Here is a 57,671-nt window from a genome sequence, read left to right on the forward strand (position 1 = left end):
ATCAGGGGCGCTATGCCCCTATACTCATTTCGGCGGCTCAGGCCATTGGATATCGGGTACGGTAGCGCAATCCACCCGATTGAGCAGGACACGGTATTTACGCCAGTCGGTTAATGCGGATTTTTCGGCATCGGTAGCCATATCTAAATCGACCGCATCCTGAAAAATGGCGATTTTCTCTGTCGCGGTGTTCAGTAGGTGTTTTTTCTGGGATTCTGCCCGTTGTTGCAATTCCTCTGGTGACGGAGGGTGCGGCGGAGGAATATCCCCCCACGCGGGCAATCCGTCAGAACCGACCACCCGCTCTTTACCCATCGGGGGTGTTGCGGTGTATTTCGCAAAAACAGATTCGTCAACATCAATCCCGACCTCTGGCCATGCGCCAGATTTTATATAATTGTTTTTTAATTCATACGGATAAAATTTATTATCAGAATATTTGTATTTCATAATAACCCCCATCAATACCCAATTGCTAACCACATAACAGCCTGATTTGGTATAACGGCTAACTCCCCGCGCAGCATCGGGATCGACGCTCTGGTGGTGCTATTCATGTCCGACGCCAGGAGGAACAGTGAACTGTACTGATGTGACACGTTTTTTAGCGTTACAAACATACATGATAACTCCCTCGAATACGGGATAGGGAATACGGCATCAGCATAAAAATAACCGGCGGACTCCCTCGAAAACCATGATGTACCATATTGGATAATCCGACCGTCAGGCATTTTGAACCAATTAGGCCCCGATGTGAAAAATGACATATCGGGGATCTGATTACGCCCATTGCCGATGGTTCTATATACAGAGTCCGCTAAACCGAGGTTTTACGTAAATAAATGCGTGAATTCAGGCGATTGATGGGCTAATCAGGTTGGTATGATGAGCTAATCATTGGTTGAATAGGGGGCGCTATGGCGAAAATTGGCTATATCCGTGTATCAACAACTGACCAGAACAGCGATCTGCAACGTAATGCATTAATGGCCGCGAATTGTGACCGGATTTTTGAGGATAAAATCAGTGGCAAAACGGCTAACCGGCCGGGATTAAAACAGGCATTAACCCACCTGAAAACAGGGGATACATTGGTGGTCTGGAAATTGGATCGATTGGGACGCAGTGTTAAAAATCTCATCGCATTAAATGAACGGCTCAATAATGACGGTATTCATTTTCAGAGCCTGACCGACAGCATTGATACCAGTTCGCCAATGGGCAGGTTTTTCTTCTATGTGATGAGCGCATTGGCTGAAATGGAGCGGGAACTCATCATAGAACGGACTAATGCAGGGCTGGCGGCTGCCCGTGCGCAGGGGCGTATTGGTGGCCGTCCCGTGTCATTGAATGACGAAAAATTCCAGTTAGCCTGCCAACTGCTCGCAGAGGGCAAAAATCGGCGGGAAATCGCTAACATTTTCAATGTGTCTCTTTCCACCGTGTATAAATACCTGCCAGTCGGTGCGGCAGCCAATGATGATGTGTTTTGAGTTTTAATAGGGGCTACGCCCCTTATAATGCTGATTTTGCCAGATCCAATAAATCCCCCGCCGTGACTGAATACAGCCCCTCGCGAATGTCTTCACTCACCCGCTTGAGCGATAACGTGAATTCAATGCGCCGTGCTTTACCATCGGCGAAAAACTCTGTGCGGCTCTCTGTCAGGCTGTCGATAACAAACATCCCATAAATCATTCCTGTCCCCTCAATCAACGGCCACGGTTTGGCCGAGAATGCCATTGTGCGCAGGACTTCGAGTGAAATATCACCGCCTGTGACTTCGGGGTACAGAATCCCGTTCAGCGTGATAGTGTCTTCCCCTGGGCCAATATATTGCCATTTGGCCGATTTGCCGACGCGATCATTTTTTACATGCCGCCAGTCCATATTGCGATTCATGGACTGGTACGGCGTGGTACTGAGCATAAAAACGAACATGCCATAAATCATCATCATGGTATTAATCCTCGTCTAATAGGCTAGATCTTCGCCTAACACCTTGTTTTTGCATTATTTTTTCTACTTCGGCTCTGACCACCGCGCCAATTGACCGCGTATCATTCATATCAACCCCATGAAAATGCAGGTTAATTGAGTATCGGTCATCCTGCTGCGCGTTATTCCCGTTACCGACACGGGCAGGCGTGACGGGAACCGGAACACCACTCAATGTGGGTTGCAGTGGCTGTAATTTTTCCGTCAGGCGACTGAGTAGTGAGGGTTGTTGTAAGCGGGGTTCCTGATATGCGCCATCAATCGGGATCACTGGCGGGCGGTTTTTAAAAACGATATCGCCCAGTTTATTGGGATCGGCCTGTGTTGCCGCCACCCCCATGGCGTCCAACTCAGGGTTCTTTTTACCTTTTTTATTCTTTTTAGCGCTGGGATCGTAAACTAAATTGCCAAAGGCAGGCGTATCAACTTTAGGAATATCAACTTTAAGCTTGTTTTCTTCGGCTTTTTTACCGGCTTGTGTGACTGCATTATCCGGTGGTGTTGGTGTCCACTCTTGTTGCACCATTTTTTGGGCGCTGTCATCCCAAACCCATTTTACGGGCTTTTGGACTTCGGGCAGATTAACCGGCCCCATCGCATTGGATGCATCGACAGCCGCTTTAGTCGCATCTGGGATCATACCCAGTTTTTCCAGTAACCAGCCCACGCCTTTTGCAACGGCGGCAATCACATTCACCACGCCGGCGATGGCTTGACCCACCAAATGACCAAAGGCAAGCCCCGCTTCGGTAGCGGCTTTCAGTCCTTCTGCGGATGTGTTAACGGGTTCGAATAACGCTGTAAACCACTGCCAGACTTTTTGGATAGCGTTTCCGATAGCATCAAAAATAGGTGCGAACGGCGCAAACGCTGCCGCGAGCGTATCACGGACAGGTGCGATAGCCTCCATCAGACCAGAGAAAAACCCCGCAAAAAATGCCTTGATGGGTTCCCAGTGTTTCCATATCAATGCAGCGGCAGTAACAATCACTGCAATCAGCAAACCCAATGGACTGAGCAACAAGGAAAAACCGCCGCCAATGACAGATGCCGCCGCTTGAGCCGCAATACGCAGCGCGCCAAATCCGTTGGTTGCCAATCCTGTTAACCCGTTCCGCAGCATCGATATGGCTGTCATCGGGCTAGTAAAAACCATCAATAAACCATTTTTCAACACCGTCCATCCGCCGGTTGCTAATCCTTTTATTCGGGTGCTCAGGTTGCTGACCGCCGTACCGGCATGACGAAAAATGGCACCCCAACCAGTGACACTGCGGCTAACGCCACCCAGGGAGGGGATTAATCCTCTCAGTCCAGTTGATAATCGCCCCAATACGGGGAACAATGTTATTAATCCGCCGCCACGGGTCAGCATAAATAGGCTAAGTCGGAACGCAGCAAACGGCACAATAACCGCCGCGGCCGCCAGTGCCAGTGCACCTAGCGTCGTTACCATAACCCCCATTGCGATTGCGCCGAGTGCCAATATCTTGGTTAGTTGGGGATTAGCCTTCATCCATGTGCCGATTTTGCTGATTAGTTTTGTGATACTTTGCGTGATATTACGCAGAGGGGAATCGACGCTTTCATGCAGTTCTATGCCTAAATCCTGCCATGCGGATTGGAGTTGTCTGATATCCCCCCGCAGGTTATCCATTTTGACCGCAGCGTTTTTTTCGGCCTCACCTTTAGCATTATCGTTGGCTATTTTTTTCTCCGCATATCTACCATTGATCATGCCTTCCAGAACGTTACCCATACCAACCATTGCCTCTTCTCCGAAAATATCCTTTTTCATACGGATCTGGCTAGGTTGGTCAAACTTGCGTAAGCTGATCGCCATATCTTTCAGAATTTCGTCAGCACTACGTAGTTCGCCATTTGCTTTTTTTACCTTGACACCTAATGCCGTCATGGCATCCGACGCCGCTCCTGTTGGTGCCATCATTCGGATCAACCCAGCTCTTAGCGCTGTGCCTGCCATACTACCGCGATAACCACTATCGGCCATAACACCAGCCATTGCAGCCATGCTTTCCAAACTGGCACCGACCTGTGCTGCAACGGGGCCAGCATACGTCATAGTCTCACCCAATTGTCGTAGATCAGTATTGCTGCGGGTGAAAGTCGCGGTCAGGACGTCTGATACCCTGTCCATTTGGTCAGCGGTAAGATTAAATTGCGTCAGAACATTCGATCCAATATCTGCCGCTTCGCCTAAATCCATTTCACCTGCCAGCCCCATATTGAGTACGCCGGGTAAAGCGGCTTTCACTGCTTCTGGTGTAATCCCCGCCATTGCCAGAAATTTCTGACCTGACGCTGCATCAGTGGCGGTATAGGCCGTTGTTGCCCCCAGTTGTCGCGCCTGTTCGCGCAGAGCCGCCAAACGCGGATCGTTTTTATCCAATCGGGTGAGCGCCTGAACACTGGACATCCCCGCATCAAAATCTAGGCCAGGTGCCATCAAACGTGACATGCCATATAATGCGCCTGCGCCAGTTGCCATGGCTGCCGCACCTGCTGTAGCCAGTTTGCCTCGCCCCTCTTTGGCATTAGCATAACGAGTTTGGGCATGAGTCACTGCGGTTAAGCGTCGTTGTTGTTCGGCCAACTGGCGGTTGTAGGTGGCTGTGCGGCGCGTAATTTGGCCGGTCACATCGCTGCTATTGCGAGCAGAAATACCGTATCGGTACAATTCCGCGGTCACACCCCGTAGACGCTGCTTTTCCCTGTCCAGCGTACGGCCATAGTTATCCCGTTCTGTCCGTGCTGCCTGCAATGTCCTGCGCTGTGCGTCTGTTTGTTGCGCCAGGGGGGGCATTTGGTCACGCAGAGATTTTGCCTGGCGCTTGGCTTTTTCGTAGGCATCAGAGGTTTTTTGGACAGAGCTTGTCAACCGCTCAAATGTGCGCGCCTGGCCTTGTAGATTGCGAACACTGTTATGAGTGCTACGAATCTGAGCGGATAGCCCCGCCGCCGCCCGGTTAGCGGCGTTCAGGGGACCAGAGAGTCGGTTAGCAGCGCTCAGTGAAACTCGAATATTTAAGTTGCGATCTGTGGCCATGATTTATTCGTTTCCATTACGAGCCGCCGCGCGTTCGTGCCATTTCAATAATTCTGTCACCGTCATGTTATCGCACTCTGACGGCGACCAATGAAATACCATGGCAATATCGGCAATAATGTCATCGGTATCTACCGCTGGACACGGGATTATTTGTCGGCCGGTTCGTTCGTCTCGCTCACTGATGAGGTGGGCGCTAAAAAATTCGCTATGGCCTCGGCCAGTAATGTAAAATCCTGAATAGGCATGGTCACAATGTCGGTTTCACTCAGACGCGGATGTGTCACCCTCGGTAGGAGTGTGATCAGTGCATTCACATCACTGGTCATCACATCCCACAATTTCAGGCCGCGCAATGCGCCGACCTGTTTCATTGTGTCAGTGATCGCCACCTCGGTGATGGTGTTGCCGTTTGCCAGTTTCATAGGGGCAGAAAAGGTCACTATTTTTGACATCGTTAAATCTCCGTTGCGCGGGGGAACGTCCCCGCGATAAAAATAAAATTAATGGCCGATATTGGCGCGATGTTTTTCCAGCAAATCTTTACCATTGACCCGCCAGACCAAATTGAGCATGTCGATTTCGTGCAGCTCTTCATTGTTCAATGTGATCTTGCAGTAGGTATTTTTCAGCGTGTACTTGTGCTGGGTATTTTCCCCGGCTTTGGCAGTGCCCCAATCGACTTCGGTAAATCGCCCGCGCGTCTGGATCTCACAGGCGACGGTTTCCCCGGTAGCATCATCATAGTATGAACCGGCAAATCGCAGTTGCAGGCTGTCAATCAGGCCGCCCCATGTCTTGAGCAGGTTAGAGTCTAGTCCGCCCATGGTGACTTCCATATCCAGTGCGCCCCCATCCATGCCCATCAGAACGGCAACAGAGCCAGGCATCCCAGCCCCCTGGTAATCTTCGGTCTTGAGGGTTAACTTCGGCGTTGTCACTTCCTCTACCTGTCCGAGATACGTTTGACCATCAATATAAACGTCAAACATAAAGAGTTTTTTCGGCATCCCCATGCTGATATCCCCTTAGCCTAGTTGATCGAAAACAGCGAAATATTCATCGGTAAACGTCTGCACCAGTTGCAAGTTTTCCAGTGGTGGGACTGGCGTATATTTGTAGCGTATCAATGCCGTGCCATCGCGCAGCGTTTCTTTTGGGTTGTCTGCCGGGTCATACCAACATTCAAATCCCAATAGCCTGCCCTCTGTCACCAACTGCGCCCCCTTACGATTAATGCCATCGACGACATCTTTTACTAATGATGGCGTTAACGTTTTATCGATATAGGAGAAATGCGCCTCGGCGATCATGTCTGCCAGAATCTGTGCGGTGCGGGTGTAAACTTCGAAGAAATAAGTCTCATCACAGGTGCGGTTACCCCAGAAGCGGAAGCCGTCTCTTTTGATTAAGGTGGTAATTCCCTTACTATTTAGGTCGTCGGCGTCAGTATCTGTCCCCTGCAACGTCCAATAGATATCCGCTGAAATACCCAGAACACCATTAATGGGCACATTGGACAATGATTTGTGCCAACCTTGCTCTGCATCAATACGGGCGCGTAACCCCAATGCGAATGCTGTTGCTGGTACGGTTTCATTTTTCGCTGACTGGCTGTTATAGGTGATGAAATCAGGGTAAATGATCATGATCTCACGTTGACTGAATTTCCCGCGGTACGTTTTCACCTCGGCCAATGTCTTGCAGCCATGTGCACTGATATAGGCGAAAGCGCGCAGTTTTTCGGCAAAAATTGCCAGTTGCAGGGCAACGGGCTGTGTATCCAGTTGCGGTACAGCCAGAATGCGCGGATGTTCACCAGTGTTTGCCTCGGCTGTCAGCAGGGCATACAGTCCGGTATAGCGCCCCTGTTCATTGACTCCGCCAATGACCAATTGATCCTGTGTTGGTCCATCACCCTTGAGATTGTTGGCATCTGCTACGCGAACAGCGATAACTTTTGGGCTGCACTGGTCAGAAATTGCCTTGAGCGTGGTGTATAACGTACCACTTTTTCCAGCATGACCAATCACACTATTGATGCGGGTAATTAGTACTGGTGTATCCAGCGGAAATACCGACGCGTCAGCATCATCGGCGGTACACACGACGCCAATCACCGATGTGTTTATATCGCGTATCAGCGTGCTGAGTTTGGTTGTCTCACGGACGGATACGCCATGATGAAATGACATGGATTCTGCCTCATTGGATTTGTGATATGCCTATGTTGCGATGTCCTGGTATGAGAATCACGCAATTCCCGCTGTCACCGTCCTGCGACAGAGGGCGGGCGTTGTCTACGCGCCCGCGCAGGGCAATCATGTGTGGGTAAATTTCCACGAATGGTGACATGCACACATGAACCCGATTGATATTCTGACCAGTGCGGATTACGTGAAAACACCCGCGTTTGACCTGAAAATTGGCGGACGGCAAATCACGGCGCTCAATGAGCGATTGCTCTTACTAACCCTGACTGATAACCGCGGGTTTGAGGCGGATACACTGGAATTGTCGGTAGACGATGCCGATGGCAAAATTGATCTGCCGCCCCGTGGCGCGGAAATTGTGGTCAGGATAGGCTGGCACGGTGAACCGCTGGTTGAAAAGGGGCTGTTTATCGTAGACGAAATTGGCCACAGTGGCCCGCCTGATCGGCTGGACATTACCGCCCGCAGTGCAGATTTTCGCGCGGAGTTTAATATCAAACGGGAATATAGCTGGCATGATATCACCGTCGGTGATGTGGTCAGCGCTATCGCCGGTCGCTATGACCTGCAACCCGCAGTGAGCCGGCAGCTCATGGATATTGAAATTGATCATGCTGACCAGACCAATGAGAGCGATATTAGTTTTCTGTCCCGTATGGCGGAAATGCTCGGTGCCATTGCAACCATTAAAAATGGCCGACTACTGTTTATCATTCCGGGACGCGGCGTTTCGCAAAGTGGAAAGCCGCTACCCATTATTACCCTCACCCGTGACAGTGGCGACAGTCACAGTTTCCGTGTTGCTGACCGTGCCGCCTATACGGGGGTACGTGCGTACTGGTTAGATCTAAATTTTGGTAAACAGCCCGCAACCGCGCTAAAAAGACGGCGTAAAAAACCGAAAAAAGAGAAGTCTGGTAGCCGCGAGGGAGAATATCTGGAGGGCGCCGACGGCAATGTTTATGTGATGCGCCAGACGTTCAAAACTGAGCGAGCGGCACGACGGGCTGCGGCAGCGAAATGGGCAAAGCTCCAGCGCGGCGCAGCAGAATTTTCAATCACACTGGCACGGGGACGGGCTGATTTGTATCCTGATTTGATAGCCTCTGTAGTGGGGTTCAAGGCGGCTATTGACAGCCATCAATGGATAATTTCGCGGGTGGTTCATACCATCAGTGACAGCGGTTTTACGACCCAGTTAGAGCTGGAATTAAAAATTAAGGATGCTGAGATGACAGAAAGTGACCAAGAATAGTCATTGATACGTTATAATCACGACAGGCACACCCCAATGATGAGGGTTACTCATGGCGTTTACCTGTCCCCAATGCGGCGCTGTGGCAAAAACACGAACCAGCGAAATGATGAGTGACGAGACGCGGCGCAGTTATCATCAATGTCAGAACATTCTGTGCGGCTGTACGTTTACAACGGTCACGACGGTTGAGCGGTATTTGACACGTCCTATTCCCCAGCAGTTACCGGCTGATTTTAAAGTCCCGAAACTGGCGTTCCCTGCCAGCCATTATGGTGATGAACAAATCGGATTTGGATTCTGATTAAAAAAGCCCCAAATTTTAAGGGGCTTATTCTTAGTTTAATTATACAGACAACTTATCGTTCAGTTATCAACTCTATAATCTCTCCCGTTTTAATATCCACCTTAGCGGTGAGTGATTGCTTTACCCTTGCTCCATAAAGATTAGTGCCACTAAATATGGTTGTTACAATGGCGTAAGGATTAGCATTCAATACACGTCGATATGTTGTCTCAATATGTTTGTATGTGGATTCATCATGCATATTTTCTTTGATTAGTTTTGTCAACGGGCGGTATGAACCATCCCATGAACTGAATTTAGACATAAATTCATCAAAGTTAATGTGTTTTGCAAAAGAGGATGGATTTTTATTGTAATCGGCGTAACACCACTCCAAAACGTCACCTAATTTTAATTCATCCGATTTTGTATGTGACATCTCGCTTAGGCATTTATAGAAGTTGTTTACTTCGGCATTTGTTATATAAAGATCTTTATATGAAACGTAGTTTGAGACGATTTCTTTTCTTTCGGTCTGTGGTTCGTTTCGATATTCCTTAAGTGTCATATCTGCGTATTTGAATGGCTTCGGTGTTGCTTTTACCTCAGTTTTGACGATAGTTTCTTTTGTGGAGGAAGCTTCCTTTTCGTCTCCACTGACAAAATAATATATTGCTACGCAAATTATGATAAAAATGCCTAAGCCTAGGAAGGTCTCTAAGTTTGATATACCAGGATTTTTCTCTCCACAATGAGGGCACACTTTTTCATTTTTTGAAACCTCTTCCTTGCACTTTCTACACTTGACTAACTTCATGGATATCACTCCCTATCTAATTTCGTTTAATTAAATGGATTTAACTTTTTAATCCATATAGATAAATATTACATAAATATTACAGATGGGAATTCTTAATCAAATATTGCACCGCATAGGTGTGAAAACTATCTGATAATTTGATGGTGATAAATGATAAAGCCCCTCGAAAATCGAAGGGCTTCTGCTAAAGGTTTCAGTTATAAAGTGGATGAAATGTGGATGTTGATTTAAAAAATTCCTTTATAATCAATACAATTAAGCGACATTCCACCCCCGACTAGCGGGGGTTTGATACTAAAAAAGAGAGGTTATTCACTGACATTGAGTGTATCACGGATACGTGCTTTATAGAGTTCGATCATCTGTGGTGTCAGCATCTTGCGCTCACCATCCAGAACTACGCCTCCCACATCGGCAGCAATGCGCTGTGCCGCCTGCAACATCAGTTTAAAATTCTGATTGGAATCACCATATGAAGGCACAAGCATAAATATGGAAACGCCAGGGGTAGTGAAATCTACCATTTGGTCAGGGTCAAATGAACCAGGTTTTACCATGTTAGCTAAACTGAACAATACAGCACCACTACCCGATGGGTTTAGATAGCGATGAAAAATATTCATCTCACCAAACCGGAAACCTGCATGTAAAATGCTTTGGAACAATATTTCACCATTCAGTTCTTGTCCATGATGAGCGGCAACATGCAATACCAACACTGTCTCTTTTTTAAGCTGTTCAGATTTAGACAGTGCTTCATTTTCCGCTGCCTTTGGCTGCCCTTCCACAATTTCAGAGTCAGAGTCTAACTCTGCTACCCTAACTTCTTTCGATTCAACGGATTCAATCGGATCGAACAAGCCAAGTTGTGGTTCTTCCTGTTGATCATCAATACCTTTCACCTTGACTGTAGAAACATCAGATTGATGCCTTGCAAGTAAAGGATCCGTACCATCATCAGGCACTACGGCTGACGATTCAGACGCATGACGTTCGATAACCGGCTCTGTACGATGTTCAGTATGCGGTTTTGCCGATTCCTGAACATTCGATTTTGGCGTATTATCAAACAGCTCATCGCCATTATCATTCTTTGGCTCTTCCTGACGCCCCTGTTTATGACGTTTAACTGGGCGATCACGAAAGAGTGATGAACGCTCTTTACGGCTGGTCCACAACCCATGTAATAGCAAAGCTATTATGGCTATCGCACCAACAACGATTAATATCAGACGCAAATCCTGCATCATTGCTATCTCTGTTGTTTAAATTAATTGCCACCACGGCGGAATATTCTTTAGATAAGAGTATTTGTCAAATAGGACAAGTGCAAGTCTCTACATGCTTTTCTTACCATAATGAGAGATTTCCTCTGTTTTTTCGGATGTTTTTCACTCATAAAACGACTGGTCAGTAGAAAATCCTGCCTATATCATACCGCCTCAATCATCTAAGAGAGAATAAGAAAATATGACGAATTCGACAAAGTCGCCAAAACATGCGAGTGGATTTCACTACATTGTCCAAGGTTGGCAACTAATAACCCGTCCTGGCATTAAGAGATTCGTTCTATTACCTTTATTGGCTAATATCTTATTGCTAGGTGGTTCATTTTGGTGGCTATATCATCAACTGGATGGCTGGATACAATGGGCCCTCGATAAAATACCAAACTGGATGCAATGGTTAAGCTATTTAATTTGGCCACTTGCTGTTATTTCTATCTTATTGGTTTTTACTTATTTTTTCAGCACGCTCGCTAATTTTATCGCTTCACCATTTAATGGCTTACTGGCGGAAAAACTGGAGGCTGATTTAACAGGTATTCCCGCACCAGATACTGGCGTTATCGATTTACTCAAAGATACGCCCCGTATTCTGAAACGCGAAGTAGTGAAAATCCTTTACTATATTCCGCGAGCACTTATCCTCTTGTTACTTTATTTCATTCCAGGAATAGGCCAAACCATCGCTCCTCTCCTTTGGTTTATTTTTAGTGCCTGGATGCTGACAATCCAATATTGTGATTATCCGTTTGATAACCATAAAGTCAGTTTTACCACTATGCGCAATACGTTGCGCCAAAACAAAATAAATAACCTGCAATTCGGTGCAGCAGTGAGCATTCTGACTATTATCCCGATCGTGAATCTGTTTATCATGCCTGTTGCTGTTTGTGGAGCCACTGCAATGTGGGTTGATCGCTACCGTGCTCAATATGGCCTGAATCGCACATCATCAAATTAATTTAATCTTTTTATTTACTATCTTCTACCTACTACAGCAACAAAGCCCCTGACAGATTATAAATTTGTCAGGGATTTTGTTAAAAATCATGCCTATCTTAAATAATTAAGAATATAAAATGACCATCAATTATTCTTTTATATAATAAGAATAGACTGAAACCTTATTTCCATAAATATGATGTTAGCGTATGGTTAATCACTATTTACGGTATGTTAGGGGCAATCGAACAATGAGCAAAATTTATGAAGATAATTCGTTGACTATTGGTCACACTCCGCTAGTACGTTTAAAAAATTTCGCAAATGGTCGTATTCTGGCGAAAGTCGAATCCCGTAACCCCAGCTTCAGTGTAAAATGCCGCATTGGTGCCAATATGATTTGGGATGCTGAAAAACGTGGCATTCTGACCAAAGATAAAGAACTTATCGAGCCAACCAGTGGTAATACAGGGATTGCACTTGCCTATGTTGCAGCGGCTCGTGGTTATAAGCTAACCTTGACCATGCCTGAAACAATGAGCCTTGAACGACGTAAGCTGCTGAAAGCTCTCGGTGCAAATTTGGTACTGACCGAAGGTGCAAAAGGCATGAAAGGCGCCATTGAAAAAGCTAACGAAATCCGTGACAGCAACCCTGACCGTTATATACTTCTGCAACAATTCAGTAATCCCGCCAACCCAGAAATTCATGAAAAAACCACTGGCCCTGAAATTTGGGAAGATACTGACGGTAATGTAGACGTTTTTGTTGCTGGCGTAGGAACTGGCGGCACAATCACGGGTGTTGCCCGTTACTTAAAAAATACGCGGGGCAAACAAGTTACCATCGTTGCGGTAGAACCAGAAGATTCACCTGTTATCAGCCAAAAATTGGCAGGTGAAGAACTTAAACCAGGCCCACATAAAATTCAGGGAATTGGCGCGGGTTTCATTCCTGATAACTTAGATTTAACATTAGTCGACCGCGTGTTTAAAATTAGCAATGAAGAAGCGATGCAAATTGCACGTGAAGTTACTGAAAAAGAAGGAATCCTTTCCGGCATTTCTTCAGGCGCTGCTGTTGCGGCGGCTATCAAAATAGCGCAAGAAGATGCATACAAGGATAAAAATATCGTGGTGATTTTGCCTTCGTCGGCGGAACGTTATCTCAGTACAGCACTGTTTGCTGACTTACTCAGTGAGTAAAAATCACTCTACAGAATTTTTCACTACATTGACAAAAAGGCACCTCCAGGGTGCTTTTTTGTGCATCAGATCAAAGTTTAAAGCTTTCCTAGATGATTTATTCAAGTAGCTTTAGTATTTAACCAGTAATTATTTCAATGCACAAAATTAATCACCAACCAGACGGCAAATAAGGTTGTTCAATTAAAGCCTTCTTTGGATAGCGAGTATTAACACCAAATCAACAATTGAGTGCATCGAGTATGTTAATTTTTTGATAATGATTATTATAATCCCACTAAATTTCAAGTTAAAATTAACAGAGCAATAACTTGAAAGGCGAAGGGAATACACTTTACTTCATTATCATTTTAACGGTTGTATAAGCCGGAGCGAATTCCGCTATAATCCAATGGAATTCTCTTGGTTTATCAATAAATATTTAAGTTATTGAGGAAATACTATGTTCCAGCAAGAAGTTACTATTACTGCACCAAACGGTCTCCACACTCGCCCAGCGGCACAATTTGTCAAAGAAGCAAAAGGCTTTGCTTCTGACATTACCCTGACTTCTGCGGGCAAGTCTGCCAGCGCAAAAAGCCTGTTCAAATTACAAACGCTGGGATTGACTCAAGGTACAGTCGTAACAATTTCTGCTGAAGGCGAAGATGAACAACAGGCTGTTGAACATTTAGTTAAATTGATGGGTGAATTGGAATAATCGTCCGTTCAATCAAGCCAATCTATTTCATTCAGCTTATCCCCAGGCCAATAAAATCTGGGGATATTTAGGGTATCTCCTAAGTCTTAATGAAAGGTAATCACCCGCAGTAAGGTCATATAATATGATTTCAGGTATCTTAGTATCACCAGGAATTGCTTTCGGTAAGGCGTTATTACTGAAAGAAGATCCCATCATTATTAATCATAAAAAAATTATCCCTGAACAAGTCGAACAAGAAATTTCCCGCTTTAAGCAAGGCCGTGACAAATCTTCCGCACAATTAGAGATCATTAGAGAAACAGCCGAAAAAAATCTGGGTGCAGAAAAGGCCGAAATCTTCGAAGGCCATATTATGTTGCTGGAAGATGAAGAGCTAGAGCAGGAAATTATCACACTGATTAAAAAAAATCTGTTAACAGCAGATGCAGCTGTTCATTCCGTTATTGAAGATCAGGCCAATGCGCTGGAAGAGCTGGATGATGAATATTTGAAAGAGCGAGCTGCCGATGTCCGTGATATTGGTAAGCGCTTACTGAAAAATATTCTGGATATGCCAATTATCGACTTAGGTTCCATTGAAGAAGAAGTCATCTTGGTTGCCAATGACCTGACCCCATCAGAAACTGCACAGCTCAATCTGGACAAGGTATTAGGTTTCATTACTGATCTTGGTGGCCGCACTTCCCACACTTCCATTATGGCTCGCTCTCTGGAATTACCAGCGATTGTTGGTACAACCAATGCGACCAAGCAAATCCAAAATGGCAGTTACCTGATTCTGGATGCCGTCAATAATCACATTTATGTGAACCCATCTGATACCGAAATAGAGAAACTGAAAACAGCGAAAAGTGAGTATCTGACAGAAAAAACCGAACTGGCGAAGCTGAAAGACTTACCGGCCATCACATTGGATGGTCATCAAGTTGAAGTTTGCGCCAATATCGGTACGGTACGTGACATCGCTGGTGCTGAACGCAATGGCGCCGAAGGTATTGGTTTATACCGTACTGAATTCCTGTTTATGGATCGTGATTCTCTGCCAACCGAAGACGAACAATTTGAAGCCTATAAAGCAGTTGCAGAGGCTGTTGGTAATCAAGCCGTCATTATTCGTACGATGGACATTGGTGGCGATAAAGACTTACCTTACATGAATCTGCCAAAAGAAGAGAACCCATTCCTTGGCTGGCGCGCGATCCGTATTTGCCTTGACCGTAAAGAGATCTTACATTCTCAATTACGTGCTATCCTGAGGGCTTCTGCATTTGGTAAACTGCGTATTATGTTCCCAATGATTATTTCAGTTGAAGAAATTAGGGAATTGAAAGCTGAGCTTACGTTACTCAAAGAGCAATTACGCAATGAAAACAAAGCATTTGATGAATCTATTGAAGTTGGCATCATGGTGGAAACGCCTGCTGCTGCAACCATTGCTCATCATCTTGCAAAAGAAGTTGACTTTTTTAGTATTGGGACAAACGATCTAACTCAGTATACTCTTGCGGTAGACCGTGGTAATGAGCTGATTTCTCATCTCTATAACCCAATGTCACCAGCAGTGTTGAGCTTAATTAAGCAGGTTATTGATGCCTCACACGCAGAAGGTAAATGGACAGGCATGTGTGGAGAGCTTGCCGGTGATGAGCGCGCCACGCTGCTGCTCCTGGGCATGGGGTTGGATGAGTTCAGCATGAGTGCAATATCAATTCCACGCATTAAAAAGATCATCCGTAATACTAATTATGATGATGCAAAAGCACTGGCAGAGCAGGCCTTGACTCAGCCAACAGCAAAGGAATTGATGGATTTGGTTGACACCTTTACCAGAGAAAAAACACTCTGCTAAGAATTAGCCAGAATACGGTCCCATTAAACAATTAGGAGAAGATTCATGGGTCTGCTTGATAAATTGAAATCTCTGGTTTCAGACGATAAAAAAAATAGTGGCAGTATTGAAATTATCGCGCCATTGTCAGGTGAGATAGTCAACATCGAAGATGTTCCAGATGTTGTTTTTGCTGAAAAAATCGTTGGTGATGGTATCGCTATTAAACCAACCGGCAACAAAATTGTCGCTCCTGTTGATGGCACCATTGGTAAGATCTTCGAAACTAATCATGCTTTTTCTATCGAATCTGATAGTGGCATTGAGCTATTCGTCCATTTTGGCATTGATACCGTTGAACTGAAAGGTGAAGGTTTTAAACGCATTGCCGAAGAAGGTCAACGGGTACAAAAAGGTGATTTGGTTTTAGAGTTTGATCTGGCATTTTTGGAAGAAAGAGCTAAATCAACCTTAACTCCTGTTGTTATTTCTAACATGGACGAAATTAAAGAGTTAACAAAAGTAAATGGCTCCGTAGTCGTCGGTGAGTCAGTCATCATGCGAATCAAAAAGTAGCTGAATACATCACTGTCACTGATGAGCTATATGTGGATCGCCTCTGTTTTATCAGGTAAGAATAAAAATATCTGATAAAACAGGGCGGTTTCTTTATAAGCCGGTAAACCTAATGTGTATAAAACCCCTTCCCTGTTTTGCACCCCAAATGCCCGGCATCGACCATCATACGCATCAGCGGACAAACGCGATATTTCGGATCCTGAAACATCTGCTAGCTGAGCAATACCATCCTGTATGGGGAACTCCACCTTCATTCATAAACAGATGAGAAATCCGGTTGGAAACAAAACCGAGGCCATCTTTTACTACAACCGCACAGTTTCCCCAATAAAGCCAGAATCTCCAGACAGCGCTCCTGAGCCTGCTCAGAAGTGCTGAGATCAATAATTACCTCAACAACTGGCTTCACGGATAGACTAGGTTCATAAAATGCACACCAATCACCTAAGGGGGATGATTCAGTTGACTGAATCAGGAGAAATTACTTCCCACTTACCAAACAGCGTTAAACCAGCAGCTTTTGCCAACGCCGCAGAAGCGGGATTATCGAGCTGGCATCTAAACTGAGGCTCATATCCCTGAGCACAGGCATATTGACTGATTGCACGTACAACTTTTCTGGCATAGCCTTTACTCCGGAAAGACTCCAGAGTCAGTACTCCCATATCAGCAAGTTGCGAATCATTCCACGGGTACATACTGGCGGCACTGACCAGACGGTTTTGCTCATCAAAAGAACCGAATACTGCCCAGTGATCCAGTTCAACATAAGCGTTATCAAGATCCTGCTCTGAAGCGGACGCTTGAAATGCAGAGAAGACTTCACCATCTTTCTCTTCTGTCAGTTGACGCTGCATGTTGTCTGGATTTTCCTGCAATAATTGACTCTTTTCTGTCTCCGGAAAATAGAAAATATAGTCAGCACCATGCAAAGTAATATTCGCCTCATTTAATTTCTGGCGAAAAATAGATTCAGACATTTTTTCCTGATGATAAAGATCGGCTTTTTCAGCCAGCTCTGGTGCCAGAACAGCCATAACTCGGCTGTTACTGGTTTCCAACACCATTACGCGATTATCTTGTTCCAGGCTGGTATTAGTGGCAACAGTAAAAACATTATCCTTATAAAGAGTATTTTCACCCAATAATAGAGCCTGCCAGAAATCAGTTATTGCTTTTGAAAATAAAGGCATACTTTTTACTCACGCAGATTTACTTACATAAAAAAGAATATGGGTCAATTAAAAACACCGGTAGATAAATATCTGTCGCCGCGATCGCAAATAATTACCACGATTATCGCTCCAGGGTTTTCAGCCGCGATACGCAACGCCCCGGAAACGGCTCCGCCAGAACTGACTCCACAAAAAATACCTTCTTTCTGTGCCAACAGCCGCATCATCGTTTCTGCTTCACTCTGAGTAATATCCAAAATCTGATCCACCAGCTCTTTCTGATAGATGCCGGGCATATAGGCCGGAGACCAACGACGAATACCAGGAATATGACTATCTTCCTCAGGTTGTAATCCGATAATTTTCACTCTGTCTGACTGAGATTTCAGATAGCGGCTCACCCCCGTAATCGTGCCTGTCGTTCCCATACTGGAGACAAAGTGCGTGATCCGTCCCTGTGTTTGCTGCCAAATTTCCGGGCCAGTAGTATTAAAATGTGCCAGTGAATTATCCGTATTATTAAATTGGTCCAGAACTTTTCCTTCCCCATTCTTCTCCATTTCTTGTGCCAAATCCCGCGCACCTTCCATTCCCAATTCTTTACTGACTAAAATTAATTCAGCACCGTAAGCTCGCATTGATGCCTGCCTCTCAAGGCTCATATTTTCAGGCATCAATAATTTTAGGTGATATCCTTTTACCGCCGCGATCATCGCCAGTGCAATGCCGGTATTGCCACTTGTTGCTTCAATCAAAACATCACCTGGGGCAATTTCCCCACGCAATTCCGCTTGCAGGATCATCGAAAGCGCAGCTCTGTCTTTTACGGAACCCGCCGGATTATTGCCTTCCAGCTTTACCCAAATCTCAGCATCAACACATTCTGTAATTCGTTGTAATTTCACCAGCGGTGTATTACCTATAAATTCTTCCAAACTTGCCACAGCATTACCTAATTCGTATAAGAATGGATAAACAAATAATCATATTAAGGAAACTGTAGCAAGACATTAAGCAAAAAATCCCTACTCCTTTGCATAGCAGGGAATAAGGATCCAATATAAAGATGAATTAAATCAGGCAGATTCAGCGAATCGCAACACTTTTAATGGCAAATTTACAGCATACAAGCGAGCACCCGTGCCGCCAATAAAATAGTCATTTCCCTTAACCGGTATGGAGGAATCATCCCGCCAAATCACTGACAGGTATTCATCGCCCCATCCTAACGGCTGAACAGATAGTAGGAAAAAATGGCCACGCGGGCTCACTTCCACGATTTGTACTGGCAAAGGGCAGGCAGGTGTTTGCTTGGCACTAAGCGTCATATCCCAAGGCCGGAAAAAAATATCAACATTTCCTTGATGTAGCGGTGTGATATTCAATGGAAAAATTTTCCCGCCAATCCAGAGTTGGGAACCTTTAATTTCACCATTCAGTTTGTTTATTTCTCCCATGAACTCAAGGACAAATCGGCTTTCCGGTTCATGCCATATTTGCTGAGGAGTACCGACCTGTTCAATGCGCCCTTGATTCATAAGTACTACCCTGTCAGCCACTTCCATTGCCTCTTCTTGATCATGGGTGACAAATACGCTGGTAAATTTCAATTCTTCATGTAACTGCCGCAACCAACGACGTAACTCCATACGAACCTGAGCATCTAATGCACCAAAAGGTTCATCCAACAAGAGGATCTGTGGTTCAACCGCCAATGCTCTTGCTAATGCTACACGCTGTTTTTGCCCGCCAGAAAGCTGCGATGGATAACGTTCTGCCAAATGGGAAAGTTGCACCATATCTAGCAAAGCCATAACTTTACTACGCAGTGCCTCAGCACTGGGACGCTGACGACGAGGAAGAACGGTCAGGCCAAAAGCCACGTTATCGAATACCGTCATATGGCGAAATAAAGCATAGTGTTGGAATACAAATCCAACACGCCGATCTTTTGCATGTAGCCGGCTGACATCCTGCCCGTGGAATTTCAATTGGCCTGCACTCTGCTGCTCAAGCCCTGCGATGATCCGCAACAATGTCGTCTTGCCAGAACCCGATGGGCCAAGCAGGGCTACCATCTCACCAGATTCAATATCCAGTGAAATTTCATTCAGTATCTGAGATCGACCAAAAGATTTACTGATTTTACTGATTTCAATACTCATATCCCGCTCCTAACCTACCCTTGCTGGCGGCTTAAACGCCATTGCAATGCACTTTTGACAATCAGAGTAATAATCGCCATCACCGCCAATAAGGCCGCGGCCGTAAATGCGCCAACCGTGTTGTAATCTTGATACAACAACTCAACCTGCAAAGGCAGTGTATAGGTTTCACCGCGAATGGCCCCCGATACTACAGATACAGCACCAAATTCCCCAATTGCCCGCGCATTGGTCAAAACAACGCCATATAACAATGCCCAACGAATATTTGGCAATGTCACGCGCCAGAACATCTTCCAGCCGGAGGCGCCCAATAATATAGCGGCTTCATCTTCCTGATTACCTTGACTCAACATCACCGGCACCAATTCACGAACCACAAACGGACATGTCACAAATACAGTCACCAATACCATACCAGGCCATGAGAACATCAATTGGATGTCATAACTCCCCAACCAACCATTAGCACCATAAAAAAGCAGATAAAGTAACCCAGCTACAACCGGAGAAATCGCAAACGGAATATCAATTAATGTCAGCAATAATTGTCTGCCGGGGAATTGAAAACGTGTCACTAACCATGCCGTCATCACACCAAAAACCAAATTAAGGGGGACGGTGATAAGAGCAATCATCACGGTCAGCCAAATAGCGTGCAGCATATCGGAATCGAAAAGATTCTGAGCAACCATGTCGACTCCTTTAGAAAAGGCAGTCAAGAAAATCCATGCTATCGGTATGACCAACAGCAGAAGAGAGAAAAGTACACCAGTACCAATCAGTAACCATTTTCCCCAATTTATAGCGAGACGTTGTGCCACTGTGTATGCGGAAAATTCAGTCATTAATGTCCTCCTATCCGTTTACCAAAGCGGCTTTGCAATATATTGACGCTAAACAACAGTAATAACGACGCAGCGAGGATAACGGAAGCAATCGCACTAGCAGCCGGATAATCAAATTCTTGCAGGCGGATAAAGATCATCAGGGAAGCAACTTCAGTTTGCCAGGCAATATTGCCGGCAATGAAAATCACGGCACCAAATTCTCCCAAGCTACGAGTAAAAGAGAGCACAGTTCCGGCAATCAATGCAGGTGAAACCTCAGGTAATACAACCCGCCGAAAAGTTTGCCAACGGCTTGCTCCCAATGTCTGTGCTGCTTCCTCGTATTCAGGGCCTAATTCTTCAAGTACAGGCTGAACAGTGCGCACCACAAACGGCAGGCTAGTGAATGCCATTGCGACTGCAATGCCCAGCCAGGTATTGGTGACTTTGATATCGAAATTACCAAGCCAGGCACCGTACCACCCAGTTGCAGAAAAGAGTGTCGCTAGCGTTAAACCTGCAACTGCCGTCGGTAAAGCAAATGGCAAATCCATCAAGCCATCTAATAAACTGCGTCCGGGGAATTGATAGCGTGTTAATATCCAAGCCATCAACATACCAAAAACCATATTGAACAAACTGGCAATCGCTGCGGCCAACAATGTTACCTTATAAGCGGCAACAACCTGTGGGTTGATGATGACTTGCCAATATTGTTCCCATGTCATACTGGAAAGCTGTACTACCAGAGCACTTAATGGCAATAGCAGAATAAGACAGACATAAAACAGGCTACAGCCTAAACTCAGCCCAAACCCGGGCAAGACACGTTTACTAAATACCCACATTATTTGCGCCCTTTTTTCAATAATTGATCGAGCGTACCGCCAGTATTGAAGTGAGTTTTCATTACTTGAGGCCAGCTACCGAATTGTTCTTCGAGGCGAAACAGTTTGGTTACAGGAAAACGGGAGTGCTGTGCTTTCATAACATTTTGATCGATTACACGATAATTAAAACTGGCTATGATTTTCTGGGCTGCCGGACTATACAGATAATTTAAATACGCTTTAGCAACTGCTTCCGTACCGTTTTTTTGAACACTTTTATCCACCCAGGTTACGGGGAATTCAGCCAAAATATTCACCGGAGGTACAATGAGTTGGTAATTATCTTCCCCATACTGTTTACGAATGTTATTGACCTCAGATTCGAAGCTAATCAGCACATCCCCTATTCCCCGTTCAATAAAGGAAGTTGTTGCACCACGACCTCCAGTATCAAATACCTCTACATTCTGTAAAAAATGCTGCATCAGTTGGCGAATCTTAGCGGGATCATGCGGATTTTTTTGCTGAAAAGCGCCCCATGCGGCCAAATAGGTATAGCGTCCATTACCTGACGTTTTTGGGTTTGGAAAAACTAATTTCACATCATTTCGCACCAAGTCTTCCCAAGTTTGAATATGTTTGGGATTACCTTTGCGTACCAAAAACGCCATAGTGGAATAATATGGAGAACTATTATTTGGCAAACGCTGCTGCCAATTGGCGGGAATGAGATTGCCGCGATCGTGCAAGATCTGAATATCTGTGACTTGGTTATAAGTGACGACATCCGCTCGCAATCCATGCAAAATGGCCAATGCTTGTTTCGATGAACCGGCATGGGACTGCTTGATAGTCAATTTATCCTGCGGGTTCTGTTCATTCCATTGTTTTTCAAATTCCGGATTCAAGCTCAAGAATAATTCTCGTCCAATATCGTAAGAACTATTCAGCAACTCAACAGCCAAGGCGTTAGAGCTATAAACGTTGAGACAGGCACAAAACAACAGGCTAGTCATTCCGCTTAATAATTTATTTTTTATTGCCACTATTTTCATCCAACACCTTACTCATCACACCATTTGACAACAATTTCTCTACTGTATCCAGAATCTTTATAACAGGGTAGCTTACTAGCTACTGTTTTATATACCGAATTTTTATGAGAAATGATGAAAAGCGATAAGATGTGGAAAATATCAGATTACTGGTGCCAGCCGCTTTTCAATTATCTAAAACGGTTTGAATTCTGGCACCCTGCCCTTATTATGCAAGCGGATTAAAAGATCTTTTACTTGATATAAAGCTTTTTTTAGGCGTTTATCAGGATTTCCAAATAATACGAGAAACTTTCCAGTCCTTCAAAACATCATCAGAAGGCATTAATCCTTCAGGCCCTTCCCAAGCGCCAGTAAAAACATAGCTGACATGCTGACTCTGTGAAGCAGTGCAAATGACAGTAGGCGACACAGTGAGATCATGGGAGCGCTGACATTTTCCAAATGCCTGGTTATAGAGATTAGAGAAAGGCGTACCTATTTTCGTTCCCCAAACTGTTTTAACCTCATCATCCAACACATCAATACGATCAACTTTACCATTGACCAGACCGTGAAACTCCAGTTTTACCTGACCATCTTCCATACCCTGAATAACACTCACTAACTTGCCATTTTGCATCTCCATGCCACTACGCAGACGATATTTTCCCTCCAACCCTGTTTCAATAGCAGATTGAGTCATATCCGTCTGTTTATTGATTTTCCCTATACCCTGCTCAGAAATACTTAAGGAACTGCCAAACCAATTAAAAGGCGATAAGGCAGGCCATGACATTCTTAAAGTTCCGGCACAAGCCGTCAACAAGAATGAGCACCCTACTAAACTGCTAGCCAGCATAACCTTCTTCTGTTTATGACAGGAATTAAATGCAAAAAATTTATCCATCTCTGTTTTCTTAACCTTTAGCTCTATGGAGTTGTCATTTGATATCTATCAGACCACATTCCTAAAAAAACATTCAATTGTAAATATACAAACCATTCATCAACAGAAACAAAAAAATCATGTTTAAAAGATGTTATTTATTAAGCATTGCACATCCATTTATAAAATAAACTACATAATAGAATAACATTAATGTAATGATATCTTCATCCGTTATCTATATATAGACCATCGTTCAATACTTATTTTTTATATCTCGCTATATTACGATTCATTGGCTAAGTAATATACTCATTGGCTAAGTAATATACCTCAGGAGAGAAATAATGAATATTCCCTATCAATATCATGTTGATTATCAGCAGCCTTCAGGCTGGACTATATTAAAAGGAAAGTCCACATCCTCTATACCTGAGCATTACTTTCTATCTAAGGATGAGGATGGGAATATTAACGTGGTGATTTACATTGATAATAAAAAGCCGGTAATGTCAAAAGATCTCCTTGTTATAAAAAACAAATATATGAGGAGATGGGCGCACTCCATTCATGTTTCATCAAAAAACACTGATTAAAAAAGATAATAATGACTAAATAGAGAGAGTATATAAATAGTATGATTCTATTCAGCCATTAATAACTTGCATATTTATCTAACAATTCATTTAATCAATAATCAATCGCTTACTAAACATGACATTTTCTTGACCTAAATAATCATATTCCATTTTTTCACACATACAGATTGTTGCATCATTTTCTTCTGGAACCACGATCAAAATACTGGGGCAACCTCTGGCCAACAATTTCTTTTCCAGGCGGGAGATCAATGCATTGGCTATTCCCCTGCCTCTGAATTCAGGATGTACTCCCAGATAATAGGCATGACCACGATGCCCATCATAACCGCCCATAACTGTACCAACCACCTCTCCCGCAACTTCAGCAACCAGAAATAAATCAGCATCATGGGTGAGTTTGCGCTCAATATCTATTTCTGGATCATCACCAGAGTTAATCAAATCACAACGTTCCCAAAGTGTGATAACGGCTTCAAAGTCGTCTTGCCGAAATACCCGAATTTCCATAGTGAGTAAGCCTATTTAATAAGCAGTTGAATCAATGTTAATTATCACTACTTTTATTTTAGAATCAATCTGAAAATGCGTTTACTGATACCAGCAGGTATACTGCATGTCTTTATAAATTAACCAAAATGAAAACAGAAATGAATATACCTAATATATATCAAGTTAAGAGTTTTTTCCTCTCATTACAGGATCACATCTGCAAGCAGCTAGAACAACTTGATGGTCAATCAACCTTCCTGGAAGACTGCTGGCAACGAGAAGAAGGTGGCGGTGGAAGAAGCCGTGTATTGACGGAAGGTAAAGTTTTTGAAAAAGCCGGTGTGAATTTTTCACATATTTCTGGCGCTTCAATGCCCGCTTCTGCTACGGCTCATCGTCCTGAGTTAGCAGGTCGCAGTTACCAAGCCATGGGCGTTTCTCTTGTCATTCACCCACTTAATCCCTATGTCCCAACCAGCCATGCAAATGTGCGTTTCTTTATTGCTGAAAAAGAGGGAAAGCCTCCTGTATGGTGGTTTGGCGGTGGCTTTGATCTCACACCTTATTATGGTTTCGAAGAAGATGCTATTCATTGGCACACCGTTGCCAAAAATTTATGTCAACCGTTCGGTGATGATGTTTATCCCAAATATAAAAAATGGTGTGATGATTACTTTTTTATTAAGCATCGCAATGAACCCCGTGGCATTGGTGGTTTGTTTTATGACGACCTGAATACGCCTGATTTTGATACCTGCTTTAATTTCACGCAAGCTGTCGGTAATGGATTTTTATCTGCTTATTTACCTATTGTAGAACAAAGAAAAGATATAGTATGGGGTGATCGTGAAAGACAATTTCAATTATATCGTCGAAGCCGCTATGTTGAATTCAATCTTGTTTGGGACAGGGGGACGCTTTTTGGCTTGCAAAGCGGTGGAAGAACTGAATCTATATTAATGTCAATGCCTCCATTAGTACGTTGGGAATATGGCTACTCTCCAGAAACCAACTCCCCTGAATCTGAATTATATACTTCATTTCTGATAAAAAAAGATTGGGTATGACAATTCCAAACAGGAATACAAGAAAATTTCTTTATTCCTGTTTTACTTCTTGCCTTTAAAAATCCAACCCAAAATAGATGAGTTATTTGTCATAATACTGATAAAAATATTTATTATTTTTCATTAACAATACCCTGCCATAAAAAGTCAATACTCACACTAATGACTCGCCTATTAATTACAGCTAGTATTCAATCCGGGCCCAAAAAAATGAATACAACATCTAATAACAAAACAGGGTATTATTATGAGCAATAATCAAACCAACATATACAGCTTAATTCCTCCATTTGTTCTGGAGTATATCTCTGATGATTGTGATGCATATACTAATCAATATGTATTAAAGACATTAGATCATGTTTATCAATTAATGAATGCGCCTGCTGAAGAAACTATTTCTCAACAGGACAAACAGGAAGCTAAAACAGAGACGAATGATAAACTGCATCGCACTATCTATAATGCTAAAAATAAAGAGGATTTTCCAGGGGAAGAGTTATCTCGCGGCGAAGGTATGCCAGAGAGTTTAGATGATTCAGTTAATGAGGCTTATGAATATCTTGGTAAGACTCATGAATTCTATAAAAAAGTCTTCGGCCGAAATTCTCTTGATAACAAAGGAATCAAGTTAGTTGCTACAGTACATTATGGAAAAAATTATCTGAATGCATTCTGGACCAGAAAACAAATGGTATTTGGTGATGGTGATGGAAAATACTTCAATCGTTTTACCTCTGCCATTGATATTATAGCTCATGAGCTAACCCACGGTGTCATCGAGAGCGAAGCTGGGCTGGATTATATCTACCAGTCTGGTGCACTTAACGAATCCATCGCAGACGTATTTGGCATTATGGTAAAACAATATGTTAATAACCAAAAAGTCGATGAATCCAATTGGCTATTAGGTCAAGGTTTACTGGGACCAAAATTTAATCCAGAAAATAGATCTGATGTTGGCTTACGCACCTTTATTAATCCCGGAAGTGCATTTTCTGGAGATAAGCAAGTTAGTCATATGAATCAATATGAAGATCTCCCCTTCATCATTGATAATGGAGGCGTTCACATACATTCAGGCATTCCTAACAAGGCATTTTATTTGGTGGCGATGGAGTTGGGAGGCTATGCCTGGGAAAAAGCGGGAAAAATTTGGTATGAAACGCTACTGGATAAACGTCTAACTTCAGATGCAGATTTTGAAGATTTTGCCAAACTGACGATTGATAATGCTGAAAAATTATTCAACAAGAAAACGTCAGATATTGTTAGTCATGGCTGGAAAGAAGTTGGTGTTCTACTTTCCGAAGAGTAATGAAATTACCATTAATAAAATACTAATTCATATTTTAAGCAGTAACATTAAGATAATACTGAAATAAATAATAAAGGATTAAGGATAATCCTTTATTATATTTATAAATTAATATGTTATAACCCAACAAAAATACCTTCCATTAGTAGAAAACACCATCATTTAGATTAATAATTAATTAAGGTACCTAGAGATAAAATATACATAACATCTAAAAAGCGGGGGTATCATTATGCGCAATCATCAAGATAAACTAAATAAATCTGGTATCATCCCACCATCTTTATTGGAATACGTTGTTAAAATTTGCGGCCAAATCGATAAATCATACATATTAAAAACATTAGATCATGTTTACAATCTAATGAATAGCTCTGCTGAAATAGATATATTAATTCATGGATATCAGCCAGGTTTTGACAATAAATTAAATAGAACTATTTACAATGCTGAATATAATGATCAATACCCAGGGGATAAATTAATTTTATACGAAGGCATGGCTATGATTGATGATATAGCAGCCACTGAGGCTTATAATTATCTTGGTAAGACCTATGAATTTTATCAGGAAATTTTTGGGCGTAATTCTATTGATAACAAAGGTCTTAAATTAGTTGCTACTGTGCATTACCAAAAAAACTATATGAATGCATTTTGGGATAATAATCAAATGGTCTTCGGTGATGGTTATGCCCCTTATTTTAACTGTTTCACTTCCTGCATTGACATTACTGCACATGAACTAACTCATGGAGTAACTGAAAGTGAAGCAAACCTTGATTATGCCTATCAATCGGGTGCATTAAACGAATCGATCTCAGATGTATTCGGTATTATGGTAAAACAGTATGCAAATAACCAAAAGGCTAACGAATCTGATTGGTTGATAGGGCAGGGAATATTTGGTCCTGCACTTAATCCGGACAATGATCCTAATGTTGCCTTGCGCTCATTCAAAAATCCTGGAACAGCAAACCCGAAAGATAATCAAGTTGGTCATATGAACCAATACCAAGATTTATCCGTCAGAGATGATAACGGAGGTGTTCACAAGTATTCTGGTATTCCTAATAAGGCATTCTACTTGTTGGCAACAGAGTTGGAAGGGTATTCTTGGGAGCAAGCTGGAAAAATTTGGTATAACACATTATTGGACAAACGATTATCCCACAAAGCCAGTTTTAATGATTTTGCACAGCTAACCGTTGATAATGCTAACGCATTATTTGGCAAGGAAATTTCAGATATTGTGACTCATTCATGGAAACAAGTCGGAACTTTACTCTAAAAGTTGTAATATCTCTCTAATCAATCAGGACCAGGGAAGGTCTTGATTACGTTTATGTATCTATCCTTAATTTAATTAAACTAATCATCTTATCCTTCCATACCATATCATAAAAAAATTTACATTTTTAGTAGTGACTAGCATGGTTAGTTTGGCTACTATTCAGATTAGGCCAAATATACGCCAACACCATAACATACATACAAAATAGGGCATTATCATGATTGACAATAAAGCAAAAAAACAAAATATAATCCCCCCTTATTTATTGGAGTATATTGCAAAAACCTGTGATACTAATGACAAAAAGTATGTTTTGAAAACATTAGATCATGTTAATAAACTCATGAAGCAATCAACCAAAGAAGATACCTTAAACTCTGAGGATGATCCTTTATTGTATGAAAACATAAAAAATCCTGAACCAGAAGATAGTTATTTATTTCCAGGAAAGTAGTGTTACTCTCTGATTTGCATACTTTTTAATATAAAAAAATAAATACCTAAATTAATAAAACTGAATATACAATAAATCCATTGATAATCTTGAAAGATTTTAAAGCTAATTAGATTAATTTTTAAAATTATTTCTATCTGCTCTGTTTTATGATGATTAAATTATTTTTTAGATATAGAAATAATAAAGGGCTAAAAATAGCCCTTTATTTATATCAATATTTTTAAATAATTACCGTTTTTTCAGATGTTCCATTAAACGCTTACGTTTACGGAGCTGAGTTGCTGTTAATGTATTTTTCTTATCCGCATAAGGATTAGCACCTTCTTTAAATTGGATGCGGATAGGTGTTCCCATCACCTTCAAAGAACGACGGAAATAATTCATCAAATAACGCTTATAGGAATCAGGTAAATCCGTTACTTGATTACCGTGGATAACCACAATAGGTGGGTTATATCCACCAGCATGGGCATATTTCATTTTCACCCTACGACCACGGATCATTGGCGGCTGGTGATCATCTTCTGCCATGCGCATTATACGGGTCAATAAGGAAGTACTAACGCGGCGAGTTGCACTTTCATAAGCTTCCAGAATTGACTCAAATAGATTCCCAACACCACTACCATGTAGTGCAGAAATAAAGTGAATACGAGCAAAATCAACAAAACCCAAACGTAGTTCAAGCATATCTTTGACGTGATCTTTATCTTCCTGGCTCATGCCATCCCATTTGTTGATGGCGATAACCAGGGAACGACCACTGTTAAGAATAAAACCAAGCAGAGAGAGATCTTGATCAGAAATGCCTTCACGAGCATCCACTACCAGCAACACAACATTGGCATCTTCAATCGCCTGAAGCGTTTTAATCACAGAAAATTTTTCAACCGTTTCAGTGACTTTTCCACGCTTACGAACCCCCGCCGTATCAATCAAAATATATTCACGGCCATCACGCTCCATGGGAATATAAATGCTGTCACGGGTCGTACCAGGCATATCATAAACGACAACACGCTCTTCACCCAGAATACGGTTGGTTAATGTGGATTTACCCACATTAGGACGGCCAACAATTGCAAGTTTCAGAGGTAAAGTTGTAAGATCAAATGCCTCCTCCTCTTTTTCTTGTTCAGCAGAAGCATCCAATTCGGCTTGCTCCATTTCTGCCCAATACGCTGCGTTAGCCTCTTCTTCCGTTAATTCAACTTCTTCTTCCGTTTCTTCTTTATTAGAAAACGGCAACAACACACGTTCAATCAATTGTGTTACACCACGGCCGTGAGAAGCTGCGATAGAATAAACATCCCCTAAACCTAGGGAATAAAACTCAGCTATAGAAGTATCAATATCGATACCATCGGTTTTATTAGCCACCAAAAAAGTTGCTTTTTCACGGCTACGCAGATGCTTGGCAATCGAATGGTCAGCAGGCATCAATCCCGATCTGGCGTCAACCATAAATAGAACAATATCCGCCTCTTCTATGGCCATAAGAGATTGCGTAGCCATATGCGTTTCTACGCCTTCTTCCGTACCATCGATACCGCCCGTATCAATGATGATGAATTCCTGCCCTTCAACCTCTGCCCGTCCATACTTACGATCACGGGTTAAGCCAGGGAAATCCGCTACCAGCGCATCTCTGGTTCGGGTTAATCGGTTAAATAAGGTGGATTTTCCAACATTGGGGCGCCCAACCAGCGCAACGACAGGTATCATTTTCTTGATGCCTCATGACTAGATTTAAATCGATATCCTGCTGAAAGTGACGTCTTAATATTGTTCATCACAGCAAGATACAAAGATACTAAAAAGACGAAACGGCCCCTATTATGTCCAGGAGCCGTATAATTTCGTGTTATTTAAAACACGCTCTGAAGTTAGCGGGTATACAGATAAACTGTACCGTCCTTCGCTTGCAGCATCAGTTTATCGCTGGCAACAACCGGACGACTCAACAGGCCGGAACCATCAACCTTGTTCTGCGCCACAAATTTGCCATCAGCCATATTCAACCAATGCAAGTAACCTTCAGCATCACCAACAACCAGATAGCCATTGTACATTTCCGGTGCTGTCAGGTTACGGTGCAAGAGATCATTTTGCGACCATAATGTCACACCATCACTCTTGCGCAGGGACAAAATACGATCATCTTGATCAACAATGAAAATGTTGTTGTCAGTGACCACCATATCATGCACCGATCCCAGATCACGTTTCCAGATGATCTGGCCTGAACGCATATCCATTGCCACCAAATTGCCGTTATAAGCTATCGCGTAAATAGTATTGTCTGAAATGACCGGAGTCATATCAACATCATTCAGGCGATCTATTTCGGTAGAACCTGTTACCTGAGAAATACGCTGCTGCCAAATTAGTTGCCCCTCAGACAGCAGAACCGCACTAATACGACCATTATCACCACCTACAATAGCTGCACCATAAGCCACGGCAGGAGCGGATTCACCACGAACGGACAACGAGGGTGTATCCATGTTAACTGACCAGGCAATACTACCATCAGTTTCGTTTAATGCCTGCAACATACCATTACCGGTATGAATCAAGACAAAACCATCACTCACTACAGGACGGGACAACGCTTCTCCGGCAACCGTTGACTCCCATTCAACCTTACCGTCCGTTACATCCAGTGCGATGATTTTCGCCTTTTCTGTGCCGACATACAGGCGATCACCGGACACAGTCAAACCACCAGAAAGCATCGCTGGCAAACGGGATGACAATAGACCTGTTTTTTCCGACAGATCCGTTGCCCATATCTCTTTTCCGCTGTCTATATCAAATGCTTTGACAACACCATGACGGTCAGCAACATAAGCTGTTGAACCCTGCCAAGTCGGTGATAAGTGAGAATAATACTCCCCCGTACCACTCCCAACGGACTTATCCCAAACGATACGAGGTTTGAATTGATTTTCAACCTTCGGTAACGGTGACATTGTTACCGTATCCTGTTCACTTGAACAACCTGCCAGCAGAACAGAAGCAACCAGCCCAACCAAGAGTGTTTTTCGCAGCTGCATTATGAAGTTGGCTCCCTTAGTTGGATAAATTATTAAGTTTGATTTTCATAAAATCCTTAATTACCTGCGGGCCATCAAGTCCAAGCCCTGTGGAATAGGCTGCACGTGCGCCAGCAATATCCCCTTTTTTAGCCAGAATATCCCCACGAATATCCTCAACCATAACCTGCCAGCCTTTGCCTTTGACCAGATCCAACGTTTTCAATGCAACATCTGTTTTATCTTCCGCCAATTGAACCCGAGCCAGACGAAGGTTAGACAATGCTTGCATGTCCCCATCTTTAGCTTTACCGGATGCCGCTAACAAATTTTTCTCTGCCTTAGCTAAATCATTCTGAGCAACAGCCTGTTTTGCCAGTTCCAGATCAGCCATAACACCGTAAACATTGTTCGTCTCATTAGCGAACTTTTCTACGACGGCAACATTTTCTTTCGACCCTGACGCCAGTGATTTGTTCAATTCTTCAAATACTGCCGCCGTATTATGCAATTGGTTAGTTTGGTGACTCTGCCAGTAACGCCAACCCAACAAAGCGCCAATGCCTAGCACTAGGCCAACAGCAAGGTATTTACCGTTGGTAGATAAAAAACGCTTTATCGCGTCAACTTGTTCAGTTTCTGTGGTATAGACTTGCACTAGAGTCTTTCTCCTTAGCCTAACAGTTCGCTCAAACGCGCTGCGACCGCTTGTTGTGACAACGTTTCTTGTTCACCATTGCGTAAATCTTTCACTGTAATATTGCCTACCTGAATTTCATCTTCTCCCAGAATCAAGGCAACTTTGGCACCGTGTTTACTCGCACGTGTCAACTGTTTCTTAAAGTTACCACCGCCATGGTTGGTCATCAGACGCAATTCTGGCAGTTGATCACGGATTTTTTCGGCCAATATCAATGCCGCTTGCTGGCTACCTTCACCAAAGGAAGAGAAATAAACATCGGCAACAGTCAGATCAGCAACAAAATCAGGATTGACCTCCTGCACCAACAGAACCATACGTTCCATGCCCATGGCAAAACCAACTGCTGGTGTTGCCTTACCGCCCAATTGTTCAACCAAGCCATCGTAACGACCACCGGCACAGACGGTTCCCTGCGCACCCAACGCTGATGTCACCCATTCAAAAACAGTACGGTTGTAATAATCAAGGCCGCGAACCAGACGCTGGTTGATGCGGTATTTGATCCCTGCGCTATCAAGTATCTGACACAATCCATCAAAGTGCTCTTTTGACTCAGCATCAAGATAAGCAAACAACTCTGGTGCATCATTCAAAAGTTGCTGAATTTCAGGGTTTTTAGAGTCCAATACACGCAGTGGATTGGTATACATGCGGCGTTGACAATCTTCGTCCAATTTCTCTTTGTGTTGTTCAAAGAATGCCACCAGTGCCTCACGATAATTTGCACGGGCTTCTAATGAACCAATTGAGTTCAATTCAAGTGTGACGTGATCAGCAATGCCGAGCTCGCGCCACCAACGTGCTGTCATTAAAATAAGTTCAGCATCAATATCTGGCCCTTGTAAGCCAAACACTTCAGCTCCTAACTGATGGAATTGACGGTAACGGCCTTTTTGGGGACGCTCATAACGAAACATAGGCCCGATATACCATAAGCGCTGTTCCTGATTGTACAGCAGACCATGCTGAATACCGGCACGGACACATCCTGCGGTATTTTCTGGGCGCAGGGTTAAGCTTTCACCATTGCGATCGTCAAAGGTATACATCTCTTTTTCGACAACATCGGTTACTTCCCCAATTGCACGTTTGAATAACGGGGTCTGCTCTACAATCGGTGTCCGAATTTCGCTAAAACCATAACCTGACAGCACACGCTTCACCGTAGATTCAACTCGTTGCCAAATTGCCGTTTCAGCAGGAAGGCAGTCGTTCATGCCACGAATAGCTGGGATATTTTTTGCCACGTTTTATCTCTTATTAATATTTATACAATGCCATCGATTATAAAAGCGAATACTTGCAAGGTTCAATCTGCAAGCAAATCTATATGCTTATATCCCCAATAAATTACTCATCAAGCTGATTGATGCTGATTCGGTTCTTAGCATCAAGGATAGCTGCCTTCGCCCTAATTTTTGCTTCAAGTTGATCAATCAAGTTATTATTGTCAAAACGCTCTTTTTGACGAATGCCATCTTCATAAAAGCCGCTTTTGGTTTTCGCCCCCGTTACGCCAAGCGTTGAAACTTCTGCTTCGCCAGGACCATTCACAACACAACCAATGATAGAAACATCCATTGGAGTAATTAAGTCTTCAAGACGTTGCTCAAGCGCATTAACCGTACCGATAACATCAAATTCTTGACGCGAACACGTTGGACAGGCAATGAAATTAATACCCCGTGAACGAATACGCAATGCTTTCAGAATATCAAAACCGACTTTGACTTCTTCCACTGGATCTGCGGCCAACGAGATACGCAGCGTATCGCCAATTCCTTCTGACAACAAAATGCCAAGGCCAATTGAAGATTTCACCGCACCAGCACGGGCTCCGCCTGCTTCCGTAATCCCCAAATGCAGCGGTTGATCAATTTTTTGCGCCAGTAAACGGTATGCCCCAACCGCCAGAAAAACGTCCGAGGCCTTGACGCTGACCTTAAATTGATCGAAGTTCAGGCGATCAAGAATATCCACATGACGCATTGCTGATTCAACCAACGCTTCTGGTGTGGGTTCACCATATTTTTCTTGTAGATCTTTTTCCAACGATCCACCATTAACCCCAATGCGAATCGGAATGTTATTGTGGCGGGCACAATCCACAACCTGACGAATACGTTCTTCGTTACCGATATTGCCAGGATTGATACGCAGACAGTCAACACCATATTCTGCTACTTTCAATGCAATGCGGTAATCGAAATGAATATCGGCAACAAGAGGGACATTGACTTGCTGTTTGATGGACTTGAACGCTTCGGCTGCATCCATTGTTGGAACAGACACTCGAACAATATCAACACCTACACGCTCTAACGCCTTAATTTGATTGACTGTCGCTTCAACATCAGTTGTTCGTGTGTTAGTCATTGATTGCACTGCAATCGGTGCGCCATCCCCGATAGGCACATTACCGACATAAATACGTGTAGATTTACGTCTTTTTATCGGTGATTCATTATGCATTTTTACATTACTCCCCTACATCCCTGTATTTTTGTTTATAAGAATTACAACTATGCTGTGGTGAATAATTTTGCCAAAACAGTTAAGGCATTTATTTCAATGTCAGTTTAGCCGTGATGCCCTTCTTCACGAAGGAACTCAGATCTACTGGTTTTCCTCGGAACTGAACCTTAACCTTGGCAGGGGCGCCAATATTCACTGAGTAAGGTAAATTACCGGAAAGTTTTAGGCTATCCCCTTTCTTTTTGATACCACTAAACAACACCTTACCTTTAGCATCTTTGACTGCCAGCCAACATTCATCGCTGAAATCTATCACTAACTCATCGTTGCTCGCCGTAGTGATACTATTTACATCAGTCGATGATGGACTCACAACAGCATTATTCACCTCTGCATTGGCAGCAGCAGTTGTATTTTCTGGCGTTGCATTGGTTGCAGACTGATTTGTTGCTGTGGATACAGAACTGGAAGATACTGGAGCATTGCTATTTACTTCAGTGCTATTTGCCTCTGCCGACAATGTTTTTTCTTGGGAAACACCATCTTGAGCAGCCGTTACGGATTGATTTTCTTTAAGAGGCGCTACATTATTTTCTCTAGCAGTTGAAGCCACTAGGTTATTTTCAGAACCTGTTAACTGAGTATTCTGAGCAGTTGATTCTGTGGCCATTGAAGACAGTTCTGTTTGTTGTACTTTATAGTTCTGCCACCACCACAGGAATGTCATTCCCAACAACACAATAATAACAACCCATGTTATCTTCATTAACCAACCGTCACGTTTCTTGCGTTTTTTTCCCGCTGAAAAACTTTGCATAGGAGCCGTTTTTATGGCTCTTGAGGGGATCTGTTTATCCAAGATACTCAAGATTTCAGATTCAGACACCTGAACCAATTTTGCATAAGCGCGAATATACCCACGAAGGAATGTCGGTGAAATATTTGACGTGATATTATCTTCTTCAATATCACGAACAGTGGACAGTTTAAGACACAAGCGATCTGCCACAGTTTGCTGAGAAAGCTCATGTTTTTCACGAGCCTGACGCAGAATCTGACCGGTTGTCAGATTGGCTTCTTCTGGATAAGTTTCAGTCTTCATTAGCAAGGGATACTGGTACTGTTCTGGGTTAAAGAATTTACGCAAATTAAGTTAATAGAACGTATCACTTAATTTGTGTAGCGAAATCATCTAAATACTGCGTTGAACACAGAAAATCATTTATCACAGCTATAATAGCCTGTATTGCTTTTCATACTTTTCATGACCAATTGCTCAGCTTTTTCATACTGCTTTTGTTCACAAAGAAAAATATGATAATGACGTACTACGGTATCACTTTCAGCCGCATACTGCATCGCCATTCTGTAATGCTGACTGGCGGTTTTCGGGCGGCCTGCATATTGTTCATGCAGTGCCATGCCCAGATGTGCCTCTGGATGATGAGGTTCCGCCAGCAAGACTTTTTGAAAATGATATTTAGCGGCTGGTAAATTTCGTTCCGCCAAATAAGCCTTCCCTAGCTGCAATCGTGTATCTATGGCAACAACCTGATGAGCGCGATGCGTTGATCGTTCCACACACCCCGTTAACAGGACAAAACAAACTATAGACCAAATTATTGATTTCCGTATCATACCATCTTCATTTATAAGGATATGTTAAACTTTGCCAGATTTTTAGCCATTAATCGATATTAAACGAAAAATTAGACTGTTTTTACCTGAATAGGTTCACCTGCCTGGCGTTTTTTCATTGTTCGCTTGGTTCTGTCAATGACATCACCAGCAAGCTGCCCACATGCTGCATCAATATCATCTCCCCTCGTTTTACGCACGATGGTTGTAAAACCGTATCCCATCAGAACCTTGGCAAAACGATCGATGCGGCTGTTCGAACTACGCCCATAAGGTGCACCTGGGAACGGGTTCCACGGGATCAGGTTGATCTTGCTGGGAGTATCTTTCAAGCATTCGGCCAATTGATGAGCCTGCTCAACACTATCATTGATATGATCAAGCATCACATACTCCACCGTAACACGTCCCTGATTAGCATTGGATTTTGTCAGGTAACGACGTACTCCTGCCAGGAACTCTTCAATATTGTATTTGCGGTTAATTGGCACAATTTCATCACGAATATCGTCAGTAGGTGCATGTAAAGAAATTGCCAGTGCAACATCGATCATATCTCCCAATTTGTCCAGAGCAGGAACAACACCGGACGTTGACAATGTTACACGGCGTTTCGACAAACCAAAGCCGAAGTCATCCATCATGATTTCCATTGCGGGCACGACATTATTCAAATTGAGTAATGGTTCTCCCATTCCCATCATCACTACGTTGGTAATGGGACGACGACCACTGGATTTCAGTGATCCTATAATCTTAGCGGCGCGCCAAACCTGACCAATAATCTCAGAAACTCGCAGGTTACGGTTAAAGCCCTGCTGAGCCGTAGAACAAAATTTACACTCTAAAGCACATCCCACCTGAGATGAAACACACAGTGTCGCGCGATCATCTTCTGGGATATAAACCGTTTCAACCTGTTGACCACCTACAGTAATCGCCCATTTGATAGTGCCATCAGCAGAGCGTTGCTCTTCTGCAACTTCGGGTGCTCTGATTTCGGCAACTTGTTGCAATTTCGCCCTGAGCACTTTGTTGATATCGGTCATCTGCTCAAAATCGTCATAGCAGTAATGATAAATCCATTTCATGACCTGATCGGCACGAAAAGGTTTCTCTCCCATATCGATAAAGAATTGACGCATTTGTTTACGGTTAAGGTCGAGCAAATTGACTTTACCGTTTTTCTTTTCAGGCGTGACAGATACGGCGGAAGTTGCAGGTGGTACGGTTTCGTTAAGTTGGGACATTGTTACATCGCCTCGTTGTTACACTTTCGGCTCTATGCTGATCTGGTTTCAGCATTAAGTTTTCATGCGGTGACTGCCAATTCAATGATCATTCATTCTCTTTTAGCAAGATCGGATTAAAACCATCGAGCTATATTGAATGGACATTGAAATAAAATAATAAACGCCCCACTGATTTGATTCAGCGAGGCGCATCATTGTACAAACTTTACTGTTTATATGCTACTTAGAAGCTATTGCTACATACAACGAAAAGCTTTAGAAGCGAGGAAAGATTTCATCATCACTGAAAAAGTAAGCAATTTCGCGACTTGCAGATTCGGTAGAGTCTGAACCGTGAACCGCATTTTCAGTAAAGCTATCTGCGTAATCTGCACGCAGAGTACCCGCTAATGCATTATCAGGATTAGTAGCACCCATTAGATCGCGGTGACGTTGAACGGCATTTTCACCTTCCAGAACTTGTACCATAATTGGGCCAGAGGTCATAAACTCCACCAGACCATCAAAGAAAGGGCGGCCTTTATGTTCAGCATAAAAACCTTCCGCTTGTTCGCGCGTCAAATGCAACATTTTGGCCGCGATAATTTTAAACCCTGCACTTTCAAAGCGGGCATAAATAGAACCGATAACATCTTTCTTCACTGCATTGGGTTTAATAATGGAAAAAGTACGTTCAATTGTCATTGCGTAACCTCTTTGGCACTTTCAGCGATGATTCATTTAAATTTTTACGCCCCAAACAAAACTGAAGGGCAACTCTACCCCATACCTGACAGGGATAAAAATAGGCGTTGATTATAGGAGGAGAGTTTCTGCTTGCCTACAGAAAACACAACATTTTATTAAAACTTTCTTAGCGAAAATATCATTTTTTAGCATAAATCACATTTTCGCTTTGTTATACACGATGAAAATAACCATTTTATAAAATAATGCCTATTCAGGCGATTAAATCCCAAACAGGCATACTGACCAAGATCATTGAATTCGTGCTTTTCACTCAATGTCAATTATAAAACCTTCTCTGTTACACACTGAATAAAAGGATTAACTTCTTCAGCCCTTTTTTTGCTTATATCCTGTTTACTTTCATCAGAGACTATAAATTTCCCTGTGAACTTTTCTTTAGGATCTTGGGTGGTTTTATCTGACGTACCAATAATACTGATAGTATATTTATGTCCCGTCGGCAGTAGGTCTGTACACTCTCTCAGCACTCCCTGACGGGAAGGTTCCTGATTTGTTATTTTCTGGTTATCAGTTACTGATGTATCAGCAAACGAAGCAGGTATGTAAAATGCGCCCAGCAGCAAAACATATGAAAAAATTTTCATCTTTTTTCCTCACTGTTTACGTTGAATTAATAATAACCACTATTGCTATTTATTTAATCTAATTACTTGCTCTAATCGTCTTTGAATTCCAATATATCTCCCGGCTGACATTCTAAATATTGGCAAATGGCATTCAAGGTAGAAAATCGAATCCCCTTAATTTTTCCTGTTTTTAGCAAAGAAAGGTTCTGTTCAGTAATGCCAATAGCTTGTGCTAAATCTTTAGATTTAACTTTTCTTTTCGCCATAATCACATCCAGATTTATAAGAATTGCCACGGTATCTCCTATACAATGCTCTGATTTTCATCGTATATATCACATGCTTGGTAAAGAATACGTGAAATAATAGCCAGGCAAACTGAAATGAAAATAGCGACAAAATGACCGGTCGTTAAACTCAATGAGATAAGACGTTCACCTACTGGTGCCCCAATTGTTAACCATAATGTTAATATAGGCTGACAAAGAATATCTAAAATACTCCATAAAATGACTCCCCAACCCGCATATTCCAAATATCTAACCGTAGGTTTGGAAAAATAATCCCCTTTTCTATAATTACCAAACAACCGATGAAAAGCTAAAAAACTACCAATCAACGATAATAGTGGGATCGTCGATATCAATATTCCTCCGGTTAATTTCCATGTAGTAAGCGTATCCCTGTTGAAACTGGACAATATTCTCTCAGTCAAAGAAAAACCTAATCCATATCTTCCCAAAATGAGTTTTGGATCCAGCCAACTAAAAATATTAATCACCATCATCAGAATAATAATTAACAAAGATAATTTAGACATCACCAAGCTGAGTGTTGTTATTCGTGTCAGTTTTTCAGAGGGCATCATTCTTATATCTCACTATTTAACATGATCGAATTATAGATCTAAATTATCGTAAAACAATAATTTTTTCATCTAAAACATGAATAAAATGATATGCAAAAACAAAAAAACATGGATAACTCCATGCTTTTAATGAGAAATCATTATATTTAATACCTGATATATCCAAGAGGTTTTTGATAGTAGATCACAGGGCAGAATTGGTGAAATAGCAATGTTATGCATTGTGTTTAAAATCAATTCTATGCTGTAGAAGCGAGTTTCATGACAAAGAAAATAGTGTCACGGTAAAGCAATCAAGTAGTTATTGATTAACAACCGGAATGGTATCACGAAGCCAACTCCCTAATTTTCGCTGATAAAAAGGTTGGGTATGATGAATCAAGAAATGGCTGATGCCCCCTTCTTGTTCATCAAGTAAGCAAAAATCGACAGATTCATCTTCATCAAGATATTTGCAAGCCAGCTCACCAGCTTCTTGAATCAACAAATTAATCTCATTTTCTGCCAATGCCACACTGAATTCCAACCCAATTAATACATTGGGTTTTTCATCCACATTTTTATCATAGGCCATAACTAAAAAAGCCTGCCGAACAGGTTTATGTTGTTTAAATAAGTCAATTAGTGACTCAATAAGCTGAGTCGGCTGTTCTTCTGGCTGACTTAGAGTAATACGGCTCCCGCTAGGAACTTCTATTTCAGTAGCGATAGATCCATTTAATAAATTCATGAAAAATCCCCGAACATACTGTTTTAATTGAAGTTAAGATCATTAAAAAATTCAACAATAGCTCCTCATAAGAAGAGCTATGAAGAATAGTCATTTCAGTTTATTGCGCTTTTGTCAGCAATAAATTGGCAATAGTACGTACACCATATCCCGTTGCACCCGCAGCCCATTGTTCAACAGAGGATTTACGGTAAGTTGCTGAACAGTCAATATGCACCCAACCTTTTTTGTAATTTTCTACAAAGTGTGACAAGAATGCTGCTGCGGTACTTGCTCCTGCCGAATGTGCCGGTGACGCAATGTTGTTCAGATCAGCAAAGTTGGATGGGAGCTGGCTACGATGGAATTCAGCCAGCGGTAAGCGCCAGAATAATTCATTTTCATTATCAGCCGCCGCCATTAAGTCAGATACCAGTTGATCATCAAAACCTAATATTGAGTGGTAATCATTTCCTACTGCTGTTTTCGCTGCACCAGTCAAGGTAGCAACATCAATAATAAGTTGTGCTTTTTCTGCACTGGCATCAATCAAACCATCAGCCAGAACCAGGCGCCCTTCCGCATCCGTGTTCATTACTTCAACAGTTTTGCCGTTACGGTAGTGTATGATATCGCCTAATTTGAAAGCATTACCACTCACCATATTATCTGCGATGCTCAGGAACAGTTTTACACGATGTTTTAAACCACGGCTGATTGCCAGAGCCAGTGCTCCCGTTAGTGTCGCGGAGCCGCCCATATCTGATTTCATCGAATCCATAAAATTAGAAGGTTTGATGCTGTATCCACCGGAATCGAAGGTAATACCTTTACCAACCAGGCAGGCAAAGACAGGCGCTTTTGCATCTTTTGTTGGATTGAAATCTAATGCCAAGAACACGGGATCACGAGAAGAGCCACGGCCAACGGTATATACCCCCGCATATCCCTGTTCATGTAACTCGTCCCCTTTGACTATGCGATAGCTAACAGCATCACCCGCTACCCCGCGCAATAAATCAATAGCTCTTTGGGCAAGCTGTTCTGGCCCCAGATCTTCTGCCGGAAGGTTGATGGTATCACGCACCCAATCAATGAATTTGATCCGTCTTTCCAGCTCCTGTTTTTCCGCCGCAGGGAGTTGTGGCCATTCAATTGTGCGCAATCCCTTAGGTGAACGGAAGCCCAGCCAAAATGACCAACTTTTTTCCAGATCCCAGCCATCACCCACTAAAGCAACATTGCGAATTCCTTGCCCGTCAATTTTACGCCCAGCACGTTGAATAGCACCCAGCTTGCCATTGCCTTGCAAATGGATTGTGATCCCCTGCTCACTTGAGCTAATTAGTGCTTTTTCACCCCAGCAAGCGTTAGCTGGCTCATAAGACAGTGTTATGGGCATGATTTGTTTTGTCATTTTTTCTCACTTCTTATCTTATTTGTTCACTGTTTCACAGTGAGGGATTATAAAAAAACTGGCGATTGCCAGTTTTCCACTAAATGCAGACTATGCCAAGCTATTGAGCAAGAATCGGTGAGATTGCATATTATTTTTTGCTCTGGTTTTTGTCTTGAGCAAATTGTCCACTATTCATATTCATCCAGCCACACCAGTAGAATAGCTTCCAATATTTTTTCGTTGGATTTCTGTGGATCGTCATCAAAACCATCCAGCTCACAAATCCATTCATGCATGTCGGTGAAACGCACTGTTTTTGGGTCTATATCAGGAAATTTATCATATAGTGCTTCGCCAATATCACGACTGTCAGACCATTTCATTTTCTGTTCTCCTGTCAGTGTTCGCGTGCATGGTTAATGGTGTATTTGGGGATTTCAACGACTAAATCCTCATCGGCAACTTTGGCCTGACAGCTCAATCGGCTTTCAGGCTCCAATCCCCATGCTTTATCCAACATGTCATCTTCCAGTTCAGAGCTTTCTTCCAGTGAGTCAAAGCCTTCCCTGACAATACAGTGACAAGTAGTACACGCACAGGATTTTTCACAGGCATGTTCAATTTCAATACCATTACGTAATGCAACATCCAGAATGGATTCGCCTTCCTTCGCTTCCAATACTGCCCCTTCAGGACAAAGTTCGTTATGAGGTAAAAATACAATTTTAGGCATAATTAAATCTCATCCACAGAATGACCCGCCAAAGCCCGGCGGATTGATGTGTCCATACGGCGCGCTGCAAATTCCTGCGTTTGCTTGTCCAATTGTTTTATTGCACTTTCAATCGCATCAGGGGAAGTTCCCTGAGCACTTTCAATTAATACTTGTACAGCGGCGTCAATAGCAGCCTGCTCTTCTTGACTCAGTAAATCCGCATCTTTTTCCAATGCACTAGTTAAACTTTCCAGCATTCGAGCTGCTTCTACTTTTTGTTCCGCTAATTTGCGTGCCTGAACATCTTCCTGTGCATTAGACATGGAGTCTTTGAGCATATGGGCAATTTCTTCATCCGACAAACCATAGGAAGGTTTCACCTGAATAGAAGCTTCAACACCCGTGGATTTTTCTAATGCACTGACGCTCAACAGGCCATCCGCATCAACCTGAAAGGTCACACGAATGTGTGCACCACCAGCCGGTAATGGTGGAAGACCACGCAGTGTGAAACGCGCCAGTGAACGGCAATCATTTACCAGTTCTCTCTCGCCTTGCACCACATGAATACTCATCGCACTTTGTCCATCTTTAAAAGTGGTAAATTCTTGCGCTTTGGCAACAGGGATAGTGGTATTACGTGGAATGACTTTTTCAACCAGCCCTCCCATTGTTTCCAAGCCAAGTGACAGCGGGATGACATCGAGTAACAGCATTTCGCTATCTGGTTTGTTACCCACCAGAATATCAGCCTGAATTGCAGCACCAACAGCTACCACTTTGTCTGGATCAATAGAAGTTAATGGCTCGCGGTCAAAGAACTCGCCCACCATGCTACGTACCAATGGTACTCGCGTTGAACCACCAACCATGACGACCTGCAAAACCTCGTCAACTGTTACACCTGCATCTTTCAGCGCTCGACGGCAGGAGAGTAATGTGCGTTTGACCAAAGAGGAAATCAATTCGTTAAATTCGGTACGGGTAATACTGCCTTGCCAGTTAGCAATATCGATTTCTGCTCTATCAGCCTCACTCAAGGCAATTTTGGTTTGGGTAGCGGTATCCAGCAATTGACGCTGCAATCCGTGATCGTTATCACTGATCCCAGCCTGTTCACGTATCCAATTTGCTAACAGCGAATCAAAATCGTCACCGCCGAGGGCAGTATCTCCCCCTGTTGCCAGCACTTCAAACACCCCTCGGCTAAGGCGAAGAATAGAGACATCAAATGTTCCGCCACCAAGATCGTAAACGGCGATTATTCCCTCCTGACCGGAATCAAGACCATAAGCAATGGCTGCCGCAGTGGGTTCATTCAAGAGACGAAGAACATGTAAACCCGCTAAACGAGCAGCATCTTTAGTGCCCTGACGCTGAGCATCATCGAAATAAGCAGGAACTGTTATCACAACACCATCAAGTTTACCATCCAAGGTTTCTTCTGCCCGTTGCACCAACGATTTCAATATCTCAGAAGAAACCTGAATAGGATCTACTAGCCCCGCCACGGTATTAATCAATGGCAAACCATTTTCACTGGCCTGGAACTGGTATGGTAAGTTAGGATAACGCTGTTGAACGTCAGCCAAAGAGCGTCCCAGTAGCCGCTTAACTGAACTGATTGTATTGGCAGGATCAAACGCAGCCTGTTGACGCGCTTGCCAACCAACTAGAATCTCTTCTTTGCGGTACTGTACAACAGAAGGAAGTAAGTGGCGGTTATCACTGTCTGCCAATGTTTCCGCCTGACCGCTACGGACGGTCGCAACCAGAGAGTGAGTTGTACCAAGATCAATCCCCGCAGCCAGTCGGCGCTGGTGCGGTGCAGCAGATAAACCCGGTTCGCTGATTTGTAATAAAGCCATATGTGCCCCTATAAATCTATATCAGCATAAATCTATATCAGCCGAAATTTATTCAACTGAAATCCATTCAGCCAAAAATCATTCTAAACAATACGATTCAGCTAAAAGTCAGTCAAAAGTCCGCTAAAAATCATCCAACAACCGCTCTTCCAGTTGGTCAACCTGCTGTTGCAATTTATCCAGAAAGCGTAACTTACGGACTGTATCGGCTGCAATTGACCATTCGGCAGCATTGAGTTGCTGTTCCATCTGCTCACTACGCGTTTTAATCATTTTATTCAAGCGAGATGAAAAATCGTTCAATGCTGTTTCTGAATCTGCACTATGCTCAATGGCATCAAGCTCTTCACGCAATTCCAACTGCTGCATCAAAAAAGCCGTATCCTGCATCGTGTGCTGTTCATTAGATAGATCAAACCCTTGCTGAGACAGCATATATTCTGCGCGTTTCAGGGGGTGTTTTAGCGTCTGATAACCATCATTGATGGTAGCAGCTTGTCGGAGTGCCAGCGTTTTTTCACGTTCTGGCTGGCTGGCAAAACGATCAGGATGAAACTGGCGTTGCAATTCCTGATAACGGGTTGCCAATTGTTCGCGATCAATCGCATAACGTGAAGGCAGCCCAAATAAAGTAAAGTAGTCCATAAGTTACTCTTAGTTTCGCAAAATGCGGGTCAAAAATGGGGTTAAACGTGGAAACTTTCTCCACAACCGCATTCGCTGGAAACATTGGGGTTGTTGAATTTAAAGCCTTCATTCAGACCTTCTTTAACAAAATCCAACTCAGTACCATCAAGGTAAATAATGCTTTTATCATCAACGATGACTTTCACGCCCTTATCTTCAAAAACCTGATCTTCTTCATTTATTGCATCAGCAAATTCAATCACATATGCCATACCAGAGCAGCCGGATGTTCTCACTCCCAAGCGCAACCCGACACCTTTTCCTCGATTGGTGAGAAAAGCCAAAATACGTTGGGCTGCACTTTCTGTCAGGGAAATTGACATACAACACCTCACTTTAAAACCAGTAAAGGTGGATATTGCAGCAATATCCACCAGAATTATTTTCTTTTTGTGAAAAAGTTATTTGGCTTGGCGCTTGCTCTTGTAATCAGCAATAGCCGCTTTGATAGCATCTTCTGCCAAAATAGAACAATGGATTTTCACGGGTGGCAGTTCTAACTCTTCAGCAATCTGAGTGTTTTTAATTGCCTCAGCCTGTTCCAACGATTTACCTTTCATCCACTCTGTTACCAAAGAACTAGATGCAATTGCAGAGCCGCAGCCATAGGTTTTGAAACGTGCGTCTTCAATGATACCTTCATCGTTGACTTTGATTTGCAGTCGCATGACGTCACCACAAGCGGGTGCCCCTACCATGCCACTACCCACTGTCGGATCTTCGTTATCGAATGAACCAACATTACGTGGGTTTTCATAGTGATCAATTACTTTGTCGCTGTAAGCCATGTCGTTACTCCTGAAACCGTCTGATTAATGATGAGACCATTCGATGGTGCTAATATCCACACCCTGCTTGAACATTTCCCACAATGGAGAAAGATCACGCAAGTGGCCAATCGCGTTGTGAATCAACTTGATTGCATAGTCTATTTCTTCTTCTGTGGTAAAACGTCCCAAAGAAAAACGAATAGAACTGTGCGCCAGTTCATCATTCATGCCCAATGCGCGCAGGACATAAGAAGGCTCCAGACTCGCTGAGGTACATGCCGAGCCAGAAGACACTGCCAGATCTTTCAATGACATCATCAATGACTCACCTTCAACATAATTGAAGCTGACATTCAGAATGTGTGGCGCTCCCTGTCCCAAATCACCATTCAGGTAAACTTCTTCAATATTTTTGATACCGTTCCACAAACGCAGACGCAAACCACGCAAGCGTTCTGCCTCCGATTCCAGCTCTTCTTTCGCGATACGGTAAGCTTCGCCCATGCCAACAATCTGGTGAACAGGCAATGTACCTGAACGCATACCGCGTTCATGACCGCCGCCATGCTGTTGTGCTTCAATACGCACGCGAGGCTTACGACGAACATACAACGCACCAATTCCCATCGGGCCATAAAGTTTATGGGCAGAAAAGGACATCAGATCAACTTTTAGCTGACTGAGGTCGATAGGTAATTTACCAACACTTTGGGTTGCATCAACATGGAAAATAATGCCACGACTGCGGCATAATTCACCAATGGTCATGATATCCTGAACAATACCAATTTCGTTGTTGACATGCATGATGGAAACCAGAATTGTGTCTTCACGCAGGGTAGCTTCCAACTCTTTCAGATCAATCAGGCCGTTGCTCATTGGCGCCAGATAAGTGATCTCAAAGCCTTCGCGCTCCAACTGGCGGCAAGTATCTAAAACCGCTTTATGCTCAGTTTTGCTGGTGATAATGTGCTTGCCTTTCTTCTGATAAAATTTTGCAGCACCTTTAATGGCCAGGTTATCTGATTCTGTCGCACCTGAAGTGAACACAATTTCACGCGGATCCGCGCCAACTAAGTCAGCAATTTGATTGCGCGCAATATCAACCGCTTCTTCAGCCTGCCAACCAAAACGGTGTGAACGGGAAGCTGGGTTACCGAAGACTCCGTCAATAGTCAAATAGTTCATCATCTTTTCAGCAACACGTGGATCGACCGGTGTTGTTGCTGAATAGTCCAAATAAATGGGTAATTTCATTGCTCACATGCTCCGTAAGACACTTTGAATACTTTCATTGCCACACAAGTATTTGCCGCAAGTTACGCACGCAGATTAACGTTAATCGTCTCTTGAAGTCTGCCGTTAGGGCCAGGGGTACGGCGCTTATCGCTATCTTGCCGATCAGCAACATCCAATACTTCTTGGTTATTTACTAATTCTTCTAAACTGATGCTACTCAGGAAGCTCGTGATGCGATCACTCAGGTCACGCCACAAGGCATGAGTCAAACACCGATCGCCGCCTTGACAACCTTCTCGGCCCTGACAACGAGTGGCATCAACAGACTCATCAACAGCGGAAATCACTTCGGCAACGAAAATTTTACCGGCATCTCTGCCCAACAAATAACCGCCACCTGGACCACGGACGCTAGAAACCAGACCATTTTTACGCAGGCGGGAAAACAACTGTTCAAGATAGGAAAGGGAAATTCCCTGACGTTCAGAAATATCGGCTAACGGCACCGGTCCTTCTTGTGAATGCAACGCCACATCTAACATGGCTGTTACCGCATAACGTCCTTTTGATGTCAGTCTCATAACAAAAACTCCATGGTGAAATATGGGTAAATTGTGGCATTCCCGAGTATTTTAGTCAACTATTTAACCGAGTAATTTACTCAACTATTATTTGGCTGCTTTTCACTTTTTTCACTTGACTATCCCTGCGGTTTTCCTAACTGCTTTCCACAATTGTCCAATTACATATTGTCCAGTTACATTGTATTTTCCAGCGACCGCTTCCTGTTACTTCCTGCTACAGTTTTAACTGTACACTTCTCACTATCAGTTTATTTTTTAGCCCACTTTTCCATAGACGTCAGTATACCACGCAAGATGTTCAGCTCTTGGGTTTCTGGCCGGGCACGGGTATAAAAACGTCTTAATTTATTCATTATCTGACCCGGATGCGCTTCGCGAATAAAACCAGACTCTTTCAATACCTGTTCAAAGTGCTGATAAAAACGCTCCATATCTTCGATAGGTGGATATTCTACTTCTTCGTGCTCTGGAGATATTGCCTCTTCTAATTGCTCTTGAGTTGCAAGGTATGCCATACGAATTTCATAGCTAACCAACTGAACCGCCATAGCCAAATTCAACGAACCATATTCTGGGTTAGTTGGGATATAGAGGTGATAATTACATTTCTGTAACTCTTCGTTAGTCAAACCTACACGTTCACGACCAAAAACAATAGCAACTGGAGAGTGGCTGACGGTTTCGACACAACGTTCACCACATTCACGAGGCTCAACCATCGGCCAAGACAGAGTTCGGGAGCGAGCACTGGTTCCAATGACCAACTCACATCCAGCCAATGCCTCATCCAGAGAATTCACAATCGTTGCATTGCCGATAACATCACTTGCACCGGCTGAAAGTGCGATAGCATGAGAATCAGGTTGGACAAGCGGATTCACCAGATACAGATTGGTCAATCCCATTGTTTTCATGGCTCTAGCGGTTGATCCCATGTTCCCCGTATGGGAGGTTTCTACCAGAATAATGCGGATATTCTCTAACATGACGGCTTTTAAATTCAGTATAAGAGCCGAATATCTTAACACAGCATTAGTCATTTTGACGAACTACTGCTATAATGCGCGCCAATTTATTTCCCGTTCTTTAAAATTCTGGTGGAAGATACCCCATGCATCCGATGCTAAACATCGCTATACGCGCTGCGCGTAAGGCCGGCAACTACATTGCCAAAAGCTACGAAACTCCTGATGCTGTTGAAGCAAGCCAAAAAGGCAGTAACGATTTCGTTACCAATATTGATCGTGAAGCAGAAAAGCTGATCATTGACATCATCCGTAAATCATACCCTAAGCATACGATTATCACCGAAGAAAGTGGTGAACACTTAGGAGAAGAGGATGACTTCCAATGGGTTATCGATCCACTGGATGGCACAACCAACTTTATTAAACGTCTTCCCCATTTTGCTGTTTCCATTGCCGTACGTATTAAGGGCCGCACAGAAGTATCCGTAGTTTATGATCCAATGCGCAATGAGCTGTTCACTGCAACTCGTGGTCAAGGCGCTCAATTGAACGGTTATCGTCTGCGTGGTACTAATGCTCGTGATCTGGATGGAACTATCATTGCAACGGGTTTCCCATTCAAAGCCAAGCAGCACACTATCCCTTACATGAATGTACTGGGTAAATTATTTGAGCGCTGTGCAGATTTCCGGCGCACTGGTTCTGCAGCACTGGATATGGCGTATGTCGCCGCCGGACGTGTAGATGGTTTCTTCGAAATTGGCCTGAAGCCATGGGATTTCTTGGGCGGCGAATTGTTGGTACGTGAATCAGGTTGTATTGTTACTGATTTCGTTGGTGGCCATAATTATGTCAGCTCCGGCAATATCGTTGCAGGCAGCCCACGTATTGTTAAAGACATTCTGTCTGAAATGCGTGAAGAATTGACTGAAGCATTGAAACGTTAATTCGTTATTATTAAATAAATATAATTTGAGCAATGTTGTTTTTAGGGCACCTGATAAGTGCCCTTTTTCTTATTTTTATTAGCGCGAGAATGAATGGGCTTCAACTTTTGGTCTCAGGAACAGGGCAGGCAACACAACCAATGCCATCACCCAAAATATACCATGTCCTATATGTTCATACATGAAACCAGCAATCATACTCATGACAGCAATCCCGCCTCCCATTGCTAAAGCAGAGTAAGTGGATTGCAACCGGATAATTTCGTTTTCTTTTCTGGCGCCAATAAAACGCATCGCTGCCAAATGGCAAACTGTAAAAGTACCACAATGCAGGATTTGAATAATAATCAACACCGATAATTCGGTCGAGGTTCCCATGAGCCCCCAGCGAACAACACCACAAATTCCTGATAATAACAACAGATTACGGGCGCTCCAACGGCGAAATAATTGCTTGCTGAAGGTAAAGATAATAACTTCCGCCACCACGCCCAACGACCAGAGATAACCAATGGTTGATGGGGAATAACCCGCTTGCTCCCAATAAATGGAACCAAAACTGTAATACCCCGCATGGGCAGCCTGCAATAAAGTTACACAGAGTAAAAACCGCCACACTGATTTTTCAGATAAAAGTTCTTTAAAAGAAACGGCATTGGTATTGGCTGCTTTAATCTTACCTGTCGGCATGATGGAAGGTTTCAACATCATTCCCAATGACATGGCTATAACACTGAACACCAAAAAAGCAAGAATGATATGGTGTGTGCCAAATAACTCGCGACCTATCCAATGATTTAAACTGTCAAACGATATATTCCAGCCAAAATTCAGATCGCTGATTGAGAGATTGATTCCATTGGCAGACATCAATATACCCGCCAGCGAAGAACTAATAACAAATGCAACCGAACCCCAAACCCTTACCTTACCATAATCAAACGTAAACTGTTTTTGCCATGTTCCTGCTAAAGCATCTGATAAGGGGACGAGTGGTGAGAAGAATAAGTTGAAACCAATCATGATAAAGAAAAGCCATGCCCAATGGCTGTCGAATACAAAGCCAATGGCAAAAAGCAATGCCAACAATGAGAGGAGGCGTAATGCTTTAATTAATTTAGCGGGGTCTTTTACCGTAGGAGAGATAACCAGACTGCCGACAAAGCGAGCTACCATCCCAACACCTAGCAATATCCCTATCATTGAGGCATCAATGCCTTCACCTTTTAACCAGACAGACCAAAAAGGCAAGAATATGCCGTAAGAGAAAAAATAGGTGAAATATCCCAATCCCAACCAAAATGTCGATGGAACAACCATCCAAATGCCCCCGTTTTTGATACAAAAAACCCGCTCAAAACTAACGTTATGAGTCGGGCTTATTACTGATACTACATTTTATTTAAATTATGCGTAAACCGGATATTTTGCGCAGATATCCAATACCTTTTGCTTAACACTTTCAATGGTTGCTTCATCATTGATGTTATCCAGCACATCACACATCCAGCCGGCCAGTTCACGGGATTCTGTTTCTTTGAAGCCACGGCGGGTAATTGCAGGCGTTCCGATACGGATACCAGAAGTGACGAATGGGCTGCGTGGATCGTTAGGTACACTGTTTTTGTTAACGGTGATATTGGCACGCCCCAAGGCCGCATCAGCATCTTTACCAGTAATGTCTTTGTCCACCAGATCCAGCAAGAACAAATGGTTTTCAGTTTCCCCAGAAACCACTTTGTAACCGCGTTGCAAGAATACTTCTACCATCACTTTCGCGTTCTTAGCAACTTGATGTTGGTAGGCTTTGAATTCAGGCTCCATCGCTTCTTTCAATGCAACTGCCTTACCGGCAATAACGTGCATCAACGGACCGCCTTGAGAACCAGGGAAAACGGAAGAATTCAGTTTCTTATAAAATTCTTCATCACCACCCTTCGCCAAAATCAAGCCGCCACGCGGGCCAGCCAATGTTTTGTGCGTTGTTGTTGTCACAACGTGTGCATGAGGAACTGGGTTTGGATAAACCCCTGCTGCAACCAGACCCGCTACGTGAGCCATGTCAACAAACAGATAAGCACCGATTTCATCCGCAATTTCACGCATCTTCGCCCAATCAACAACCCCAGAATAAGCAGAGAAGCCACCGATGATCATTTTAGGCTGATGTTTTTGCGCCTGGATGCGAATATCGTTGTAATCGATCTTACCTTTTTCATCAATACCATAGGGTACGATGTTATAAAGTTTACCAGAGAAGTTAACTGGAGAGCCGTGAGTCAGATGGCCACCATGAGCCAGATTCATCCCTAAAACAGTATCGCCAGGTTTTAGCAGTGTCATATACACCGCAGCATTTGCCTGAGAACCAGAATGTGGCTGGACGTTAGCATAATCCGCACCAAACAGCGCTTTTGCGCGGTCAATCGCAAGCTGTTCAACCACATCAACATACTCGCAGCCACCGTAGTAACGTTTACCCGGATAACCTTCCGCATACTTGTTAGTAAGCTGAGAGCCTTGTGCCTGCATCACTCTTGGGCTGGTGTAGTTTTCAGAAGCAATCAATTCAATGTGTTCTTCTTGACGACAAACCTCCTGTTCCATCGCTTGCCACAGTTCGAGATCGTAATTCGCAATATTCATTTCACGTTTTAACATTTGGTTCTCCTGACTCAGCTACATCTCTAAAAAAATACCCCTGAGGGCCAGAATGGCACACAGTGTAAACTCTTTTTATCGAATGAGATAGTCTTGACAAAATAAATTACGCAAACGTTTGCATAACGCATTGGTAGCCGATTAGAAGCTAAATAACCTACTGTTTTGCTAATGATTGCGGATTTATTACTGATATTTGTGATCCCAGTCGTGATTCATATTAATTAAAATTCTATTTTTTTGATTTAAGGAAGAATTATTATCTTTTCTCAATTTGATATATTCCCAAACCCTATAAGTTGCATTTAAAATACAATTTATAAGTTTCAGCATTATATGAGAAAAATTCAGGAGATCCCCATGCTAGATAGTCAGGTTATCGCAACCATAAAATCGACCATTCCATTAATTATTTCTACAGGCCCTAAGCTAACTGCGCATTTTTATGAACGCATGTTCAAACATCATCCTGAATTAAAAGATATTTTTAATATGAGTCACCAACTCAACGGTGATCAACGTGAAGCACTGTTCAATGCCCTTTGTGCTTATGCTGGAAATATCGATAATCTGTCAGCACTCTTACCTGCCGTAGAAAAAATCGCCCATAAACACGCCAGCCTCAACATTCAACCGGAGCATTATCAAATTGTAGGTAAGCATCTGCTAGCAACGATTGATGAAATGTTTCATCCAGGTGACGAAGTTCTCAACGCTTGGGGAAAAGCCTACAACGTATTAGCAAATGTCTTTATCAATCGAGAAGAGGAAATTTATCAAAGCGGTGAGTCCCTGAAAGGGGGTTGGCGTGATCTACGTCAGTTCCGTGTTATCCGGAAACAACCACAGAGTGATGTCATCACTAGCTTTGAGTTTGTGCCTGTTGATGGTGGCAAGGTCATGGATTATAAACCAGGACAATATTTGGCAGTTTATATAGAAGATCCAGCATTTGATAACCGTGAAATCCGCCAATATTCTCTGACCGCCGCACCAAACGGAACCAGTTACCAAATTGCCATTAAACGTGAACTCCAGGGAAAAGTTTCAAACCACATGCACGATAAGGTACAGGAAGGGGATATTGTGATGCTGGCAGCACCACATGGTGATTTCTTCCTTGATGTGCAATCTGATACGCCAGTCACGCTGGTTTCTGCTGGAGTTGGTTTGACTCCGATGATGAGTATGCTGCAACACCTGCATAACCATAATCACACTGGCTCAGTAAATTGGTTCCATGCCGCAGAGCATGGCGGCCATCACGCTTTCGCAAATAAGGTAAATGAAATTTCCCAATTTATGCCTAATTTGTATTCACAAGTTTGGTATCGTGAACCCAGGGACATAGATCAGAAAGGCATACATTACCAACATACTGGGCTTATGGATCTATCCCTCGTGAAGGAAGCAATAACGGTAGAAGGGATGCAATTCTATTTCTGTGGACCAGTGGCTTTCATGCAACATATCGCCAAACAGTTGCTGGCAATGGGCATTGGTGAGCAACATATCCATTATGAATGTTTTGGCCCACATAAAGTCATTTAATATAGTTTACTTAATATAAAGGATGAGTGATAACGGATTAAAAATAGGATATTCCCACACCCCATCTTCCATTAGAGTGTGGGATAACTGATAATATTTCCGTTATCACTTTTTTCAGATGATTTTAATAACTTGATTAAATTGCTTCTTCGTCCTGCTCACCAGTACGAATACGTACAACACGGGCAACATCGAAAACAAAAATTTTACCATCGCCAATTTTGCCTGTTTGTGCAACCTGCATGATTGTCTCGACGCAGGTATCAACAATATCATCCGGTACGACAATTTCTATTTTTACCTTTGGCAGAAAATCCACCATATATTCCGCGCCGCGATACAGTTCAGTATGCCCTTTCTGACGGCCGAACCCTTTTACTTCTGTCACGGTCATACCAGTGATACCCACTTCAGCCAGAGCTTCACGCACATCATCCAGCTTGAAGGGTTTGATAATTGCATCAATCTTTTTCATGAAGTCTTCCTGTTATTACCAGTTCTTACGCCCGAAACCGGAAGTAATCGGGTAGCGACGGTCTTTACCAAAATCACGCTGCGTAATGCGTGGGCCAATAGGTGCTTGGCGACGTTTATATTCATTGATGTCAACCAGTCGGATCACCTTGCGAACAATGGCTTCATCAAAACCTTCAGATACCAAGTCAGCCACTGATTTATCTTTTTCAACATATCCTTCGAGAATCGCATCCAGCATGTCATACGGAGGAAGGCTGTCCTGATCCAGTTGATTTGGTGCCAACTCCGCTGATGGTGGACGATCAATCACACGCTGAGGAATAGCTGGGGATACTGTATTACGATATTTAGCCAATGCAAATACCATAGTTTTAGGGACATCTTTCAATGCATTAAAGCCACCAGCCATATCACCGTACAAGGTTGAGTACCCTACTGCCGATTCACTTTTGTTACTGGTGGTCAATACCAGGCGACGACGCTTGTTAGACATTGCCATCAAAATAACCGCGCGGCAACGTGCCTGTAAATTCTCTTCTGTCGTATCTTTTTCTGTTCCCGCGAACATGGGTTCAAGCTGAACCATAAACGCATCAAACATAGGTTCGATGGAGACTACGTCAAATTCAACCCCCAGCAATTCTGCTTGTTCTCTGGCATCGTGGATACTCATTTCTGAGGTATAGCGGAATGGCATCATAACCGCCTGCACGTGATCTTTGCCCAAAGCATCCACAGCAATCGCCAATGTCAGCCCTGAGTCAATCCCGCCAGACAAACCAAGCAAAGCGCCTTTAAAACCGTTTTTTTGCACATAATCACGTACAGAAAGTACTAACGCCTTATAGATTTGCGCCAAAGGGAGCAATTGAGAGATCGGATTTTCCATTGGTTCAATGTCCATCTCATTGAAACAACATTGCTCAACCTGTTCCTCAAATGCTGCCATGCGATGGGTTATTTCACCATTAGCATCAAAGACCTTAGAACAGCCATCAAAGATAAGCTGATCTTGCCCACCCACCTGATTAAGATAGATAATTGGCAAATGAGTACGCTGGCAGTGGGACTTAATTAATGTACTGCGGATATTCGGTTTTTCACGATTAAAAGGAGAGGCATTAATCGACAAGATGATTTCTGCACCAGCCTGTTTCAAGGCATCAATTGGGGCCTCAAACCACAAATCTTCACAAATCAACAAACCGAGGTTATAACCCTTGAATGGTATAACACAGTTTTGATCTCCTGCTTTGAAATAACGCTCTTCATCAAAAACACCATAATTTGGCAATAACTGTTTGAAATAACGTGCCACAATTTCCCCTTGCCAAAACAGGGAAAGTGCGTTGTAGAGTTTGCCATCCTGTTGCCACGGATGCCCTACCAAAATACCAACCTGAGAGCTAGCTTCTTGCAAACGTACCAATTGTTCACGGCAACGCTGATGTAAATCAGGGCGGAACAACAAATCTTCAGGAAAATAGCCAGACAGAGCCAGCTCAGAAAACATAACCAGATCAGCACCTTTGGCCTGCTGCTCACGAACTGTCTGCAACATACGTTCGCTGTTGCCTTCAATGTCTCCTACCAACCAATTTAACTGGGCAAGAGCAATATTAAGAGTACGACTCATAGAATGCGGCTCTCCTGGGCCATAAATCATCTATCTTCTTTACTGGATTTCAGCAGCAAAGCAATTCAATCTCTATACCCTGTGTTTTTTAAGCTGCCTGTATTTAGCAATCTGAAACTTAGCGGGGTATATAATCTCTACTTAGTGTAAGAATTTCTGGGGGAGCAGAAAAGTTATTCCTTAAAATCGTTAGCATCCAACTCGTGGCGTGCTAACAACTTATAAAATTCTGTCCGGTTACGCCCTGCCATGCGGGCTGCATGGGTCACATTACCTTTGGTTATCTGCAACAATTTACGCAGATAATTCAATTCAAACTGCCCACGGGCCTCCACAAATGTCGGCAATGCCGTATTTTCCCCTTCCAATGCCTGGGTAACCAGAGCATCACTAATGACCGGTGCCATCGTCAATGCCACACACTGTTCAATGACATTGACTAATTGACGCACATTGCCCGGCCAACTGGCTGCCATCAGACATTTCATGGCTGTGGTAGAAAAGCTACGAACAAAAGGTTTATGGCGTTTGGCAGCATCACGTAACAGATGATTAGCCAATAGAGGAATATCTTCTGCGCGTTCATTCAAGGCAGGAATTTTCAAATTAACAACGTTCAATCGATAGTAGAGATCTTCCCGAAACTCATTACGCTGCATAGCTTTAGGCAGGTCACGGTGAGTGGCTGAAATAATTCTGACATCAATGTCGATATCCCGATTACTCCCCAATGGGCGAATCTTGCGTTCCTGTAGCACTCGCAAAAGCTTAACTTGCAACGCCATCGGCATATCGCCAATCTCATCAAGGAACAATGTTCCTCCTTGCGCCGCTAAAAATAGCCCTTCCCGACTGCTGACGGCGCCCGTAAACGCGCCTTTGGCATGACCAAATAATTCAGATTCAAGTAATTGCTCAGGTAAGGCACCACAGTTAATAGCAATAAAAGGCTTCTTCGCTCTGGGACTTGCCCGATGAATAGCCTGAGCCAGAACCTCTTTACCCGTTCCACTTTGCCCGTTAATCAGAACACTCACATCGGATTGAGCCACCATCTTTGCCTGTTCCAATAGACGCAGCATCAGAGGGCTGCGGGTGACGATTTTCTCGCTCCACTGCCCATCGATGGCTGGCGTTGATAGTTCCAGAGCATTATCAATAGCTTTATAAAGTGCATCACGATCAACAGGCTTGGTCAAGAAACTAAATACGCCTTGTTGCGTTGCCGCCACAGCATCAGGAATAGAGCCATGCGCAGTCAGAATAATAACAGGCATACCAGGATGCTGTTTCTGAATTTCGGCAAACAGCGCCATACCATCCATTTCATCCATGCGTAAGTCACTGATCACTAAATCTACTTTTTCTCTCGCCAGTATGCGTAACGCCTCATAGCCGCTCTCTGCGGTCGTGACACGAAATCCTTCACTGGTCAAACGCATTCCCAATAGTTTTAGCAAGCCAGGATCATCATCAACTAAAAGAAGATGGGCGGAATTGCGTACTGTCATTATTATTCAGCTCCTTTTTCTTCTAACTTTTCTTCTGAAGGATTGGCTTCCGCTTTAGTATCCGCGTCTTGTGCGGGTTTGTCTTTCGGTTCTGCTTTATTATCTGATGAAGTGTTCGTGTTAGGAGTAGCAACGCTACTTTGCTCTTGTTTACGGAAAGAAAGTTGGCGTTCAATATCGGTCAGATTTTCTAGTTTGCGGGACATTGAATGAAGCTCATATTCTAAACGTGCCCGTATTTCTTTCAGACGATCAATTTTGTTATCACTGTCAAACTGAAAGCGCTGGAATTTGGCCCTTTCTTCAGCAAGATTAATTTTCAG

The 57,671-nt window shown here is 43.2% G+C and carries 63 protein-coding genes (1 of these 63 running past the window's edge); 15 read left to right on the forward strand and 48 right to left on the reverse strand.

Annotation, left to right across the window (positions count from 1 at the left end; genetic code table 11):
• Positions 1–24: 24 nt before the first annotated feature.
• Both Xentx_RS07975 and Xentx_RS20090 read right to left on the reverse strand, forming a co-directional pair.
• Positions 25–450 (reverse strand): tail fiber assembly protein, encoded by a 426-nt coding sequence (locus Xentx_RS07975; protein ID WP_074019728.1) that lies wholly within the window; start codon positions 448–450, stop codon positions 25–27.
• Between the two features lie 11 nt (positions 451–461).
• On the reverse strand, positions 462–770 hold the full coding sequence (locus tag Xentx_RS20090; protein ID WP_422645867.1) for a gp53-like domain-containing protein: 309 nt from the start codon (positions 768–770) through the stop codon (positions 462–464).
• A 150-nt stretch (positions 771–920) separates the two neighbouring features.
• Between Xentx_RS20090 and Xentx_RS07980 the strand changes: the two genes are divergently transcribed.
• Positions 921–1,496 (forward strand): recombinase family protein, encoded by a 576-nt coding sequence (locus tag Xentx_RS07980; RefSeq protein ID WP_074019729.1) that lies wholly within the window; start codon positions 921–923, stop codon positions 1,494–1,496.
• 22 nt (positions 1,497–1,518) lie between these two features.
• On the opposite strand, the gene Xentx_RS07985 is transcribed toward Xentx_RS07980, so the two are convergent.
• Genes Xentx_RS07985 through Xentx_RS08010 form a run of 6 tightly spaced genes read right to left on the reverse strand, consistent with a single transcriptional unit; the run spans position 1,519 to position 7,263 of the window.
• Positions 1,519–1,962 (reverse strand): phage tail protein, encoded by a 444-nt coding sequence (locus Xentx_RS07985; protein WP_074019730.1) that lies wholly within the window; start codon positions 1,960–1,962, stop codon positions 1,519–1,521.
• Positions 1,963–1,966: 4 nt separating this feature from the next.
• Positions 1,967–5,068 carry a phage tail tape measure protein gene (locus tag Xentx_RS07990; protein WP_074019731.1) on the reverse strand — a complete coding sequence of 1,034 codons (3,102 nt, stop codon included), beginning with the start codon at positions 5,066–5,068 and terminating at the stop codon, positions 1,967–1,969.
• Between the two features lie 3 nt (positions 5,069–5,071).
• Entirely contained in the window at positions 5,072–5,296 is a 225-nt protein-coding gene (locus Xentx_RS19940) for a GpE family phage tail protein (RefSeq protein WP_339373718.1), read from the reverse strand.
• The gene (locus tag Xentx_RS08000; protein ID WP_074019733.1) at positions 5,218–5,523 is read right to left on the reverse strand and encodes a phage tail assembly protein; all 306 of its coding nucleotides are present in this window, start codon (positions 5,521–5,523) and stop codon (positions 5,218–5,220) included. Before Xentx_RS08000 ends, Xentx_RS19940 begins: the two co-directional genes overlap by 79 nt.
• Positions 5,524–5,571: 48 nt before the next feature.
• Positions 5,572–6,084 (reverse strand): phage major tail tube protein, encoded by a 513-nt coding sequence (locus Xentx_RS08005; protein ID WP_074019734.1) that lies wholly within the window; start codon positions 6,082–6,084, stop codon positions 5,572–5,574.
• Positions 6,085–6,096: 12 nt separating this feature from the next.
• A complete protein-coding gene (locus tag Xentx_RS08010; protein ID WP_074019735.1) occupies positions 6,097–7,263 on the reverse strand; it encodes a phage tail sheath subtilisin-like domain-containing protein in 1,167 nt (388 codons plus the stop codon).
• 166 nt (positions 7,264–7,429) lie between these two features.
• On the opposite strand from Xentx_RS08010, the gene Xentx_RS08015 reads away from it, so the two are divergent.
• Both Xentx_RS08015 and Xentx_RS08020 read left to right on the forward strand, forming a co-directional pair.
• Positions 7,430–8,536 (forward strand): phage late control D family protein, encoded by a 1,107-nt coding sequence (locus tag Xentx_RS08015; protein WP_074019736.1) that lies wholly within the window; start codon positions 7,430–7,432, stop codon positions 8,534–8,536.
• Between the two features lie 52 nt (positions 8,537–8,588).
• Positions 8,589–8,840: an Ogr/Delta-like zinc finger protein gene (locus Xentx_RS08020; protein WP_074019737.1), complete on the forward strand. Its 252-nt coding sequence runs from the start codon at positions 8,589–8,591 to the stop codon at positions 8,838–8,840.
• 55 nt (positions 8,841–8,895) lie between these two features.
• On the opposite strand, the gene Xentx_RS08025 is transcribed toward Xentx_RS08020, so the two are convergent.
• Together Xentx_RS08025 and zipA are read right to left on the reverse strand one after the other, a co-directional pair.
• Positions 8,896–9,639: a zinc ribbon domain-containing protein gene (locus Xentx_RS08025; protein WP_083600913.1), complete on the reverse strand. Its 744-nt coding sequence runs from the start codon at positions 9,637–9,639 to the stop codon at positions 8,896–8,898.
• A gap of 311 nt (positions 9,640–9,950) precedes the next feature.
• On the reverse strand, positions 9,951–10,892 hold the full coding sequence (gene zipA / locus Xentx_RS08030) for a cell division protein ZipA (RefSeq protein ID WP_074019738.1): 942 nt from the start codon (positions 10,890–10,892) through the stop codon (positions 9,951–9,953).
• Positions 10,893–11,112: 220 nt separating this feature from the next.
• Between zipA and cysZ the strand changes: the two genes are divergently transcribed.
• The 5 genes from cysZ (at position 11,113) to crr (ending at position 16,182) form a co-directional block, all read left to right on the forward strand.
• Positions 11,113–11,889: a sulfate transporter CysZ gene (gene cysZ / locus Xentx_RS08035; RefSeq protein ID WP_074019739.1), complete on the forward strand. Its 777-nt coding sequence runs from the start codon at positions 11,113–11,115 to the stop codon at positions 11,887–11,889.
• Positions 11,890–12,121: 232 nt separating this feature from the next.
• Positions 12,122–13,075, forward strand: a complete 954-nt coding sequence (gene cysK / locus Xentx_RS08040) for a cysteine synthase A (RefSeq protein WP_074019740.1) — start codon at positions 12,122–12,124, stop codon at positions 13,073–13,075.
• Positions 13,076–13,517: 442 nt separating this feature from the next.
• Positions 13,518–13,775, forward strand: a complete 258-nt coding sequence (gene ptsH, locus Xentx_RS08045) for a phosphocarrier protein Hpr (RefSeq protein ID WP_074019741.1) — start codon at positions 13,518–13,520, stop codon at positions 13,773–13,775.
• 124 nt (positions 13,776–13,899) lie between these two features.
• Positions 13,900–15,627, forward strand: a complete 1,728-nt coding sequence (ptsI, locus tag Xentx_RS08050) for a phosphoenolpyruvate-protein phosphotransferase PtsI (RefSeq protein ID WP_074019742.1) — start codon at positions 13,900–13,902, stop codon at positions 15,625–15,627.
• A 45-nt stretch (positions 15,628–15,672) separates the two neighbouring features.
• On the forward strand, positions 15,673–16,182 hold the full coding sequence (gene crr, locus Xentx_RS08055) for a PTS glucose transporter subunit IIA (RefSeq protein ID WP_047767273.1): 510 nt from the start codon (positions 15,673–15,675) through the stop codon (positions 16,180–16,182).
• Positions 16,183–16,291: 109 nt separating this feature from the next.
• Here crr and Xentx_RS19945 read toward each other — a convergent pair whose 3' ends face one another.
• From Xentx_RS19945 to Xentx_RS08095, 8 genes are all read right to left on the reverse strand, one after another.
• Positions 16,292–16,393 carry a 3-hydroxyacyl-CoA dehydrogenase family protein gene (locus Xentx_RS19945; protein WP_083600914.1) on the reverse strand — a complete coding sequence of 34 codons (102 nt, stop codon included), beginning with the start codon at positions 16,391–16,393 and terminating at the stop codon, positions 16,292–16,294.
• 250 nt (positions 16,394–16,643) lie between these two features.
• Entirely contained in the window at positions 16,644–17,378 is a 735-nt protein-coding gene (locus Xentx_RS08065) for a GNAT family N-acetyltransferase (RefSeq protein ID WP_074019743.1), read from the reverse strand.
• Positions 17,379–17,422: 44 nt separating this feature from the next.
• Complete coding sequence (gene cysM / locus Xentx_RS08070) at positions 17,423–18,304, reverse strand: cysteine synthase CysM (RefSeq protein ID WP_074019744.1); 882 nt, start codon at positions 18,302–18,304, stop codon at positions 17,423–17,425.
• 132 nt (positions 18,305–18,436) lie between these two features.
• Complete coding sequence (cysA, locus tag Xentx_RS08075) at positions 18,437–19,525, reverse strand: sulfate/thiosulfate ABC transporter ATP-binding protein CysA (protein ID WP_074019745.1); 1,089 nt, start codon at positions 19,523–19,525, stop codon at positions 18,437–18,439.
• A 14-nt stretch (positions 19,526–19,539) separates the two neighbouring features.
• A complete protein-coding gene (gene cysW / locus Xentx_RS08080) occupies positions 19,540–20,373 on the reverse strand; it encodes a sulfate/thiosulfate ABC transporter permease CysW (RefSeq protein ID WP_074019746.1) in 834 nt (277 codons plus the stop codon).
• Positions 20,373–21,203 (reverse strand): sulfate/thiosulfate ABC transporter permease CysT, encoded by an 831-nt coding sequence (gene cysT, locus Xentx_RS08085; RefSeq protein WP_074019747.1) that lies wholly within the window; start codon positions 21,201–21,203, stop codon positions 20,373–20,375. Before cysT ends, cysW begins: the two co-directional genes overlap by 1 nt.
• Positions 21,203–22,201: a sulfate ABC transporter substrate-binding protein gene (locus tag Xentx_RS08090; RefSeq protein WP_244149843.1), complete on the reverse strand. Its 999-nt coding sequence runs from the start codon at positions 22,199–22,201 to the stop codon at positions 21,203–21,205. The genes cysT and Xentx_RS08090 overlap by 1 nt, the downstream gene beginning before the upstream one ends.
• A 304-nt stretch (positions 22,202–22,505) precedes the next feature.
• On the reverse strand, positions 22,506–23,081 hold the full coding sequence (locus Xentx_RS08095; RefSeq protein ID WP_074019844.1) for an RpoE-regulated lipoprotein: 576 nt from the start codon (positions 23,079–23,081) through the stop codon (positions 22,506–22,508).
• 374 nt (positions 23,082–23,455) lie between these two features.
• Between Xentx_RS08095 and Xentx_RS08100 the strand changes: the two genes are divergently transcribed.
• The gene (locus tag Xentx_RS08100; protein WP_074019749.1) at positions 23,456–23,704 is read left to right on the forward strand and encodes a hypothetical protein; all 249 of its coding nucleotides are present in this window, start codon (positions 23,456–23,458) and stop codon (positions 23,702–23,704) included.
• 90 nt (positions 23,705–23,794) lie between these two features.
• Here the strand turns inward: Xentx_RS08100 and Xentx_RS08105 are convergent, their stop codons facing one another.
• Positions 23,795–24,217, reverse strand: coding sequence for a GNAT family acetyltransferase (locus Xentx_RS08105; RefSeq protein ID WP_074019750.1), 423 nt, complete (start codon positions 24,215–24,217; stop codon positions 23,795–23,797).
• A 140-nt stretch (positions 24,218–24,357) separates the two neighbouring features.
• Here Xentx_RS08105 and hemF point away from each other — a divergent pair, with 140 nt between their 5' ends.
• From hemF to Xentx_RS08125, 4 genes are all read left to right on the forward strand, one after another.
• A complete protein-coding gene (gene hemF, locus Xentx_RS08110; RefSeq protein WP_074019845.1) occupies positions 24,358–25,266 on the forward strand; it encodes an oxygen-dependent coproporphyrinogen oxidase in 909 nt (302 codons plus the stop codon).
• Between the two features lie 247 nt (positions 25,267–25,513).
• Complete coding sequence (locus Xentx_RS08115; RefSeq protein WP_074019751.1) at positions 25,514–26,584, forward strand: M4 family metallopeptidase; 1,071 nt, start codon at positions 25,514–25,516, stop codon at positions 26,582–26,584.
• A gap of 232 nt (positions 26,585–26,816) precedes the next feature.
• Positions 26,817–27,875 (forward strand): M4 family metallopeptidase, encoded by a 1,059-nt coding sequence (locus Xentx_RS08120; protein WP_074019752.1) that lies wholly within the window; start codon positions 26,817–26,819, stop codon positions 27,873–27,875.
• Positions 27,876–28,095: 220 nt separating this feature from the next.
• Positions 28,096–28,332 carry a protealysin propeptide domain-containing protein gene (locus Xentx_RS08125; protein WP_074019753.1) on the forward strand — a complete coding sequence of 79 codons (237 nt, stop codon included), beginning with the start codon at positions 28,096–28,098 and terminating at the stop codon, positions 28,330–28,332.
• Between the two features lie 231 nt (positions 28,333–28,563).
• Here the strand turns inward: Xentx_RS08125 and der are convergent, their stop codons facing one another.
• From der to trmJ, 23 genes are all read right to left on the reverse strand, one after another.
• Positions 28,564–30,060 (reverse strand): ribosome biogenesis GTPase Der, encoded by a 1,497-nt coding sequence (gene der / locus Xentx_RS08130; RefSeq protein WP_074019754.1) that lies wholly within the window; start codon positions 30,058–30,060, stop codon positions 28,564–28,566.
• A 161-nt stretch (positions 30,061–30,221) separates the two neighbouring features.
• On the reverse strand, positions 30,222–31,394 hold the full coding sequence (bamB, locus tag Xentx_RS08135) for an outer membrane protein assembly factor BamB (RefSeq protein ID WP_074019755.1): 1,173 nt from the start codon (positions 31,392–31,394) through the stop codon (positions 30,222–30,224).
• A 16-nt stretch (positions 31,395–31,410) separates the two neighbouring features.
• On the reverse strand, positions 31,411–32,031 hold the full coding sequence (locus Xentx_RS08140; RefSeq protein ID WP_074019756.1) for a YfgM family protein: 621 nt from the start codon (positions 32,029–32,031) through the stop codon (positions 31,411–31,413).
• 14 nt (positions 32,032–32,045) lie between these two features.
• Positions 32,046–33,323, reverse strand: a complete 1,278-nt coding sequence (gene hisS / locus Xentx_RS08145) for a histidine--tRNA ligase (RefSeq protein WP_074019757.1) — start codon at positions 33,321–33,323, stop codon at positions 32,046–32,048.
• 103 nt (positions 33,324–33,426) lie between these two features.
• Positions 33,427–34,548, reverse strand: a complete 1,122-nt coding sequence (gene ispG, locus Xentx_RS08150; protein ID WP_074019758.1) for a flavodoxin-dependent (E)-4-hydroxy-3-methylbut-2-enyl-diphosphate synthase — start codon at positions 34,546–34,548, stop codon at positions 33,427–33,429.
• A 91-nt stretch (positions 34,549–34,639) separates the two neighbouring features.
• The gene (rodZ, locus tag Xentx_RS08155; RefSeq protein WP_074019759.1) at positions 34,640–35,653 is read right to left on the reverse strand and encodes a cytoskeleton protein RodZ; all 1,014 of its coding nucleotides are present in this window, start codon (positions 35,651–35,653) and stop codon (positions 34,640–34,642) included.
• A 116-nt stretch (positions 35,654–35,769) separates the two neighbouring features.
• The gene (locus Xentx_RS08160; RefSeq protein WP_244149835.1) at positions 35,770–36,132 is read right to left on the reverse strand and encodes a fimbrial assembly protein; all 363 of its coding nucleotides are present in this window, start codon (positions 36,130–36,132) and stop codon (positions 35,770–35,772) included.
• A gap of 128 nt (positions 36,133–36,260) precedes the next feature.
• Complete coding sequence (gene rlmN, locus Xentx_RS08165) at positions 36,261–37,439, reverse strand: dual-specificity RNA methyltransferase RlmN (RefSeq protein WP_074019761.1); 1,179 nt, start codon at positions 37,437–37,439, stop codon at positions 36,261–36,263.
• 258 nt (positions 37,440–37,697) lie between these two features.
• Positions 37,698–38,126: a nucleoside-diphosphate kinase gene (ndk, locus tag Xentx_RS08170; RefSeq protein ID WP_074019762.1), complete on the reverse strand. Its 429-nt coding sequence runs from the start codon at positions 38,124–38,126 to the stop codon at positions 37,698–37,700.
• A 326-nt stretch (positions 38,127–38,452) separates the two neighbouring features.
• The gene (locus tag Xentx_RS19530) at positions 38,453–38,776 is read right to left on the reverse strand and encodes a hypothetical protein (RefSeq protein WP_244149836.1); all 324 of its coding nucleotides are present in this window, start codon (positions 38,774–38,776) and stop codon (positions 38,453–38,455) included.
• Positions 38,777–38,847: 71 nt separating this feature from the next.
• The gene (locus tag Xentx_RS08180; RefSeq protein WP_074019763.1) at positions 38,848–39,054 is read right to left on the reverse strand and encodes a helix-turn-helix domain-containing protein; all 207 of its coding nucleotides are present in this window, start codon (positions 39,052–39,054) and stop codon (positions 38,848–38,850) included.
• A gap of 8 nt (positions 39,055–39,062) precedes the next feature.
• Positions 39,063–39,626, reverse strand: coding sequence for a DUF2975 domain-containing protein (locus Xentx_RS08185; RefSeq protein ID WP_083600916.1), 564 nt, complete (start codon positions 39,624–39,626; stop codon positions 39,063–39,065).
• Positions 39,627–39,927: 301 nt separating this feature from the next.
• A complete protein-coding gene (locus tag Xentx_RS08190; RefSeq protein ID WP_074019764.1) occupies positions 39,928–40,356 on the reverse strand; it encodes an enhanced serine sensitivity protein SseB C-terminal domain-containing protein in 429 nt (142 codons plus the stop codon).
• A 100-nt stretch (positions 40,357–40,456) separates the two neighbouring features.
• Positions 40,457–41,752 carry an aminopeptidase PepB gene (gene pepB / locus Xentx_RS08195; RefSeq protein ID WP_074019765.1) on the reverse strand — a complete coding sequence of 432 codons (1,296 nt, stop codon included), beginning with the start codon at positions 41,750–41,752 and terminating at the stop codon, positions 40,457–40,459.
• 170 nt (positions 41,753–41,922) lie between these two features.
• Positions 41,923–42,117: a Fe-S cluster assembly protein IscX gene (iscX, locus tag Xentx_RS08200; protein WP_074019766.1), complete on the reverse strand. Its 195-nt coding sequence runs from the start codon at positions 42,115–42,117 to the stop codon at positions 41,923–41,925.
• Positions 42,118–42,131: 14 nt separating this feature from the next.
• A complete protein-coding gene (gene fdx, locus Xentx_RS08205; RefSeq protein WP_074019767.1) occupies positions 42,132–42,467 on the reverse strand; it encodes an ISC system 2Fe-2S type ferredoxin in 336 nt (111 codons plus the stop codon).
• A gap of 2 nt (positions 42,468–42,469) precedes the next feature.
• Positions 42,470–44,317 carry a Fe-S protein assembly chaperone HscA gene (gene hscA / locus Xentx_RS08210; RefSeq protein ID WP_074019768.1) on the reverse strand — a complete coding sequence of 616 codons (1,848 nt, stop codon included), beginning with the start codon at positions 44,315–44,317 and terminating at the stop codon, positions 42,470–42,472.
• Positions 44,318–44,440: 123 nt separating this feature from the next.
• Positions 44,441–44,962, reverse strand: a complete 522-nt coding sequence (gene hscB, locus Xentx_RS08215) for a co-chaperone HscB (protein WP_074019769.1) — start codon at positions 44,960–44,962, stop codon at positions 44,441–44,443.
• Positions 44,963–45,003: 41 nt separating this feature from the next.
• The gene (iscA, locus tag Xentx_RS08220) at positions 45,004–45,327 is read right to left on the reverse strand and encodes an iron-sulfur cluster assembly protein IscA (protein WP_074019770.1); all 324 of its coding nucleotides are present in this window, start codon (positions 45,325–45,327) and stop codon (positions 45,004–45,006) included.
• Between the two features lie 78 nt (positions 45,328–45,405).
• A complete protein-coding gene (gene iscU / locus Xentx_RS08225) occupies positions 45,406–45,792 on the reverse strand; it encodes a Fe-S cluster assembly scaffold IscU (protein ID WP_074019771.1) in 387 nt (128 codons plus the stop codon).
• A 24-nt stretch (positions 45,793–45,816) separates the two neighbouring features.
• Positions 45,817–47,031: an IscS subfamily cysteine desulfurase gene (locus tag Xentx_RS08230; protein WP_074019772.1), complete on the reverse strand. Its 1,215-nt coding sequence runs from the start codon at positions 47,029–47,031 to the stop codon at positions 45,817–45,819.
• Positions 47,032–47,093: 62 nt separating this feature from the next.
• Positions 47,094–47,594 carry a Fe-S cluster assembly transcriptional regulator IscR gene (gene iscR / locus Xentx_RS08235; RefSeq protein WP_074019773.1) on the reverse strand — a complete coding sequence of 167 codons (501 nt, stop codon included), beginning with the start codon at positions 47,592–47,594 and terminating at the stop codon, positions 47,094–47,096.
• 251 nt (positions 47,595–47,845) lie between these two features.
• A complete protein-coding gene (gene trmJ, locus Xentx_RS08240) occupies positions 47,846–48,583 on the reverse strand; it encodes a tRNA (cytosine(32)/uridine(32)-2'-O)-methyltransferase TrmJ (protein WP_074019848.1) in 738 nt (245 codons plus the stop codon).
• Between the two features lie 125 nt (positions 48,584–48,708).
• On the opposite strand from trmJ, the gene suhB reads away from it, so the two are divergent.
• Positions 48,709–49,512, forward strand: coding sequence for an inositol-1-monophosphatase (gene suhB, locus Xentx_RS08245; protein ID WP_074019774.1), 804 nt, complete (start codon positions 48,709–48,711; stop codon positions 49,510–49,512).
• 78 nt (positions 49,513–49,590) lie between these two features.
• On the opposite strand, the gene Xentx_RS08250 is transcribed toward suhB, so the two are convergent.
• Positions 49,591–50,832 carry a 3-phenylpropionate MFS transporter gene (locus tag Xentx_RS08250; protein WP_074019775.1) on the reverse strand — a complete coding sequence of 414 codons (1,242 nt, stop codon included), beginning with the start codon at positions 50,830–50,832 and terminating at the stop codon, positions 49,591–49,593.
• Positions 50,833–50,919: 87 nt separating this feature from the next.
• Positions 50,920–52,173: a serine hydroxymethyltransferase gene (gene glyA, locus Xentx_RS08255; protein ID WP_074019776.1), complete on the reverse strand. Its 1,254-nt coding sequence runs from the start codon at positions 52,171–52,173 to the stop codon at positions 50,920–50,922.
• Positions 52,174–52,509: 336 nt separating this feature from the next.
• On the opposite strand from glyA, the gene hmpA reads away from it, so the two are divergent.
• Positions 52,510–53,724, forward strand: a complete 1,215-nt coding sequence (gene hmpA / locus Xentx_RS08260) for an NO-inducible flavohemoprotein (RefSeq protein ID WP_074019777.1) — start codon at positions 52,510–52,512, stop codon at positions 53,722–53,724.
• A 136-nt stretch (positions 53,725–53,860) separates the two neighbouring features.
• Here the strand turns inward: hmpA and glnB are convergent, their stop codons facing one another.
• The 4 genes from glnB to qseG form a co-directional block, all read right to left on the reverse strand.
• Entirely contained in the window at positions 53,861–54,199 is a 339-nt protein-coding gene (gene glnB / locus Xentx_RS08265) for a nitrogen regulatory protein P-II (RefSeq protein ID WP_045971762.1), read from the reverse strand.
• 15 nt (positions 54,200–54,214) lie between these two features.
• A complete protein-coding gene (locus Xentx_RS08270) occupies positions 54,215–55,837 on the reverse strand; it encodes an NAD+ synthase (RefSeq protein WP_074019778.1) in 1,623 nt (540 codons plus the stop codon).
• 173 nt (positions 55,838–56,010) lie between these two features.
• Entirely contained in the window at positions 56,011–57,348 is a 1,338-nt protein-coding gene (gene glrR / locus Xentx_RS08275; protein WP_074019779.1) for a two-component system response regulator GlrR, read from the reverse strand.
• 2 nt (positions 57,349–57,350) lie between these two features.
• A protein-coding gene (gene qseG, locus Xentx_RS08280) for a two-component system QseEF-associated lipoprotein QseG (RefSeq protein WP_074019780.1) crosses the window boundary here: on the reverse strand, positions 57,351–57,671 show its final stretch. The gene runs 552 nt beyond the window's last position; 321 of the gene's 873 nt are visible here — the last part of the coding sequence; its start codon lies off the right edge, out of view — the gene reads right to left on this strand; it ends in the stop codon at positions 57,351–57,353.

Origin of the sequence: Xenorhabdus thuongxuanensis (assembly GCF_001908095.1) — a bacterium.
Lineage (GTDB): Bacteria > Pseudomonadota > Gammaproteobacteria > Enterobacterales > Enterobacteriaceae > Xenorhabdus > Xenorhabdus thuongxuanensis.

Bases quoted from the DNA above. Each gene is read 5' to 3' on its own strand.
- Xentx_RS08120 (WP_074019752.1), top strand. From the start codon at position 26,817: ATGCGCAATCATCAAGATAAACTAAATAAATCTGGTATCATCCCACCA.
- rodZ (WP_074019759.1), bottom strand. From the start codon at position 35,653: ATGAAGACTGAAACTTATCCAGAAGAAGCCAATCTGACAACCGGTCAG.
- Xentx_RS07990 (WP_074019731.1), bottom strand. From the start codon at position 5,068: ATGGCCACAGATCGCAACTTAAATATTCGAGTTTCACTGAGCGCTGCT.
- fdx (WP_074019767.1), bottom strand. From the start codon at position 42,467: ATGCCTAAAATTGTATTTTTACCTCATAACGAACTTTGTCCTGAAGGG.
- Xentx_RS07985 (WP_074019730.1), bottom strand. From the start codon at position 1,962: ATGATGATGATTTATGGCATGTTCGTTTTTATGCTCAGTACCACGCCG.
- Xentx_RS08095 (WP_074019844.1), bottom strand. From the start codon at position 23,081: ATGCTGGCTAGCAGTTTAGTAGGGTGCTCATTCTTGTTGACGGCTTGT.
- suhB (WP_074019774.1), top strand. From the start codon at position 48,709: ATGCATCCGATGCTAAACATCGCTATACGCGCTGCGCGTAAGGCCGGC.
- Xentx_RS08270 (WP_074019778.1), bottom strand. From the start codon at position 55,837: ATGAGTCGTACTCTTAATATTGCTCTTGCCCAGTTAAATTGGTTGGTA.
- hscB (WP_074019769.1), bottom strand. From the start codon at position 44,962: ATGGACTACTTTACTTTATTTGGGCTGCCTTCACGTTATGCGATTGAT.
- hmpA (WP_074019777.1), top strand. From the start codon at position 52,510: ATGAGAAAAATTCAGGAGATCCCCATGCTAGATAGTCAGGTTATCGCA.
- cysZ (WP_074019739.1), top strand. From the start codon at position 11,113: ATGACGAATTCGACAAAGTCGCCAAAACATGCGAGTGGATTTCACTAC.
- cysA (WP_074019745.1), bottom strand. From the start codon at position 19,525: ATGAGTATTGAAATCAGTAAAATCAGTAAATCTTTTGGTCGATCTCAG.
- Xentx_RS08115 (WP_074019751.1), top strand. From the start codon at position 25,514: ATGAGCAATAATCAAACCAACATATACAGCTTAATTCCTCCATTTGTT.
- ptsI (WP_074019742.1), top strand. From the start codon at position 13,900: ATGATTTCAGGTATCTTAGTATCACCAGGAATTGCTTTCGGTAAGGCG.
- trmJ (WP_074019848.1), bottom strand. From the start codon at position 48,583: ATGTTAGAGAATATCCGCATTATTCTGGTAGAAACCTCCCATACGGGG.
- iscU (WP_074019771.1), bottom strand. From the start codon at position 45,792: ATGGCTTACAGCGACAAAGTAATTGATCACTATGAAAACCCACGTAAT.
- rlmN (WP_074019761.1), bottom strand. From the start codon at position 37,439: ATGTCCCAACTTAACGAAACCGTACCACCTGCAACTTCCGCCGTATCT.
- Xentx_RS20090 (WP_422645867.1), bottom strand. From the start codon at position 770: ATGTCATTTTTCACATCGGGGCCTAATTGGTTCAAAATGCCTGACGGT.
- iscA (WP_074019770.1), bottom strand. From the start codon at position 45,327: ATGTCAATTTCCCTGACAGAAAGTGCAGCCCAACGTATTTTGGCTTTT.
- hemF (WP_074019845.1), top strand. From the start codon at position 24,358: ATGAATATACCTAATATATATCAAGTTAAGAGTTTTTTCCTCTCATTA.
- pepB (WP_074019765.1), bottom strand. From the start codon at position 41,752: ATGACAAAACAAATCATGCCCATAACACTGTCTTATGAGCCAGCTAAC.
- Xentx_RS08015 (WP_074019736.1), top strand. From the start codon at position 7,430: ATGAACCCGATTGATATTCTGACCAGTGCGGATTACGTGAAAACACCC.
- ispG (WP_074019758.1), bottom strand. From the start codon at position 34,548: ATGCATAATGAATCACCGATAAAAAGACGTAAATCTACACGTATTTAT.
- ndk (WP_074019762.1), bottom strand. From the start codon at position 38,126: ATGACAATTGAACGTACTTTTTCCATTATTAAACCCAATGCAGTGAAG.
- bamB (WP_074019755.1), bottom strand. From the start codon at position 31,394: ATGCAGCTGCGAAAAACACTCTTGGTTGGGCTGGTTGCTTCTGTTCTG.
- glyA (WP_074019776.1), bottom strand. From the start codon at position 52,173: ATGTTAAAACGTGAAATGAATATTGCGAATTACGATCTCGAACTGTGG.
- cysW (WP_074019746.1), bottom strand. From the start codon at position 20,373: ATGACTGAATTTTCCGCATACACAGTGGCACAACGTCTCGCTATAAAT.
- iscX (WP_074019766.1), bottom strand. From the start codon at position 42,117: ATGAAATGGTCTGACAGTCGTGATATTGGCGAAGCACTATATGATAAA.
- Xentx_RS08020 (WP_074019737.1), top strand. From the start codon at position 8,589: ATGGCGTTTACCTGTCCCCAATGCGGCGCTGTGGCAAAAACACGAACC.
- Xentx_RS08005 (WP_074019734.1), bottom strand. From the start codon at position 6,084: ATGGGGATGCCGAAAAAACTCTTTATGTTTGACGTTTATATTGATGGT.
- Xentx_RS08105 (WP_074019750.1), bottom strand. From the start codon at position 24,217: ATGGAAATTCGGGTATTTCGGCAAGACGACTTTGAAGCCGTTATCACA.
- zipA (WP_074019738.1), bottom strand. From the start codon at position 10,892: ATGATGCAGGATTTGCGTCTGATATTAATCGTTGTTGGTGCGATAGCC.
- Xentx_RS08250 (WP_074019775.1), bottom strand. From the start codon at position 50,832: ATGGTTGTTCCATCGACATTTTGGTTGGGATTGGGATATTTCACCTAT.
- cysT (WP_074019747.1), bottom strand. From the start codon at position 21,203: ATGTGGGTATTTAGTAAACGTGTCTTGCCCGGGTTTGGGCTGAGTTTA.
- Xentx_RS08230 (WP_074019772.1), bottom strand. From the start codon at position 47,031: ATGAAATTACCCATTTATTTGGACTATTCAGCAACAACACCGGTCGAT.
- Xentx_RS08090 (WP_244149843.1), bottom strand. From the start codon at position 22,201: ATGACTAGCCTGTTGTTTTGTGCCTGTCTCAACGTTTATAGCTCTAAC.
- glrR (WP_074019779.1), bottom strand. From the start codon at position 57,348: ATGACAGTACGCAATTCCGCCCATCTTCTTTTAGTTGATGATGATCCT.
- Xentx_RS08185 (WP_083600916.1), bottom strand. From the start codon at position 39,626: ATGATGCCCTCTGAAAAACTGACACGAATAACAACACTCAGCTTGGTG.
- cysK (WP_074019740.1), top strand. From the start codon at position 12,122: ATGAGCAAAATTTATGAAGATAATTCGTTGACTATTGGTCACACTCCG.
- Xentx_RS08190 (WP_074019764.1), bottom strand. From the start codon at position 40,356: ATGAATTTATTAAATGGATCTATCGCTACTGAAATAGAAGTTCCTAGC.
- Xentx_RS19945 (WP_083600914.1), bottom strand. From the start codon at position 16,393: ATGTTTCAGGATCCGAAATATCGCGTTTGTCCGCTGATGCGTATGATG.
- Xentx_RS08100 (WP_074019749.1), top strand. From the start codon at position 23,456: ATGAATATTCCCTATCAATATCATGTTGATTATCAGCAGCCTTCAGGC.
- der (WP_074019754.1), bottom strand. From the start codon at position 30,060: ATGATACCTGTCGTTGCGCTGGTTGGGCGCCCCAATGTTGGAAAATCC.
- Xentx_RS08065 (WP_074019743.1), bottom strand. From the start codon at position 17,378: ATGCCTTTATTTTCAAAAGCAATAACTGATTTCTGGCAGGCTCTATTA.
- crr (WP_047767273.1), top strand. From the start codon at position 15,673: ATGGGTCTGCTTGATAAATTGAAATCTCTGGTTTCAGACGATAAAAAA.
- hscA (WP_074019768.1), bottom strand. From the start codon at position 44,317: ATGGCTTTATTACAAATCAGCGAACCGGGTTTATCTGCTGCACCGCAC.
- iscR (WP_074019773.1), bottom strand. From the start codon at position 47,594: ATGAGACTGACATCAAAAGGACGTTATGCGGTAACAGCCATGTTAGAT.
- ptsH (WP_074019741.1), top strand. From the start codon at position 13,518: ATGTTCCAGCAAGAAGTTACTATTACTGCACCAAACGGTCTCCACACT.
- Xentx_RS08025 (WP_083600913.1), bottom strand. From the start codon at position 9,639: ATGAAGTTAGTCAAGTGTAGAAAGTGCAAGGAAGAGGTTTCAAAAAAT.
- Xentx_RS08000 (WP_074019733.1), bottom strand. From the start codon at position 5,523: ATGTCAAAAATAGTGACCTTTTCTGCCCCTATGAAACTGGCAAACGGC.
- Xentx_RS08125 (WP_074019753.1), top strand. From the start codon at position 28,096: ATGATTGACAATAAAGCAAAAAAACAAAATATAATCCCCCCTTATTTA.
- Xentx_RS07980 (WP_074019729.1), top strand. From the start codon at position 921: ATGGCGAAAATTGGCTATATCCGTGTATCAACAACTGACCAGAACAGC.
- Xentx_RS07975 (WP_074019728.1), bottom strand. From the start codon at position 450: ATGAAATACAAATATTCTGATAATAAATTTTATCCGTATGAATTAAAA.
- Xentx_RS19530 (WP_244149836.1), bottom strand. From the start codon at position 38,776: ATGAAAATTTTTTCATATGTTTTGCTGCTGGGCGCATTTTACATACCT.
- Xentx_RS08010 (WP_074019735.1), bottom strand. From the start codon at position 7,263: ATGTCATTTCATCATGGCGTATCCGTCCGTGAGACAACCAAACTCAGC.
- glnB (WP_045971762.1), bottom strand. From the start codon at position 54,199: ATGAAAAAGATTGATGCAATTATCAAACCCTTCAAGCTGGATGATGTG.